Origin of the sequence: Verticiella sediminum (assembly GCF_007558815.1) — a bacterium.
GTDB classification, from domain to species: domain Bacteria; phylum Pseudomonadota; class Gammaproteobacteria; order Burkholderiales; family Burkholderiaceae_B; genus Verticiella; species Verticiella sediminum.
The window spans coordinates 1-56771 of record NZ_VLTJ01000008.1; the positions used below are offsets into that span (position 1 = coordinate 1).

Here is a 56771-nt window from a genome sequence, read left to right on the forward strand (position 1 = left end):
AAGTGGTACATGTAGCCCAGGAAAACGCGGTTGTCGGTGGAGCGATCCACCAGCGGGCTGTCCTTGGCGTTGGAGGAAAGTCTCCTGGCCCGAACGTCGAACATCATTGAATGGTGCTTGTTGAAACGGTAGACGCCCTGCAAGCCGACTTCGGTGCTGATTCCGGAGTCGCCGCGATATTCGGGCCGTCCGGCCCGCGCCTCATGCGCCTGCACGCCGTAATAGTAGTCGACGTACTTGCGGTCATGCCACGCCGCGCCGATGCGAGGCGTGAGGGTGAAGCGCTCGCCCAGCCGCCAGGACCTGTCCAGGCCGAGATTGAAGCGCTGTCCCTTGCTGTTGCCCGAAACGTCGTGCGTCCAATCCGCACTGAGGTTCGCCAGGCTGGTCTGCCACTGCACCTTGGCGCCGGCCCAGACGCCGCCTTTGCGCTCGTCCATGCCCTCCAGCGCCCAGGAGTCGTCGGACTCATAACCGGACCCTTCCCAGCGGCCGACGAGGCGAAAATCGATCCTGTTGGTCTCGCTGAATTGCCAGCCGGGCAGTTTGGCTTCCAGTGTGGTCGCGAAGAACCGGACATACCGGTTCTCGACATGCAGCAAGGGCAGGACGGTGGTATCGCGGTCAATATCGATATAGGGTTCCTGGTTGCCGACGACGCCCAGGCCGAGACCCCAGGTGGTTTTCCGGGGGTTCGCATCGTCGGCGAAGGCCGCCGGTGAAGCGAGCACCAGGCCACCGACGAGGGCGGCGAGCGTCAACCCCCTGGCGGCAAGTTGACCAGTAAGAATGAGGGGGTGATGAGAACCCATGGCTGCGCTCCTGATGGCGGTCAAAGCGGCATCATCACGAGGGTTCTCTTACCCGTTTCTTACTGAGATTCCATTTGGCTCGATAAGCGCAGCCGGTAAGAAACGGGAAAGAAACGCAGGGCGACACTGGGCGCAGGAAATCAACGCCTGGATCGTTCTGCATGTTCCAACCTCATTCAGTTCACCCCGCGGCGTCTTTCGAGGTGTCGTGGCCGCGAAGGCCCGGAGAGCGCCGGGCTCGTCGCGCCTCGCTGCTCCCGGCGGCTGCGGCCCTCATGTTCATGGCGGGGTGTGCGTCCCTGCCGCCTGCATCCCATTCGCCGGCCGCCACCGACTCGATCGCGGATCGCTGGCATGCGCCGCTGCCCCCTGGCGGCCAGTGGGAGGATCTGCGTCGGTGGTGGAGCACGTTCGATGATCCCACGCTGCTTTCCCTGATCGACGCGGCCCAGACCGTCAGTCCCACCATCGCGCAGGCAGGCGCAGCCATCGCGGATGCGCGTGCGCAGTGGGTGGCCCACGGCGCGGCCTTGCAACCGTCGCTCGACGTCAATGCCCGTAGCGGCCGTGGCCGGGTCGACCTGGACGACCCCACAGGAACCGTGTCTTCCATCGGCCTGATGGCCTCCTGGGAGCTGGACCTGTTCGGCGGCAACCGCGCGGGACAACGCGGGGCGCAAGCCAGGCTGACGGCTTCTCGAGCGAACTGGCACGCGGCCCGGGTGGCCGTCGCAGCGGAAGTGGCGATGAGCTACAGCCGCCTGAGGGCCTGCGAAGCCCTGCTGCTGCAGGTACAGCAGGATGAGCAGTCCAGAGCGCAAACCTCGAGGCTGACCGCACTGGCGGCCGACGCCGGCCTTGAATCCCGCGTCACGGCCGATCTGGCCAGCGCCAGCGCGGCCCAGGGCACGACCGTGCGGATACAGCAACAAGCCCGGTGCGATCTCTGGATCAAGGCGCTGGTCGCGCTATCGGCCAGGGATGAAAGGGATCTGAGGCGTGCGTTCGTCGAGCGCACGGCGCTGTTGCCCGGCCCCGCTGCCATCCAGATCGCTGCCGTGCCAGCCCAGGTGTTGGTGCAGCGGCCCGACATCCAGGCGGCCGAGCAGGAGGTCGTTGCGGCGAGCGCCGGTGTGGCCCAGGCCGATGCCCAGCGCCTGCCGCGCGTTTCCCTGACGGGAAGCATCGGCATCCAGCAACTCGGCATGGGTGGCGTGCGCACGGACGGCCGTGTCTGGCAGATCGGTCCGGTGGCCGTCACGATGCCGCTGTTCGATGGCGGGCGCGGCCGCGCCAACGCCGAGGCGGCCCGCGTCCGCCACCAGGCCGCCACGACGATCTATGCGGGGACATTGCGCGAGGCCATCCAGGAGGTCGAGGGCGCGCTCGTCGAGCTGCAGAGCGCGACCGAACGCAGAGCTGCCGCCCAGGCCGCTGCCGACGGTTTCAGTCGCTCCTTTCTCGCATTGCAGTCCCGGTATCAGGCTGGCATGGCTTCCTTGCTCGAACTGGAGGATGCCAGGCGCAGCAAGGTCTCGGCACAGCGAGATCTCATCGGCACCGATGAACAGCAAGTGCTTGCCTGGATCACGTTGTACCGCGCACTGGGCGGCGGGTGGGACGCTGACGCTATGCAGCGTATCAGCGCGGTATCGCGAGCGAGCCAACAGATCAAACCCGTTGAATAGGCCTGAAGCATGTCGTCCCCAAGAAGAAGAATATATGTCTGCATCGTCGCTGTCGCCGTGACGGCCGGCGCTGCCGCGCTGTTTCCGATGCAAACGGATTCCCCGCGGAACGACGCGCTGGCTGCGCCTTCCATACAGCCGTCCTTGTCCGTCACGGTGACGACACTGGAGCCTCGGGCCGTGCAGACCACCGTCGCGGCCAACGGCGATATCTCTGCCTGGCAGGAGATCAGCATCGGCACGCAGATCAGTGGCCTTCGCCTGGTGGACGTCAACGTGGACGTCGGCGACGAAGTCAAGAAGGGCCAGGTCCTGGCGAGGTATGCCTCGGATACGGTCCAGGTGGAGCTCGACAGGAGTACAGCGGCCGTGGCGGAGGCCGAGGCGACGCTCGCCGAAGCCGCTGCCAATGCGCGGCGCGCTCGTCGTCTGAAGGAGGCCGGGTCGCTCTCCGAGCAGCAGATTCAGCAGTACGAGACAGCCGAAAGCACGGCCAGAGCGCGGCTCAGGTCGGCGCAGGCACAGGTTCAAGCGCAGAGGCTGCGCCTGGATCAGACACGCATCGTCGCGCCCGACGATGGCGCCATCACGTCGCGCACGGCCACCGTGGGCGCGGTGACGGGTTCCGGCCAGGAACTGTTCCGCCTGCTGCGGCGCGGCCGGCTGGAATGGCGGGCCGAGGTCGCGGCTTTCGAGCTGGAGAAGCTGCGAGCCGGCCAGACCGCCCGGGTCGCCCTGTCGGGGGGCCACGAACTGGAAGGCCGTTTGCGCACGATCGCTCCGCTTGTGGACACCGCCACCCGCAATGGCCTGGTCTACGTCGATCTACCGGCGAGCGAGGTCGCCCGGGCAGGCATGTTTGCGCGTGGCGAATTCGAGCTGGGAACCCGTCAGGCTTTGACGCTACCGCGTTCTGCCGTACAGATCCGCGATGGCTTCGGCTACGTGCATCGTGTCGGCGATGACGGCCGGATCACGGAGCTGAAAGTCGTGCTGGGCCAGCACGCGGGCGATCGGATCGAAATCCTCTCGGGCCTCGATCCTGCCGCCCGCGTCGTGGCAGCGGGCGGCGCCTTCCTGGGCAACGGCGATCACGTCCGGGTGATCGAGCATGCGAAGAGCGGCAACCCGCCATCTCAAGCGAGTTCCGCCGCACCGGCGACGTCGACGCCGGCGAGGCAGCCATGACGATCAATACGTCCTCCTGGGCGATCCGGAATCCGGTTCCGGTCGTCCTGCTCTTCATTCTCCTGACCTTGGGCGGGCTGTTCTCCTTCCGAGGCATGTTCATCCAGAACTTTCCGGACGTGGACCTGCCCCGGGTCGTCGTCTCCGCCTCGCTGCCGGGGGCCGCCCCCGCCCTGATGGAAAACGAAGTTGCCCGCAAGATCGAGAACGCCATTGCCACGGTGTCCGGCGTCAAGCACATCACCACGACGCTGACGGATGGCCACGCCGAGATCCACATCGAGTTCCGGCTGGAAAAGCCCGTGCAGGAAGCGGTCGATGACGTGCGCGACGCCGTGTCGCGCATTCGCTCCGACCTGCCCGCCGATCTGCGTGATCCGGTGATCCGGAAACGGGAGTTTTCCAGCGCGCCGCTTCTGCTCTATACGGTGACGTCCTCCCACCTGGACGAAGAGGCGCTGTCCTGGTTCGTCGACGACAGAATCACCAAGGCCGTGCTGACCGTGCCGGGCGTGGGCGCCGTCCGGCGTATCGGCGGCGTCGATCGCGAAGTCCGCGTGGACCTGCTGCCGGATCGCCTGCTCGCATTGAACACCACGGCACTCGACGTCTCGCGCCAGTTGCGTCAGGCGCAGTTGGAAGCGCCCGGTGGTCGTGCAGCGGTCGGCGGTGCCGAACAGGCCGTGCGCACCATCGCCACCGCCGGATCGGCGGCCGAGCTGGCGGCGATGGAACTTGCGCTCGGCGATGGCCGCCGCATTCGTCTCGACCAGGTCGCGACGGTCACGGATACCGTGGCCGAGCGGCGTTCGGCGGCGTTTCTCGATGGCCTGCCCGTCGTGGGCTTCGAGATGACGCGCGCCCAGGGCTATGGCGAGGTCGACGTGGCCAGGGGCGTGCAGGCCGCCATGAAGACCCTGCGGGCGCAATACCCCCATGTCGAGGTCCGGCAGGCCTTCGACTTCGTGGGGCCCGTGCTGGAGAACTATCAGGGCTCCATGCGCATCCTGTACGAGGGCATGCTGCTCGCCGTGCTGGTCGTATTCTTCTTCCTGCGCGACTGGCGGGCGACGCTGATCGCCGCCGTGGCGCTGCCGCTGTCGATCATCCCGACTTTCGCGCTCATGCACCTGATGGGCTTCTCGCTCAACATCGTGACCTTGCTGGCGCTCTCGCTGGTGATCGGGGTGTTGGTGGACGATGCCATCGTCGAGATCGAGAACATCGAGCGTCATTTGCTGATGGGCAAGTCCGCCCGCCAGGGCGCGATGGATGCCGCGGCGGAAATCGGCCTGGCGGTGGTCGCCACCACTTTCACCCTGATCGCCGTGTTCCTGCCCACGGCATTCATGAGCGGTACGGTGGGACGGTTCTTCATCCAGTTCGGCTGGACAGCCTCCGTGGCGGTGCTGTTCTCGCTGGTGGTGGCGCGCCTGCTCACGCCGATGATGGCGGCCTACCTGCTGCGCAAGCCCGTCCATGGCCATCGCGAGCCCAAGTGGGTGACGCGTTATCTGGTCGGCGCGAGTTGGTGCCTGCGACGCCGCAAGACAACACTCGTCGCTGCGGCGGCATGCTTCGCCGGCGGCCTCTGGCTGGCCTCGACCCTGCCGGGCTCGTTCATGCCCCCCGACGACAATTCGCAGACGCAGGCGACGTTGACCTTGCCGCCCGGCAGCACCTTGACAGAAGCGACGGCGCTGGCCGAGCAGGCGCGCGCAAGACTGGAGGAACATCGGTATGTCACGAGCGTCTTTGCCGCTGTCGGGAGCGCAACGGACGGCAACAGTGCCGGTGTGACCACCGTTGTGCTGACCGTGGGCCTGGCGGATCGTGCGAACCGGGCGGGCATCAGAAAGCAGGAAATCGAGCAGCAGTTGCGCGTGGCGCTGGCGACGCTGCCCGGTGTGCGATCCCATGTGGGAACGAACGATTCGAGAGACACCTATGAGCTGGTGCTGGCCGGCGAGGATAGCCGGGTGCTCGAGCAGCATGCCCGGCGCATCGAGCGGGAGTTGCGTGCCATTCCCGGCATCGGCGCGGTCAGTTCCACCGTCAGCCTGGTCAGGCCCGAGCTCATCGTGCGTCCCGATTTCGCACGCGCCGCCGATCGGGGCGTGTCGGCCCTGGACATCGCCGACACGCTGCGTATCGCCACGGTGGGCGACAACACCGAGGATCTGCCCAAGCTCAACCTCAGCGAACGCCAGGTGCCGGTGATGATCCGCCTGGCGGATGCCGCGCGCGAAGACATCGCAACCCTCAAACGTCTGCCCGTCCCGGGTACGAAGGGGATGGTGCCGCTCGAGAGCGTGGCATCACTGGAATGGAGCAGCGGCCCGTCGGAAATCACGCGGCACGACCGCCTGCGCAACGTCAACTTCGAAGTGAGCCTGCAGGGCCGGCCCCTGGGGGAGGTCGAGCAGGCCGTGCAGGCACTGCCGAGCCTGCGTCAGTTGCCGGCAGGCATACGCCAGGCGGCAGCGGGTGATGCGGAGGAGATGGCCGAGCTGGCAACGGGCTTCGGCATCGCGATGCTGACCGGCGTGCTGTGCATCTACATGGTGCTTGTGCTGCTGCTCAAGGACTTCATGCAGCCGGTCACGATTCTGGTGGCGCTGGTGCTCTCCGTTCCAGGCGCTTTCCTCGCTTTGTTCGTCACCCATTCGGCGCTGTCGCTTCCAGCCATGATCGGATTGATCATGCTGATGGGCATTGCGACGAAGAACTCGATTCTGTTGGTGGACTACATCGTCATCGCTCGCCAGGAACACGGCCTCGACCGCTGGGACGCCATTCTCGACGCATGCCGAAAACGGGCCCGGCCGATCGTGATGACCACCATCGCGATGGGGGCGGGCATGGTGCCGATCGCCATGGGCTGGGCGGGAGACCCCAGCTTTCGCGCACCCATGGCTTTTGTGGTCATCGGCGGGTTGATGACTTCGACCCTCTTGAGCCTGCTCGTCATCCCGGTCTTCTACAGTTGTATCGACGACCTTGTGCAGTGGCTCCAGGCAGGAACGACGTCGTCACGGATCTCATCAGGCAGGAGCTCGTAGCTCCCCGCGCCCATCATGCGCCATTTCGTGTCGAGCGGATGCGAGAAGCCGATGCCGACCTGCGGCATCACGACCGAGCCGGCCGGTAGTCGTGTACGCCGCGGGTGTCTTCTTCCTGCCATGAACGCCCCCAAAGCCTGTGTGGGATCAGGTGGCTCGCCTCGACCAGGAGCCTCAGAAGGCTGCTTGCATCTGTTCCAGATCGGCGATGAGGCCGGGGCCGGTCGGTTTCCATCCCAGCCGTTTCTGCGTCATGGCACTCGTAGCCATCATGTCCTTGTCTGCAAACGCCGCAAGCCAGCCGAAGTGGCCGGCCGCTTCTTCCGGCGCAATAGCGACTACAGGCAGCCCGAGACGCTGGCCGATGGCCTGCGCAATGTGCCGAAACGCGATGCCCGGCTCGGCAGTCGCGTGATAGCGGGCCTCGGGCTCATGCTTTTCGAAGGCAAGTCGGAACAGGCGCGCCGCGTCGCAGACGTGCGCCGCGGACCACTGGTTGAGCCCTTCTCCAACATAGGCCGCACAACCTTTTTCGATGGCCAGCCTGACCATGTCCGTGACGAGGCCCTGCCTGCGGGTGTCATGGATCTGGGACAAGCGCACCACCGATACATTCACGCCGCGCTGCGACAATTCGCGCCCCGCAAGCTCCGAGGCAACCCGCGGGTTGGGGCTCTCGGGATTGAAGTCGTCTTCGGTGGCGAATCGACCGGGCCCGGCTGTGCCCATGGCGGTGCTGGAGGTAATGACGAGGGGGCGATCGGAGCCTTCCAGCGCGGCTCCCATTGCCGCGATGGCGCGGCTGTCCTTCCGGCAGTTGGCGGCGAAGTTCGCGAAGTTGTGATCAAAGGCCGTATGGATGACGCCATCGCATACGGATGCCCCGCTGCGCAGGCTGTCGAGGTCTTCGATGTCGCCCCGATGGGCTTGCGCACCCGCCGCCGCCAGCTCGGCCGCGCCCACGTCCGAGCGCGTCAGCCCGAGCACTTGATGGCCGGCTTGAATGAGTTCAGGCACGATCTTGGAACCGATGAAGCCGGTGGAACCCGTCAGGAAAATGCGCATGCTTGGATCTCCTTGGTTGCGTGAGATCGAGTCTGAACCTAAGCTACATCCCGTTAAAGCCGTGACTTTATCGTGGTATGGGAACTAACAGCATCGACATGCCAGCCGCCCAGGAAAAACCGCTCGGCGCTTATTTGAGGGACCGCCGCAGCCGACTCGATCCCGCCGCGTTCGGCTTTTCGAGCGCACGCCGGCGCACACCGGGCCTGCGTCGCGAGGAGGTGGCGCAGCGCTCGAACATCAGTACGGCCTGGTACACCTGGCTCGAACAAGGTCGCGGTGGCGCACCCTCTGCGCAGGTGCTGAGCAGGATTGCCAGCGCGTTGATGCTGACCGAAGCGGAACGCGAGCATCTCTTCATGCTTGGCCTCGGCCATGCTCCCGAAGCAAAGTACACGGCGTCCGAAGGCGTCACGCCGCGCTTGCAGCGTCTGCTGGACGTTCTCGAAATCAGCCCTACAATCATCAAGACCGCTACCTGGGATGTGGTGGCATGGAACCGTGCCGCGGCTTTGGTATTGACCGACTACGGCAAATTGCCATCCGCCGAGCGCAACATCCTCCGTCTCATTTTTTGCGACCCCCGGGTCCGGGCTGCCCAGGAGGGGTGGGAAGGCGTGGCTCGATTCGTCGTTGGCGCGTTCAGGGCCGACGTCGCGCGTGCAGGGGCAGCGTCGGAAATCGGGAAGCTGGTGGAAGAGCTTTGCACGCGCAGCGCGGAGTTTGCAGCCATGTGGCGCGACAATGATGTCCGGGTGCATGGGGAAGGCACCAAGCTGATTCGCCACCCCACGCTCGGCCTGATCGCATTGGAGTACTCGGCCTTTGCGATCGACGGTCGCCCCGACCTTGGCATGATCGTCTACAACGCTGTTACAAGCGCTGATGCCGACCGCCTTCGTGCAGCGCTGAAGGTTGTAAATGAACGCGTCGACCGACGCTGAGGTACGTTGTTGTCGAAGAGCCCGTTGGCAGCCGGGCAGGTATCGTGCGCATCGACCTTTTAGAAGGTCTGCGCGGATCAGTGTGGGGGCAATCGGGCACTAGCTTTCGGAGGAGAGCCAAAGGCACGTCGAAATGCGTGGGAAAAAGCGCTTTGTGACGTATAGCCGACCTTGCTCGCTATGCGAGCGATAGTCGTATCCCCTCGCGCCAATGCCGCACGAGCGATGGTAAGACGCCACGCTCGCAAGTAAGCAAGCGGCGGCTGTCCCAGTCGGCGTGAAAACTCCGCGGAGAAGGCAGCGCGGGACATGCCGGCCACACTGGCAAGTCGAGCCACCGTCCAGGGTTGCGCGACATCTTCATGAATTGCGCGAAGCGCTCTGCCAAGCCGAGGATCTGAAATAGCGCCGAGCCATCCCATTTGAGTTTGCTCGAAATCACCGGCGTAAGCTCTGATCGCCTCCACTACCAGCACGTCGGCAAGGCGGGCGCTCACGATCTCGCTTCCCATCGTATCCCGTTCTATCTCGTTATTCACAAGTGCGAGGATTGTTGCGATCGCCGCGGATGCGGGCGAAGATCGGGGAACGATCATGAACGCCGGCATCCGCTCGAGTAGGAAATCTGCGTTTGAGGCCGCGAACGTGACTGTTCCCCCGATTCCAATCGTATCGTCTCCGCCGATGCACGCTACGTCGCAGCCGGAACCGAAAACGGTTTGACCGTCAATTGGCGTCACGTCCGGGTCGCTCGCCACCGCATAGGCAATGCGTCCGAGCAAGCATATGTCCCCTTCATTCAGAAGCTGTGGTGCGCGTCCTGGAAGCAGCATCCATTGGCTCCCGCGCAGCAGGGCGACAAATTTCAGCCGGTCGACGGCAGGAAACTCGAGCGCCCATCGTCCCGCAGCTTCCAGTCGCGTGCGTCTAGTCACCCTTGCGCCGAGAACGTCAAGGACGTCTGACAGAGGGTCGAGCACAGGTTTGGACGATCGCGACAGTTTCATAGACAGCACAGCATAGATGATCTTGAATCGGTCGCATATCATTTTCGGAAATTATTCTCCGAAGGAAAGAAGTCATGAGTATCAGAGGCAAAGTTGTCGCAATCACGGGGGCAAGCAGCGGGATTGGTCGTGCGACGGCGAAGTTGCTTGCAGAGCGCGGTGCGTTCGTTGTGCTGGGTTCCCGTAACGAATCAGCGCTTCAGGCCGTTGCGGGCGAAATTACTTCCGCGGGCGGCAAAGCCGTATTCAAGGCAACCGATGTACGTCACCGGGGCGAGCTTGAGGCGCTTGTCGCATTCGCGGTCGAGCGAGGCGGCAAGCTCGACGTCATGGTTAACAACGCCGGGGTTGGGCCGATCTCCCGCTTTGATGCCCTGCGTGTCGAAGACTGGGATTTAATGATAGACGTTAACTTGCGCGGCACGCTTTACGGCATCGCCGCTGCCCTACCGGTGTTTGCGCAACAGGGAAGCGGTCATATAGTTAACGTCGTTTCAACGGCTGGCATCCAGATTGTCCCAACAATGGGCGTCTACGCCGCCACTAAAAACGCGGTGCGCACGGCGACGGAGGTGCTAAGGCAGGAGGCAGGCCAAAATCTTCGCGTGACCGAAATCTCTCCGGGGGTGATCGCCACGAATTTCGGTGACAGCATCACGGACAAGGCCGCGAAGAAACTGATTGACGAGCGCCTTGGAGGTATTGCGATCTCACCTGACGCGATCGCGCGCGGCATCCTCTTTGCACTCGAGCAACCACCTGAAGTGGATGTAGGCAGCATTGTTATTCGTCCAACCGCACAGGGCTGAGTCGACCCTTACGGCCGCAGCCGATGCGTTTGGAGATATGCCGTCAGAAGCCGGACGAGGTGTCCTTTGAGGCTTGCTTCGAAGCCGGCCTGAGCATGTCCGTCGAGCCACGCCCGCACCGGCCCCATCAACGCGTTGAGGGCGATCGTGGCGGTCGTGGACGGATCATCGAAATGGGCATCAGGAGCGCTCGTCAGCATCGTTGCGATAGCCGCCACGATGCGCGCATGCGCGCGAGCTGCCAACTCGGTGCCGCCCCGATCTCCCGCAACCGCATAGAGCGCCTTCGATTCCTGGGGGTCGCGCAGCTTCGCGGCAAGAAAGGTGGTAACCAGGGCCGCAGCCATCTCGGCAACCGGCTTGTCTCGATGGGCGCGGCAGACATGCTCGACGGCGCCCGCAACGCCGTCCAGGTGCTTTTCCAGGACGGCGGCAAGGAGCGCATCGCGGTTCGGATAATACTGATAGAGGCTACCGACCGACATGCCTGCGCGCTCGGCGACGCGCGTCGTCGTGCAGCCGCTCAGGCCCTCCCGCGTCAAAACCTGAATGGTCGCAGTGTGCAGCGCGCCGACCGTCGCCAGCGAGCGCGCCTGGACCGGGGATTTCCGCGGCTTCAGAGCCGCTGAGACTCTGCTCATGGGATGCGAATTCTAAAAGTGAAGGATGCTTCATATACTACTGCCTGGCCTGACGACTCAGGAAGGATAGATATGACGAACATCGACAAGACCGGCACGTTTTCCCTTGGCACCCGAACAGTGAAGCGGCTTGGCTACGGTGCCATGCAGCTCGCCGGACCGGGCGTGTTCGGCCCGCCGAAGGACCGGGATGCGGCGTTGGCCGTGCTGCGCGAGGCCGTCGCGCTGGGGGTCGACCATATCGATACCAGCGACTTTTACGGCCCGCACGTTACCAATCAGATCATCCGCGAGGCGTTGAAGCCTTATCCCGACGATCTGACCATCGTTACCAAGATCGGTGCCCGGCGCGGGGAAGACGCTTCCTGGCTACCCGCCTATTCGGCGCAGGCCCTGACGCAGGCGGTGCATGACAATCTGCGCAATCTGGGGCTCGACGTGCTGGACGTGGTCAACCTGCGGATCATGCTCAAAGTGGACGGTCCGGCCGAGGGCTCGATCGAGGAACCGTTGACGGCTTTGGTCGAATTGCAGCGCAAGGGGCTGGTGCGGCATATCGGCCTGAGCAATGTCACCGCTGCGCAGGTGGCCGAGGCGCGCGCGATCACGCCCATCGTCTGCGTGCAGAACATGTACAACATCGCGCATCGGCAGGACGACGCCCTGATCGACGACCTTGCCCGTGACGGCATCGCCTATGTACCGTTCTTTCCCCTCGGCGGGTTCACGCCGTTGCAGTCGTCCACGCTGTCGGCGGTCGCCAGCCGCCTCGACGCCACGCCGATGCAGGTGGCACTCGCATGGCTGCTTCGGCGGTCGCCGAATGTCCTGCTGATCCCCGGCACCTCCTCGGTCGCGCATTTGCAGGAGAATCTCGCCGCAGCCGAACTCGAACTGCCGGATGAGGTGCTCGCCCTGCTCGATGAGGTCGCGGCATAGATTGGGAGCAAGGTATCGGCCATGCGAGGCGCACACGTTCCATCTGTCGTCTCGTCCTGCGGACGACCAGCGAGGCTCGTGTCACCGACGCCGCAGGAGCACTGCTGCCAGTGGACTTGCGCCCGGGTTGCTCCCGGCCCGCGCCGTCAGGGCCTCGTCACCCTGGGTAGTGTGACCGGGGATGGAGAAACAGCACGCACTCTGAGCCATACCCGATGGCACTAGGTTGTCGAGGGTTGATTTCGCTGGGGTGCGGACATAACCCAAAGACCCATGATCTGAGAGATGGCCGCGTCCATGACTTGAATTCCAACGCCGTCCCTGGCAAGCGTGGAGAGGCCGATCAGGAAGCTGTCGAAAACGGTACTCAGCGCACGCGGATCGACATCACGCCTGAGTTCACCATTGGCGATGCCCCTCTCGATGCAGGCCTTGATGCCGGCGCGAGTCCGTGTCCGTGAACGCGTCAGCGGCGCCGTGATGGTGCAGAGTTCGGGGGATGGCGCGCTCATCACGCCCAGGGCGACCATGCAACCTTTGGGATGCCCGCGTTCGCATTGCATTCGAGCCGAACGCCTGAGGGCCAGTTCCAGTGCTTCCCTGGGAGGCAGCTCCTTGTCCCACAGGCATTCGGTGACCTTTGCGTAAGTGGCCAGGTAGCGCGCCGTGCACTCCTCATAGAGCGCTTCCTTGGATTCGAAGGCCGCATAGAAGCTGGGCGCCGAGATGCCGCCGCCGATGGCGGCCTTCAGTTGGCTCAGAGAGGTGGATTCGTAGCCCTGCTCCCAGAACAGGTGCAGCGCCTGTTCGACCGCAGCGTCTCGATCGAAGGTGCGCGGTCTGCCCATTTGTGCCATGGTGTACTCCTTCTTTCGACATAAATACTAATCGATACGTAAGTCATTGACAACTGCCGGTTCGGCGCCTATATTTGTACCACTCGATATATATATATTGAGTGAAGGACAGGCCGGATCGTGCATCCTGTGCCATTCCGCTTCGGCGTCGTTCTGGTCGTCGGTCGGCCGTCCGACTAATCGCCGAGCCTGTCTGCTCCCGCCTGATAAGCGGATTTTTTTCGCCTAGATATGTATCGATTGATATATATCTAGGCGTTTGAATCACCTGAAACGCCAGATCATCCCAAGGAAAAAAGCGTGAGTTCTCCAACTTCTTCGACTGCTGAAGCGCCGACTGAACGGCTGCCACTTGCGGCACTGCTGGCATTGGCGATGACCGGCTTCATCTGCATCGTCACCGAAACACTCCCCGCCGGCCTGTTGCCGCAGATATCCCAAGGACTGGGCGTGAGTGCCTCGCTGGCTGGGCAGACCGTGACGGCCTATGCGCTCGGCTCGGTACTGGCGGCCATTCCACTGACCATCGCCACTCGCGGCTGGCGGCGGCGCAACGTGCTGCTGCTCACGATCAGCGGCTTCCTGGTGTTCAACTCCGTCACCGCGCTGTCGTCGAACTACTGGCTCACGCTGCTCGCGCGCTTCTTTGCCGGCGTTGCGGCGGGCCTGGCCTGGAGCCTGCTGGCCGGCTACGCAAGGCGCATGGTGCAGCCGCATCAACAGGGTCAGGCGATGGCGATCGCGATGGTCGGCACGCCCATCGCGCTGTCGCTGGGCGTGCCGCTGGGGACCTGGCTGGGCGGTGCCGTGGGTTGGCGGAGTGCTTTCGGCATCATGTCCGCGCTGACCTTGCTGCTCATCGTCTGGGTGTTGGCCAAAGTGCCGGATTACCCCGGCCAGTCCGGGCGCGAACGCATGGCCTTGCGCAAGGTGCTCACCACGCCGGGCGTGCGCCCGGTACTCGCCACAGTCATGGCCTGGATGCTGGCCCACAACATCCTCTACACCTATGTCGCGCCGTTCGTGGCGCAGGCCGGGCTGCTCGATCGGGTCGATGTCGTTCTGCTGGTGTTCGGTACGGTGGCGCTGGTGGGGATCGCGATCACGGGTCGGCTGGTGGAGCGCCACTTGCGCAGCACCGTGCTCGCCTGCCTGGCGACATTCTTCATCGTGTCGCTGCTATTCGTCTGGTTGGCCACGGTCCCGGCCGCCGTTTACGTGGGCGTGGCGGTGTGGGGGCTGACCTTCGGCGGCGCAGCGACCCTGCTGCAGACCGCACTGGCGGACACCGCCGGCGACGGCGCCGACGTGGCGCTATCGATGAATGTCGTGGCCTGGAACAGCGTGATCGCAGGCGGCGGCGTGCTGGGCGGCGTTCTGCTGGATCGCTGGGGCGCGCACACCTTCCCCTGGGCGCTGGCCGTGCTGGTGGCGATAGGCTTCGTCATCGCGTGGTCGGCCAGGACGCACGGATTCCGTCCAGGCCCGCGCACGCGCAGCGCCGGGCACTGAACCGGCGGCATATCCACGTGGTTTCAGCAATTTCTCCCTCTTTCACCCTCCATCCATAAAGGATTTCACTGCCATGTTCAAACGTCTTTTCAACACGCTCGTTCTCGGTGCCAGTGTGGCGCTGGCTGCCCCCGCGTTCGCCGCCGACGAGTTCCCGGTGCCCGAGGGCTTCGCCAGCGGCTACCAGACCATCGACGGCGTCAGGCTCCACTACGTCAAGGGCGGTTCCGGGCCGCTGGTCTACCTGGTCCATGGCTTTGGCCAGAGCTGGTATGAATGGCACCAGTTGATGCCTGAGCTGGCCAAGCAGTTCACCGTGGTCGCGCCGGACCTGCCCGGACTGGGCCAGTCCGCTGTGCCGCCGTCCTACCGCGCCACGGACATTGCTCCGCTGCTGTACAAGCTGGCCGTCCAGTTCAGCGGCGGCGAGAAGTTCGACCTGGTGGCGCACGACATTGGCATCTGGAACACCTACCCGATGCTGGTCCAGCGCCAGGACGACATCCGCCGCGTGGTCTACATGGAAGCACCGATCCCGGACGACAGCATCTATTCGTTTCCGGCCTTCACGCCGGAGGGCGAATCGCTGGTGTGGCACTTCAGCTTCTTCGCCGCCGACCAGCGACTGGCCGAGACGCTGATCACCGGCAAGGAGCGCGTGTTCTTCGAGCACTTCATCAAGGAGCATGCGACCAACAAGGATGTCTTCACGCCCGAGCTGCTCGACCTCTACGCCAAGTCCTACGCCAAGCCGCACACCCTCAACGCTGCCTTCGAGTACTACCGGGTCCTCAACCAGGGGGTGCAGGACAACAAACAGCTTGCGCAGACCAAAGTCACCATTCCGGCGCTGGCCATCGGCGGTGGCGGCCACGGTGGCATGGGGCAGTACCAGGTCGACCAGATGCAGCGCTATGCCACCGACGTGACGGGCCTGGTGCTGCCCGGCTGCGGTCATTGGTTGCCGGAGGAGTGCGCAGCGCCGCTGAACGCGGCCGTGGTCGACTTCCTGCGGGCTCGCTGAGTCACGCGGCTTGCCGCTCGCGGGTCGCCAAGTCACCCGTCTCAAGGTGGGCTCGCTGCCTCGTGTCCGGCAGAGGGCACCGCCGTGAAAGTTGGAGCAAGCACCCTGGTGTCGGGATTACGGTGCGTGTCACACAGGCCGGCGAATATCCGGCATGCTTGGGGTGATTTGCCGTCTCGTCTGGCTGGCATGCCTGGCCGGCGGCATGCCGAATATCCGGGCATAGTCGCGGCTGAACTGAGACGGGCTTTCATAGCCCACCTGGAAGCCGGCGCTGGCCGCATCCACTGCATCGCTCATCAACAGCCGACGCGCCTCCTGCATCCGCAAGTGCGTGCGGAACTCGATGGGGCTCATGCTCGTGACGGCCTTGAAATGAAGGTGAAAGGTCGAGCGGCTCATCCCCGCGACGTCCGCCGCGTCTTCGATGCGGCAAGGGCCGCGAAAGTGCGCCCTGATCCAGACGATCGCGCGGGCGATCCGGTTGAGCCGGCTGTCTGCCTGGGCCATACGGCGGATGACGCCGCTGCCGGTGCCGGTCAAGAGGCGGTAGAGAATCTCGCGAATGGTGAGCGGTGCGAGGGCATCGATGTCATGCGGGGTATCCAGCAAGCCCACCAGTCGTATCGCGGCATCGAGCAATGGCGGGGTGGTTCTGTTCAGCGTCAACCCGGCGGGGCTCGCGGGTTCATCCTTGGCCGGTGCCGGATAGCGGATCGCGAGATCCGAGAGTTCGGCCGAATCCAGATCGAGTTGCAGACACAGATAGGGACGAGCCGCGCTTGCCTCGATGACCGATCCCATGACCGGCAGCTCGACGGACGCGACCAGGTAATGCGCGGGATCGTAGCGATATGCCGTCGTGCCGAGGGCTGCTTGCTTGGTGCCCTGAGCGACCAGGCAGAGCGTGGGCGCGTAGATCACCGGCATGGGCATGGTCGGAGACGACGCACGGATCAATTTCACTCCCGGAAGCGGGGTCTCATGGGTGCCATCGGCCGGCGCATGGCGGCCGATGAGATCAACGAGCGTATCGAGCTTGTTCATGGCAGTCATGTTACGGCGGCCATCGTCAGACGTAAAACCCGAATCGGCCAAACCCGGACGATCGTGCAAGCAAACCGGACAAGCAGGCTATCGGCAGCGGATGGAATCGGACGACGATATGGCAGCCAACCCCCCCATCAAAGGATCGCGACAAATGACGACATCGAATGCTCTGGACCAATACCGCCTGCTCGGACGATCCGGCCTTCGTGTTTCACCGCTGGCGCTGGGCACCATGACCTTCGGCTCCGACTGGGGCTGGGGTGCCGACGACGCCGAGGCGAAACGCATCTTCGACGCTTACGTCGATCGCGGCGGCAATTTCATCGACACCGCCGTCAACTACACCAACGGCAGCGCCGAGACGATCCTGGGCGGTCTCATCAAGGACAAGCGGGAGCGTATCGTCCTTTCCACCAAGTTCACGATGGCGCGCGAGCCGGGCAACCCGAACTCGGGCGGCAATCACCGCCTCAACCTCGTGCGCTCGGTCGAGGCCAGCCTGCGCCAGCTCGACACGGATCGGATCGATCTCCTCCACGTCCATGCCTGGGACTTCACCACGACGCCCGAAGAGGTGCTGCGGGCACTCGATGATCTCGTGCGGGCCGGAAAGATCCTCTACGTCGCGATCTGCAACACGCCGGCCTGGCGCGTCGCGCAGATGCAGGCCATCGCCGACCTGCGCGGCTGGTCGCCGTTCGTCGCGCTGCAGATCGAGTACAGCCTGGTCGAGCGCTCCGTCGAACATGAACTGATGCCGATGGCGCAGGCACTGGGCCTGGGCGTGCTGCCCTGGTCGCCACTCGGCGGCGGCATCCTCACCGGCAAGTACAGCCGGGCCGATCTTTCCGACGAGAATGCCGCCGGCGTCTCGCCGACGCGCAAGGGCGTCATCGCCTCCACCGGGCATCTGAACGAGCGCGCGCTGGCGATCGCCGACGTGGTGGGCGAAATCGCCGGGGAACTGGGCGCCTCGCGCTCGCAGGTAGCGCTTGCCTGGACGCTGCGCAATCCGGCCGTGGTCTCGCCGATCGTGGGCGCGCGCACGCTCGCCCAGGCCGAGGACAACTTTGGTGCCTTGGCGGTCGCCTTCACCGAAGCGCAGCTCGCCCGCCTCGACGAAGCCAGCGCGCTGGCCCCGATCTTTCCGGAGCGCTTCATGGGCCGTCCGATGGCGCAGCAACTGATGTTCGGCGGCACGACGGTCGTGGGCCGGAGGAGGGGGTGACAGAGTGCAGCGAACGATGACCTATGCCCGGTGATGGCGTTGCCTATCGCAACGGCTACGCGTGGATACCCGCATGCGCAAGTGACGGGGTTGCCACGATGAGCAGACCATCAACTGTTATTCAGCGGCAAGACCGGGCAGCAGGTGGCGGTGCTCGCGAGTCAATGCACCCTGCGTCGGGCTGACATGGAGCGTTGATCGCAGAACGGGAGACTACGTGCGATCCCTGCCTGCGGTGTCATCGACCCGCACCCGCCCGGAGGAGGGCGCGCCAAGAAAAAGCCGCCCTCGTGGAAAACGTGGTCTGCTTGGTTGAAGTAGTCGTCGAGCGCCTTCTCATCGCCCAAGCCGATCCGACCCTTCCTACACCGGTCAGTGCGACACCCTTTGCCGATTCCATATCTTCTTGGGGCATGACTCGTCTCCTGCAAGCTTGAGGAAATAAAGGTCCTTAACGAACCGTGAGCACGATCTTGCCCCGGATGTGTCCCTTCGCTGCTCGTTCATGGGCTTTGCGTGCCTCACCCAGTGGGAAGCTGCCATCCACAGCGACGCGAATGATCCCGGCATCGAGGAGCTTCCCGATCTCCGCAAGCTGCGCGCCATCCGAGCGAACCTGCGTAGCCGACACCGTGACGCCATGCTTGCCCGCATCGTCGGCGCCGTCGAAGCCTAGGGGAAAAACCGGGAACAACGCACCGCCGCGCTTGATCGTTCGAACGAAACGCCCGGTTGTCGAACCACCGAGCGTATCGAGCACCAGGTCGATGTCGTGTGCTACGTCCTCCGGCGCAGTCTTCGTGTAGTCGATGAACTCATCTGCGCCGATGCTTCGCAAGAACGCCTCGTGTGCGCCCGATGCCACGGCTATGACGCGCGCACCCTTCCATTTCGCCAACTGCATTGCCCAGATGACCCACCCCACCGACTGCGCCGTTGACGAGCACGGCCGCGCCGGCAAGCGGCACGGGACGGTGCGGCCCAGGCTGGACCGGGTTGGGATGATCGTGCCCGACATCGATCAGGAACTGCCATGCGGTCAGCAGAGACATCGGCGCCGCCGCGGCGTGCACGTGATCGATGCCGGCAGGCTTCAGTGCGAGGTCCGACGCCGGCGCCGCGACGTATTCGGCGTAAGCGGCGCTGTCGCCGAAGCTCGGGAAGCGAACCATCCCGAACACTTCGTTACCCACGACGAATCCCGGTACCTCAGCAGCGACGGCTTCGACGACACCCGACACGTCTGACCCCGGAATGGCCGGCAGCGCGATGGGTGGCCGCCATTCGGGCGGAAGCATCTTGTTGCCTTCGCGCAGGTACCAATCGGGTGGATTCACGCCTACGGCATGAACGCGCACCAGCACCTCGCCCGGCTTCAGGCCGGGCTTTGGGGCGTCCTCGTACCGAAGTACCTCGGGCCCACCGAACTCGTGGAATCGAATTGCCATCATCATGTGGACCGGCATGGGATTCTCCCGCGGTTGCGTTCAGTCGCCAAGCTGCTCCGCGAGGAACGATGTGTAGTTCTGCAAACGCAAGTCGGGATAGCGATCCGATTGGAGGTCGTCCAGCGAGGTCTGTCCGTTGAGCATGTAGAGCTGGTACGCCAGCATGATCGCCCGCCCGGGATCACTCGCCGCCATCTCTTTCATCGCGCTGCGAAGCTGCTGTTCGTTGCCCAGGGAATGACGCTTGAACGTCTTGCCCGTCTGCGTTTGCGCGATGTCGGCGACCTGCTGGAACGAAAGGCGATCCCCCGCGAAGGCGAACTTGCCGCTCGGCACGTCGCGATCGAGCGCGACGCGCGCCGTCATGCGAGCCGTGTCCTCCACGGTCGTCAATTCGATCGGCTGTTTGCCGTCGCCCCAGAAGGTCACTGTTCCCTTGTCGTAATCGATCAACGGGGAACCCGGCTGCAGCATGCCCATGAACGCACCCTGCAACATGTGGATGTGTTCGATACCGAGGCCTTCGATGACCTTGTCGGCCGTGGCGCGGGCGTTGAACGCGGGGTGCTCACCCGGGGTCGCCTTGAACAGATCGAGGCCGAAGTCCGAAGGAAGGATGCGTCGCACGCCGTTGCGCTTACCTGTTTCTGCGAGCGCCACCTGGCCGTCCACGATGGCGTCGGTGCCGCCCTGGACCGCCGATACGATCACGTCCACGCCGCGAGTCGCCCTGTCCAGGGATGCGTGGTCCGCCAGGTCGCCCTCGATGACTTCGGCACCCCGAGTCACCAGCTCATCGGCGGTGGCCCGCTTCTTTCCCTCCAGCCCTGGGCGGAGAAGCAGCCGCACAATGGCGTCTTCACGTTCCAGGAGATGATGGGCGATACGACTGCCGAGCATGCCGGTGGCGCCGGCGACAAGAATGGTCTGCTTCATGGGGAAACTCCGGAAATGGGATGAGTCCCCACTCTAGGCCGTTCCGCTCTCTCCGATTAGTCACCTGGTGATAGACTCGATGTTCCAGATTTGGAACGATCGGGACATGCTCGATATCACCGAACTTACTGTTTTCTCGTACATCGCCGAGCTGGGCAGTATTTCTGGCGCTGCGAGGCTCCTCAAAATGCCCAAGTCGTCGGTGAGCCGGTCGCTGGCGCGCCTGGAGGAGACCATGGGCACGGCGCTCGTGGAACGCTCCACGCGTCATCTTCGCCTCACCGACGCCGGCCTGCTCCTAAGGCGGCACGTTCGCCGCATCCTCGACGAGGTGGGTGAAGCCGAGAATGCCATGGCTGGTTTGGTGGGCGTGCCGGTCGGCGATTTGCATGTCGATGCGCCCTTCACGTTCGCTACGGGTCCGCTTGCCTCGATGCTGCCGGCATTCGTCCGCCGTTATCCGGATATCCGCATCGTCCTCTCAGTGAACAACAAGCCGATCGACGTCCAGCTCGAACAGATGGATGTCGTGATTCGCATCGGACCGCTGCAGGACTCCGAGCTGATAGCGCGACGGCTCGCGACGTTCTCGTTGTGGCCTTGTGCCAGCCCCGCCTATCTCGCGCACCATGCCGAAATTGTGCGGCCCGAGGACCTCGCGAATCACCGATGGATTTCGCATGCCGATCGAAGGCAGGCCTTCGCATTCCGCGGCACCAACGGGAGCGTTCGGGAGGTCGAGGTGCCGCCTGGCATCGTCATCCCGGAGCCCGAAGTCATGAAGACGATGCTGATCGCTGGCATTGGCGTCGGACTGCTACCGGACTTTCACGCATCCGACGCCGTGGCCGACGGGCGGCTGGTTCGATTGCTGCCTCGCTGGACAACGCCATCGGTGGATGCGCATGCGCTTTATCCGAGCCACCGAAGCCTTTCGGCGAAGGTAAGGGTCTTCGTCGATGCTCTGGTGGCTCATTTCGCGAATCGTGATCAGGGACCATAAGTCCGACCTGGTGGGCGACGTGATCGGCATGGTGACGGAGTCGGTGTACGACACCGCGACCGGCCGCTATCTGCTGATCCCGCAGGGATCGCGCTTTTCTGCTGGCGCAGCGCTGACCACGCGCGTGGTGCAACCTGAGCCTGTATGGAACAAGTCGTTGGTGCCCGGGGCCGGAATCGAACCGGCACGCCTTGCGGCGGGGGATTTTGAGTCGGTGATTTACAGTGTTTCTACAGGGAAATGGGGCGAATTCTAGCGTAGGTTGAAATAGGTAAAACCAGTTTCAAATCAGTAGGTTAGCGTATTTTACCTGAATTGATGAAAACTGGTCACTGTACCTGTACTGTACCGAAATTTCGGTACAGTGGCAGGAAGGGGGCTGTACCGCAATGGCTCGAATGAGCTGTCATATCTTCGGATCAAACATTTTAAAGAGACGGTCATCGTCACTTTCCCAGTAGGCTTCACACCTGCAATTTGCATTGCACTGCCTGCGTTCAATGGGAACATCAATGTTGGCATCTTGCATCGCAAGCCGTAGGGCACCAACCGCCATGCTATAGATATCCACGCCCTCATCTGTTTTCAGCTTTGGATCGTCAAGGACAATTTTTTTCAGATGACGCCCAAACGGCAGTGATCCACCACAATGCCGCAATACGATCATTTGATCGAATTGGCCTCTCACAAAATCTCTGGCTAATTCATCTTTGTCTCGAAACCATCTTTCTTCATCTGATTTACCAGACCATTTTGTCGGATTTTCTTTGGTCACCCAGATCCGGCCTGTCTTGTTTCGATCAATTAGTGTGAGGTCAAAGACAAATAATACAGGGCCATAAGCATTGGCGCGGCTTGCTCTAGCATGGATATCTACGGAGTCTACAAATACATCAAACCAGATGCTATACCGCCTATCTGCTTCATCAGAGGCCTGTGCTGTCTGGGTCAGCCCCAGGCGCTCCACCGTGCCACGAGACATCAGAGCCTTGCTTCTCAGGAATTGGCATGCTGTCGCGACGCTATTGGCATGATGCAGCTCGGTTACACCTTTATCTGAAAGTGCTGAAAATACGTGCTGAGAGGGTATGTCCATTGATATCTAATGCCAGGATTAGGCGTTACTCCGCTTGAAGGTGTTTTCTACTTCAATGTGGAAGCGAGCTATTTTTTAGCTTGGCGTCAAATAATTTGATGTGAAGAAGGTATGTGCAGAAAAATAAATTAAGGATTTTGCATCCAAACATACGATATCAATCGATGTGAAAACCACTTATGAATTTTACTGCCCGGCGCGATTCCATAGTGGGAACGGAAGTTTTCCTAAAAGCTTCTCTTCAACGGCAAATGCCAAGCTATAACGTGCACGGGTGATTGCTACATAGAGCTTGTTCCTTGACTCTTCGGTCTTATCCTTGTCGAAGGCCTTGTGGTCTCCGCTCAAAAAATTGAGATGTTTCTCCGGAGCTATAACTAGCACTCGATCAAAACCGAGGCCCTTGCTCGTCCCGAATGAATAGCAGGTCAATCCTTCTGGTAAGAACTTCTTTCCGGTCGTGGATGACCAGCGCAAGACCTGAGGGTTATATGTGTCGAGATACTCGCGTACTTGAGAATGCCTAACGGCAAAAACACCGTGATGATCTGCTAGCGCCTCAGGAATTTTCTTCACCTCAGATTCGGTCTTGTGATCGGAGTCGGGATGAATTAGATCGGACAGATCGCAGATTCGTTGTATGCATCGACGATTTCTTGACAATGTGCACTGCTGGAATTTGATGGCTGAGAAGTACTGTATTTTTTCTTTTCGGGTTAGCGGTTTTTTCTGGCCGAAAGTTGTGGTGTATATGGTCTGTCGGAAATCACCGACGCAACAAATGGAATCGGGCATTACGTTGCTAAGCGATTTGATGACATCGTAATCCCAACCTACCAGGTCTTGGACCTCATCGAAAAAAATCCGCTGATAAATCTCATTCAATCGTTTGGCTGGCGCGTTATTTGCCATCTTACTAACCAACGCTGCGAGTTTCGCCAATAGCCCGGAATAGGCGCTCGTTTTGCAAGGCGTGAGGTAATGTAGGGGGTTGATAGTTCTGTCTATTCTCTCTTGGCGATTCGGCAACCAGGTGGTGGTGCCGGGGATTAGGTGTGGATTATTTTCCGTAAAGGTGATGCCTGCAATTCTCTCGGGAAAAATTACGCTCTGGTAGGGCCTTACAATGTCTTCAAGATAAAAGGAGAGCAGGCCTTTAACAATAAAATTGTCACTGCTCTTCCCATACATCTTAATAAATCGAGAGCGCAGCTCGGCCTGGTTGTTGACAGTGTATGTGACGACCAAAACCCGCCCACCAGTATTGATGATATCAATGGCATTTTGAATGATTTTGTGGGTCTTGCCAGAACCAGCCCCAGCGATCCAGAGTTCGTTAGGCAAAATTGAAAACCTCGTCAAGGAACGCGGGGTACCTGAAGTTTAGGTTGCCGTCGAATAGCCTTATTGCAGAATCAACTTTTCGTCTGCCTTTACCATTGCCGTCAGCGCTTCGGAACCAATCGATAAGAAAATCTCGACGTTCTTCAAGTGAAGCGACTTTTTCATAAGCCGAATAAGTCTGTGCGGATAAGATCTCTTTGGCGAACGCGTTAAGCGTTGCCGTGTCGGTGGCATTTGCATATATCATTGCCGGTTCGAGAGAAAACTCTAGGTTGTTCTCCGAAGAAATGAGCTTGACATTGGGGTGGTCGGCATAATCTATACGTGCTTTAACTACGTTTTCTTCGTAAGCCCCATCGTTATCTCTCAGCACGTTTATACGAGTGCCAATGTCTTTTCCTATGGCTATGAAAGTACCAAAACCTACTCCGCGTACAACGATGATATCTATTCCATCCTGTTCCGGCAGGTGTCCGTGCTTACGGAGGTAAATTTTTTTTAGGACTAATTCGTCAGAAGGTCCCTCAACTAAGATCACATTCCTTGATAAAGCCACCCGCAAAGTGTCATAGCCAGGAAGGCGTTTTAGCATTTTTACGACAGCCGAATCCAGCGTATTAAGTCGCTTGTATTCCGAATGTAAGAGACAAATCTTATCTATACTTAGTTTGTTGAGGACGTATGAGCTGTGTGTGGTTAGAAATAGTTGCTTTGCACCGCGCTGATTCTCGATGTAGTGTACCAACTTGTTCAGATTGGTGTGAGAGAGATGGTTTTCTGGCTCTTCCATCATTACTAAGTCGATATCTTTCGACTTATTCTGAATAGCAAGTTTGATCTGAATATTGCTTTGCTCGCCCTTTCCTATAAAGTGAAAGGGCACATCATCCACTTGAAGCTGTAATCCAGTCTGGATGGAACCGACTGGCAAAGTGCTTGCGGAAATTGATAGCTTTTTGTCAGTAATTAAATTTTCGCTATCCAGCCCGTCATTGACTGCTTTTACCTCGCCGGAACTGTTGAATGCCTGTTGGTTCTCACGGTAATTGAGGGTAAGTTTTACTAGCTCGTCTTTTTTTAGCGCCGTGTTCAAAATGGTGGAAATGTACTGATTTTTTCCCATCGTGGGGTGAATGCGAGTGGGGTCGATGTACAAAGCCGTGAATTTCTTCGAAATAGACCTTATCTGATTCCATCCGAAATCAAGCCATTCTAATTTGTAGAACTCAATTGGAATGCTAGTCATGTCTGGCTTTGTTCTTATGTGGTCGGCATAGACCTCTTCGAGAGACTTATCAAAGCTGGCCTGGACCACCACCCCTTGCGCGTCCAAACCCATACTATTATTTGCCCCCCGATAGTCTGGCACGCCATCGATGTACGCCTCGAGGATAAGAGGGGGTAAGTTCTGAGCTGACTTATCAGACGCCAAAAATTGTTGGACGGCCTCTCTATTAAAGAGATCTGGCGTAAGCTCACCGCTGAGAGGGCGGCCGCGATAGTTAAAATTAAGGACAACCTCAAGCGCTTCTAGAATCGTGCTTTTTCCAGCGTTATTGTCTCCAACAAAAATATTTACGTCGTCGTTGAAAGCGAGATGAATGTCTCTGAATTTCTTAAAATTTATTAATCTAATCGACTTGACGTGCACTTTTTGCCTCTTTATCCAATTTCTCACTGCGGCTTATCGCTGCGGCCGTACATCCGTTCTCGTAAGACAAAAACCGGCGACAGCCTATCCTGCACTAGCTCCAACCACCTAAAATTTCTTCGTCATGACTAAGCTTTTGTATGCGCCAAGGCACTACGCGGCTGCACAAAATCGCTGAGGTCGATTTTCCATTGATGAAGCGTTGGGCATGTTCTTCATCTGAGGCACTGAGCGAGAATCCCTCCAAGCCGACAGATGGGCGTGCGTAATCAACGGCCACTTCACGCCGGCCACGCTCGACCTCGGATATCGTTTTGCTTAGTCCCGTTTCATGCGTACCGTTCTCAGCCATAGCTGCCTCCCGTGCTTTGGGTAACGTTATATTACAAGACGTGGGATTTTTTTGTTGCTTTGAGGCAAGACCGGCAGAAAAGACTTTGCGCAGAAATTGTCTTGTTTTTCTGCCAATCAATAGATTTCCCCGATTGACGGCTATCTCGGGTATTTGCGAACGTGGCCACTTCCCAAAGAGGCTTCGCCTCTCTGGACTCTCCACCCTCGCCGGCGGGAACCTCGGGGGCAGGGGTTACGGGCCAATGGCCCTGAACACCTACCCCCGGCGCAGCGTCTGGGCACTCCTGCCGCGTCAAGGGGCCGAGTCCTCGCCCATGGGCTGCGGGCCGCACCAACCCCTTGACCCGTCATCTGCGCAACTAAAGAACATTGCGAGCATTCAGTCCTGCTAGTTTGGCTGGAAGATGAGTCAAGGGCGGCACCGGAGGCCGCAGCCCGAAGCAAAGCGTAGGGAACGGGCGAGGATATCGGGCGTAGCCTTCACCCTTGATGCATCTGGAAGCCATGCAGCCTGTCGGCAAGGGGGAGGAACAAGGCAAAGCCGCTGGGCCTGCCCCCGCTGCCAGTCCGGCAAGAACGGACGCGGGATGCAACCGAAGGGGTTGCCCAAGCGAAGCGCGGAGGCATGCGCGGCGACAAATGAAAAGGCCTTGCTGATGGCAAGGCCAATGTGGATATCAACACGAACGTCACTTGCCGTTGACTGAACCGCCGGTTGCCGGTCCCCAGTGCTTGCCCATGTTCTGCAAGACGTGCTGACGATAGGCCGGGTTCCACATGGTATTGCCTGCAATCATGTGGTTGCTGCGGCCCGCTGTGACCATCATGCCAGACTGCATATCGCGACGAGTTGTCTTCGGGTTCACGACGTTGCCGATTCCCTGCGCCATGTTCCTGAACGTGACGGCTTCAAAGGCGATGCCGCCTGCCAACCTAGCCCCCAGCCCGCTCGTTTTTCTTAATGCAAAGAAAACGACTGCGGCAAGCGCAATGATAAGGAAGAATGTACCGATGGGTTGGTCGGTGCCCGTGCTCATTACCTTGTCGAAAAGTTCCTTGAATAGTGCCACGCCCACCGAAACGATGACCATCGTGATGGCAATCTCAAGGATGTATGCCAACACCTGTTCAAACCACTTGTCGAACCATTTTGCGGTGATCGGGAACATCAAGGCGGCGACGAACAACGGGCCGAGGCCCAGCAGAACGCCAAGGCCTAGCTTGGCGAGGATGATGGTGGCCGCTGCTGGCAGGTGGATAAGGAACACCGCGGTAGCCATTAGGAGCGCGTTGAGTGCATCCCAAAACATCTGGCCGATCTCGTAGAACTCGCGCTTCGCAATTTTGCCCAGCATGTCATAAGCGACATTCAGACCCTTGTCAGTCGAATTGTCCAGTACTTGATAGATACTCGTTGCCTGGGCGTTGGACGTTGACATGATGTCGGCGAGGCCGGTCTCCAATCCTTGGACAGCCGACACAATTGTCGTCGTGTAGGAGTCGGCTGTCATGCAGAATGCTGTGATGATGAGGATCTTTATGCACTGCTTGATGAACGTATGGAACGGCGCTTCCACTGCGCCAGTGCTGATGGCGTAGCCGGTCAAGGTGATATATAGCGTAACGCCGGTCAGCATCAACATTTGAAAGCCGAGGATGACGTTCGAAGCGGTTTCCGATACGAAGGTGTTGAGCATCGCATCGAGGCTGCTGCCTATCCACTGGAATAGTGCAAATTCCATGCTATTCCCCTCCCTGGAGTGGGTTGATAGGAGTTAGGTCGGGGTAGCTGCGCTTATCGACGGAAAGGTGGTTTTCTGCTGTCTTGGCGTTGATGCAGTTGGCGGACGCGGAAAGCTCGCCGGGGTTGGCTTCGCATTTCGCGATCATCGCCTTGCGGTCGGTTTCGTGGGTCTTGTACCAATCGACGGTTTGAAGCGGCGTGTTTTCGCCGCACGCCGAGAGTGCGGAAGTTACGAGCAAAGGGAGAATGATCTTTTTCATTTTTTCACCTCACGTGCGTGGATGATCTCGAGTGCGTGGGCCACTTCGGCGGCTTCAATAATGCGTAGCGCTGCAAGGGTTCGCACAACGCTTTCGCGCATGCCGCCCCACGTTGGCTGTGTGAAGCGGTTTGGCGCATTTGTCCAAACGATGCCGATGCAGGCAAGCGATGTGACGGCAGACAGGAGGATGTTCATCCAAGATGGGAGCGGTTCGTCATCAATGAACGGCAGCGTGAATCCAAACCATCCCATCGCTGCGTAGTAGGCCGTGAATGCGGCCATCCCCATCGCCACGACATCAAGTGCTTTCATGAGCGGAGCACGTCGCATAAGCTCGCGGTAATACTCGGGGCTTAGGCGGCGAGCGCAAGACCAAAAGCGATAGATGGCAAGGCATAGCGTTACCACCGGAACAAGTGTGATTGCATAGAACGGAACCATGATTTCCTCCTTAGCGTGCAAGCGGGTTGAAGACTTGAAGAGTGGGGTAGCCCCGCTGATCGACAATCTTTGCGTTGATCTCCTTCTGCCGTTGTTGCTGTAGGCGATCTTCGGCTGCCGCGACCATTTGGTACATCTGTAGCTTGGTCTGCTCGTTCTGAATCATGGCTTGCTCGGCCGCGATACGGCCTTGCAGTTCAGCGATAGCCTTCGGGTCTTGGGTTTGGTTGATTTGCTGCATCAACTGGTCGATTTGGCTAAGGCGGTTCTTCGCCGCGTCGTAGGCGTCGAGCGCAAAGGCTTTGTCTTGCGCGCCTTTGACGGCTTGGGCTTCGCAGTTCGTGCGCTGCTCCGTCGAGGCAAAGCCGGTGCATGCGTCATACACGTTGTTTTCGTTGTAGATGGATTCCGCGCGCCCGCTCAAGCCGGCATAGCCGCCTGACTTGACGGAGTCATAGACACCCTGCCAGTCTTGCGGCAGGTAATCCCGCAACTGCGGGTTGTTGAACAGTTCGCCCATGCCGCGTGCGCCAGTAACCGCAGCGTATTGCTGCTTCATCTGGTCGATTTGGCTGACCATCTGGTCGTACTGCATCTTCCACTTCGCCATCGTTTCGATCTGGTTTTCCACGCTCTTAGCGATGGAAGCGCCATCCGTCACGGGGATTTGTGCGAGGGCGGCCGACGACGCGGCAATGCCCACGGCCAGAATGCAAAAGACTGATAATTTCTTCATGTTCGCCACTCCTGAGAGGTTGAGGGCGAACGTAGGACCGTGCTGTCCGGTCTGTCGGTCTGTTCAGGGACCGCGCCCAGTACGGCTATGCGTTCTTGGGGCGACTAAGCGGCCGATCTGCTCTCGGCGGTCGGAACCCTTCTTTTCGGGTCGGCACCCGGTACGCTATGCGTCCTTGGGGCGGTGCAACGTTCGTGTTGGTTAAAGGTACAACCGAAGTTGATTGTACTTACGGTTAATGCAAAGTAGCTTCCCGACTACGGCCACCACATACGGCGGTCAATGATGATGCGGTCGGACAGGTACGAGATATTCGCCAGTTCCGCCAATGCCATTTCTACTGTTCGGAATCGGAACGGCTGGCCCTTGTCATCCATGACGGGATACTCTGTAGTGCCGTTCTGTACGGCCAAGGCAAAGCCCTTCCAGTAGTGCGCATACAGGATGACCTGCACGTCACCAGTGCGCGATGGATCATCGCAGTAGTCTTGCAGGGCGTCGTAGCGTAAAGCCATCTTTATGGTCCTTCTTGCGCAATCAAGTTAACGGCTCAGGTCGTCTTTGCCTGAACGGTGGGTCTTATCCAGTCGCTGGGCGTCCTTGGTCGCTTCGGTGTTGCTCTGGCTATGTTGTGGAGCCTGTCGCTTCCCGTCCTGCGTGGGATCAAGGAACCGGACAATTTTCAGGGCAAGCGATTTGTCCTTGTCGTCACCAGTGGCCAAGGCTTTTGCGATGTGCCCGTAGCCATTCCTGATCGCGCGTGAAACGCCGGAACGCCTGCGCTGTTCCCACTCGGTCGCTTTGGTGCTCTTGCCACGCTTGGCGGCATGTCGCGTCGCCTGCTTGACGGTAACGCGCGGGTGTGACCGTGCCCTGCGCGGTGTGGCGTTGGCCTCAATGCCTTGTTCACGCAGCGCTTCGGCGAAGCGTTCTCTCCATCGTTGCAGGTCGGCTTTTCTCGGATTGAGCCGGCTGCCGTCGAGGCCCAGCGCCTTGACGCAAAGGTGGCCGTGGGGATGCGCTTCATCGTCATGAATGGCGAAGACATACGCATGGTTGTCGCCGAACTCTGCTTTCGCGAATGCACGGATGGCATCATTGACTGCGCGCCGGTCGGTGCCAGGGGGCATGGACAGCACGATATTGAACGTTTCGCGGCGCGAGCCGTTGTCAGGCAAGCCATACTGGCCGCTTTTCCATTCGTCGCGCACGTCCTGCACCGCCTCACGGCCAAGGATGATTTCGCCGTCTTCGTTCTCCAGTTCTACCAGGCCGTTGCGCGATATGTAGTCGAGGTGCGCTTTGACCTGCGCGATGCCTTTGCCCCCGCCGGAGATCTTCACCATGACTTCGGGCGCTTTGCGGGTGGTCAGCATCAACTTGTCCCGAACGCGAGCGCTACCGGTCAACAGCAGCGGCTTGGACGGCGGCGACGTGCGTGACCGCGTCACTGTGTGCTTTGTCCCTTGACTGGTGACCGGCTTGGTATAGATGCGTTCGCCCCAGTCTTTCAGAATCCCATCAATGACTCGACTCATTCCAACCTCCAGCGGTCAATGTTGGCGCGCATGATGTCTGCCACCCGCGCGGTATGGGTTTTGATGTGACGGGTCAGTGTGTCGATACGCTCGGCAGTGACTACCGTCTCCAGCGTACGTACTGCGTTCATGTGCCGGGCGATCTGGTTAAGGTTGCGGCCGATGGCAAGCAGCCTCGAATTCGATTCGCCCAGCGTTCGCAGCTCTAACATGCCAAACTGCGGTTCGCCGCTGAGATTGGCGCGTATCAGGTGAATGACCCAGCGATTGGCTGACATGCCCTGCTGGAAGGCCAGTGTCTCGATGCGTGCATATTCCGTTTCGGTCAGGCGGACTTCCATGCGGCGGCGTGAGGTGTCCGGTTGCTCATACGCTGACGGCTTGGTCGAATCGTGAGCGGATATGCCGTTGAGCAGCCGCACGATGATCTGTCGCAGTGCATCGCTGGGGTTGGTGTCTTGGCGGGCGCAGAACGCCTGCCAACGCTGCTTTAGATCGCCATTTAGTCGAACACTGAGGGTGGCCTTGTCGTTTTTCATTTCGGCATCCTCGTGTGTATGCTCAACTGGGCCTTGAGGTTTTGAATCTGGGCTTGAGTTTCAGCCTTACTGAGCGGCACCGAATCCGATGCGCGCGACGCATCATGGGTCGCTGTCAGATGTTCCCTTCTTCTTGTTGCGACCAGGATGCCTGCGGCCGGCACGAAGCCACCCTTGCGGTGATTGTTAAGGAGTCCTTTGAAATACGCGACCTTTGATTTTTGGATGGTCCCGGGTTTCTTGATCGCCCCTTCCAGTTCGTCAAGTAACGCCTGCGCATCAGCTAATGGGACGTCGGTAAGCAGATTTTGGATCGACATCTTTTCAGCGGTAACGAGCGCTCTAGGGTAATGCAGGCCGTCGTCGGCTCTCGTAGTAGTAGGGTTATAGATAAGGTTAGTGTTAGTAGTAGTGTTACCCGGGCCTCTGTCCATAGCCTCGGGATAGGCTATCCCTAGGGTATGCCCTTCATTAAGTGATTGATTTCTATGGAGGTCCTTTGCACATGCCGAAATGGGCATCCGACCGTCGTCGGGTTCTGCATAGGGTGTCGATAGCCTATATGGACCGTATGAGAGGGCTTTCGCTACTGTTTTGCGCAGGGGGTCGCCGACAGGCAGGCGATTGATAAAGTCACTCACGTATGCGTCACGCCAGCCATGAGGTAGTGCCTCAATCTGTTCGAGTGTTTTTGTCCTAAGCGTCGTGGCCACTGCCATCTTGGCTGAGTGATGGTCCCACCAATCTTTGACCCAGATGTAATTCGCCTGAGGGTCAAAATCCAAGATGCCAGCATCGACGAGACGACGCATCACTGGCATCAGTTGTGAGTCGGGGTCCCAACCCATTTCCGAAGCTGCAATGCGAATGACGACTTCATACGCGCCGATGACATTGCTGAATGGCGAAGTCAGAAAGTAGAGCAGCGCATATCTGTCTTCTTCTGTAAAGCCCGACATGCGATTGGAGCGCCATATCTGGTCGCTGACGGTTCTTTGTCGACTCATGCACGTGGCCCTTTCGTCGAGGCCGCAGCAGGCATGGTTTCGTCGTCTGTAGGTTGCTCCAGGCTCAGTGCTTCCGTGACCTGCAAGGTCCGGAAATAGAGCCGGCGGCCGACCCTCAGCATCGCGGGTTTCATCCTGCGCGAAAAATCAGTATCTGCATAAAGCGCCACGCGGACGCCATCGGGAGATCGGCCCAGCAATGTGGCAACATCAACGATGCTCATCAGCGGCCCAAACCGTCCCAGCAAGTATTCTCCAGTAGTCATTCATATGCCTCACAAGTTCACAGTAGGTAATGCCATTCTTTACTGTGTGAGCATGGATGTCAAAGTTAAGTCATTGATTTAAAAGACCAAAATAGAGTATCGGCGGAAACCAAATTTGGGTGTCGCCAAATGCCAAGATAGGGCATATTGGATTTTCACAAATGCTCGAGTCGCATCAAATAAACTTGGGAATCAACGATTTAGACGAGGGCTTAGGAATGGCTACTGTTCAGCGCTGGAATCGTGTTTGCGTATGAAAAATTTTGTGGAAAATTTCCAACGACGAAAGCTTCGTCGCACGTTGAGCCGGAACTTCGGTTGATTGTGGCTAGATCACCGTTTTGGCTTCATGCAGCCCTAAAGTCCAAGTATCATGAAAGATATGCAGGACGAGTCGCTATGGAGTTGCATGGAAATTAGGAATGACGTCGGTAACGCCCGAGTCCAGCGCTTTCCCTTGAATACTGATGGCCGTGATTTCGCCGTGGGTGACATTCACGGTCATTTTGGTCGGCTCGATGCTGCGCTCGCCGCCGTCAAGTTTGCACCCGAAAGGGACAGGTTGTTTTCCGTGGGGGATTTGGTGGACAGAGGGCCTGAATCCCCAGATGTACTGAAATGGCTGGAACGCCCATGGTTTCATGCGATCTGTGGGAATCATGACCTGATGACGTTGCGACGGGCAATAGGCAACCCGATTCCGGACCTCGATCACCGTGCCCACGGCGGCGAATGGTTAGATGCCTGTGTGAGCGATATACGCGAGCGCATTGCGGCTTGCTTGAGTGCGTTGCCGCTGGCTATCGAGGTGGAAACACCGCTTGGCTTGGTCGGAATGGTTCACGCCGACTTCCCCTACGACGATTGGTACGCTATTCATGGCGATGGCTTCAGCCAGGAGGATGAAAACGCCTGTCTGTGGTCAATAGACCGTTATCGAGCGCAGTACGCCCAACCAGTTCGCAACGTACGCGCGGTGGTTCATGGACATATGACCCTGCGCAAGCCCATGAAACTCGGCAATGTCTATTACATTGATACCGGGGGATGGCAGGATGCTGGTCGCTTTACGTTGCTGGACCTGCATACGTTGAAACTGCCATCACGGTAATTAGATTTTTTCCGTTGTCGACGTTTCGTACGTCTAAAAATGACTGGTCCGGCGATAAATGTACAAAAGCCCCGTGACAGAATCACGGGGCTTCGGTACTCTAATTCTCGCAGATACCTGCTAGGAACCAGACTCGCAATCACATCCTAGCAAGGCTGGCTAGCGTTGTCACTACCAGCTTAAAACCATTCAACGACATTAAACCCATATCTGCACCCTTGATGCTCAGGTCTCGCTCCGGACTCCGGCAGGATAAACAGGCGAATGGTGGATACCTAACCAGTTCGGGAAAGAAACTGGCTCTACCCCGTCTCGCTGTACGATAACAAGCACCTGATAAAGTGAGTATCAAGGCGGCATTTGCGATGTAGTCGATTGCGCTGTCTGGCGCTACATCCACAAAATATGAATGTTCCGAATGGCCTGATGCGGGTCACTCCGTTCCTCGTTTCTTGGTGTACCCACCACGGGGGCATTAGGTTGGCTATGCCATTTTTTGAGATTTAGGTAGGGCCGGCCCAATGAAAAATCCATGTATCGAGCAGCTACGTCGCAGGATGCGAGAGTATTACAGGCCCCATCCGGGCATGTCGGGACACTGATGCAGTAGTCCATAAGAAAAAAGCCCTTCACGCATTAGTGAAAGGCCTCCCGTTTTGGCGCTGATTCAGCGCTGTTTATCCGCGCTTGAACAGGCGCTCGTGCATCCACCCGTCGTTGGTCAGGATGACAGCCGCCTTGCCCTGTATATCTCCCTGAGTCTGTTCCGCAAAATTCTTGTAATTGGCACGCATGCCTTCCGATTTGGCCCAGTCATCTGCACCGTCTACCTTGTAGCGGTAGTTCACCTGCGACAGCTTTACGCCCATCATGTCGCTCGGTTCAGTGAAGTTGTCCACTTCCACAACGGTGTACTTGCCGGTGCAGAAGGCATCTTGTCCAGCCAGCGTATTGGCGCCGTTGGCGACGAGGAATTTCTTGCCGGTGTCCGTGACTTGGTACTCGGTGGCCGGCTCCATCTTGTTGCCGAACATGGCCTTGACTTCGGTGTCTCGCTTCGTCAGCAGCCCGGCATCGACCAACGCGTCGGCGCGCTTCTTGTTCTGACCGCCCAGCATGTCTTGATTCGCCAGGGTGAACGGCAAGCCCTTTGCAGGAATCGCTGCGCATAGGCCCTTCTGAGTGTCCAGGTACGCCTGTATGGCCTTGCTGAAGTTGCTCTTGTTGGCGTCCTTGGCGCTGCCGCATGCGGCAAGGGTAAGAGCAAGGCTGCTGATGGCGACGATCTTGATAGCGGTATGCAAAACTAGCTTCCTCTGTAGGTTAAGACAATCGGTTATTCATTATGGCAACGCGATGGAGCGATTATGCGTTGCTCTCTGTTTTGGAGTCGGCTTCACTTCGTTGTTTAGAAGCGGCCGGCGCGCGCCGCGCGAGGCGGTCCAGCTTCTGCACCAGGTCTTCGGCCCGTAGATGCGTATAGCGCTTGAGCATCTGCATCGACTTGTGGCCGCTGATGGCCGACACCTCCTGATCGCTCAATCCGGCTTCCACGAACCGGCTGACAGCCTCGTGCCGCAAATCGTGAAAGCGGAAGTCTTCAAGGCCCGCTGCTCGCTTGGCGTCGGTCCACGCTTTATCAAACAGGTAGGGTCGGCGGATGCCATCCCTGCCGGGTTCGCCAAAGAACACCAATTCGGTTTCGGCAGGGCGCAAGGGGTTGGCAAGCGCCTCGGTGAACACGCGCGTCGCCTCGGCAGTCAGTGGGACGGTGCGAGGCGAAGAGTTCTTGGTATGTTCCAGCCGGACGACGCGCCGCTCGATGTCCACTTGCCGAATACGCAGCGTCGCAATCTCGGACAGCCGCATGCCGGTCTGGACGGCAATGCGGACGATCCAGCCGAACATCGGGTTCGAGTGCTTATCGACGGCTTGCAGTAGACGGTTCTGTTCTTCGGGATTCAATCGCCGGTTGCGGCCCGAGCCGGGGGCAGGGCGGCGAATGTTGGACACTGGATTGAAGGGCAGGCCGATGCCCCATTCTTTGATCGCGACGGTGAATAGGTGGCCCAGCAGCGCCAGTTCCAAGCGCACCGTGTTGTTACTGCGAGGTTGTAGCTTGCCATGCTTGTCCGGGTCGCCGGCCAGTCGCGTGTCGCGGAACTGCGCCACGATCTCGGCGTTCAGGGCGGCCAGCGAATACTTGCCAAGATGGCGGATGATGACCTGTGCCTTCTTGTGCTCGCCGGCCTGCGTCGAGGCCCGCTTGGTGGGCGTGACTTCCTTGAGGTAGCGGGTCAGCGCCGCTTCGACGGTCATGCGCTCGGCCGGCGCCCGCTGGATATATACGCCGCGCACCATTTCGTCTTCGGTACGGCGCGCCCAGTCTTCGGCGTCCCGTTTGGTGCGGAACGACTTGGCCGTGGCCGGCCAGCCTGTCTTGCGGATGAGGGCTTTCCAAGTGCCCGAGGAAGTCTTAACAATCGTAGCCATGCGTACTCCGGTATGAGGCTAGCGCCGCATCACTGTACCGAAACTGTACCTGACCACAATTTTAGGGGAATCCCCCGGTGCGGGGCTTGTACTGCGAAATCTTCTAAACGTTTGAATTTTCAGAGGATTTTTGAGTGGTTCCCGGGGCCGGAATCGAACCGGCACGCCTTGCGGCGGGGGATTTTGAGTCCCCCGGCATCCGCACATCGCGCTGGCGGCGCCGGTGCATGGCATGGTGCAGACCGCCTTGAGGGAAGGCTGGTATCCAAGCCATCACTTGCCCCTGGGCATGCGCCTCACGGTGCAAGACCGGCTGGAAAACTTGGCACCGGATATCACGGACTCGTTCGCCGCCGTGGAACTGCGCGAATTGCGGTATCTCGCACAAGAAACCCTGCCCCAAGACAGCACGGAACTGTTCCATGCGCTAATCGCCAAGCCGCAGGAAGAACTGGTGTGGCTGCTGGCGATATGCGTGGCCGCTTCCGTGGACGTGGTGACGCCCCGCGACACGGCGCACCCGCCCGGCGCGGAACTGGCGCAGGCCGTGGGGCTGGACATGGCCGCGTGGTGGCAGCCCACCGCCGAGGAATATTTCCGACACGTGCCGAAAACCGCGATTCTGCGAGCCGTGGGCGAGTTCGCCCCGGAGCACGTCAACCGACTGGCGAAGCTCAAGAAATCCGACATTGCCAGCGAAGCGGAACGGCTGGTAGTGGGAACGGGTTGGATGCCCGCCATCTTCAGGCCCGGCCCGGAAGCTGCGCCCGAGGAAACGCAGGCGCAGGACGCCCCAGCAGATGCCGAGGCCGTGGCGGATGAACCCGTCCGGGCGCTGGCCGCTCGATCTGTGCCAAAGGTAAGCGCCCTGGTCGAGGCCGGGGCGCTTCGCTGAAAGGAGGCGCACCCACATGACCCGTACCACCACCCGCCGCCCGCGCATGGCGGCGATCTACGCGCCCGGCACCGTATGCGCCCGCCCCGCTGGCACGGCGATGGCGACGTGCGCGGCTATCGCCCGCCCTCGGGCTGGTCGGCCCGCGCCGACCTCACCGACATCCACCCCATCACGGGCCACGCCTTGCCGTGTGCCGTGCGGTGGCTCATCGAAACGAAGGACTAACCGCGATCGGCACCGCGCCCAGGCCGTTCCGCCCTGGGCGCGGTGGACGCAAAAAGCCGGGCGCGGCAGTGGCCGCGCCCGGTGTTCAAGGCCAACAGCAAAAGCGAATCGCCGAAAGTCCTCGTCTCTGGCGGACTTTCATGCTCGTGTCCGGGCATTGGTGCCTCTTTGCTATTCTTTCCATTTCGCTGCTTGTTCGAGGGAGCGCATGCAAGCACTGTTGAAAAGATTTCTGTTCTTTTTCGTGATTCCATTATTTCCGGTCGCGGTGGTGCTTGCTGCGTCAAAACCGTTTGATGGCGCAGACGCCATTGCTTCCCCGAAGTCCGCAATCATGAAGGTGGAGAATGCGTGCGCATTTCCATCTGAAGCAAAAGTTCTTGAAGACGATAATGGCGCTGTGCTCAAGGTTTGGCGACTTGAGGGTGCAGCGCAATTCAACGTCGCTTCTTTGCCTAAGGATGCGGGCTTACTCGAATATCAAAGGTACATCGCATCATTGGGGATAGACGCAAGAAAGCCTCCTTTGAAGGTGCCCGCCAATTTGAACGATAAAGAAAGGCGGATATGGGATGCGGAAATTCGCAACAACGAAACAATCTATCGTTTGAAGTTAGGGGCAATTGAACCGATCAGTTGCCTGGATGCATTGCTATTTGCCGAGCAGAATCGGCGTCTCTCTCAAATCGATGCGCCGACGGAGTTTATTGCGTCTGTTTTGTCCCGAGTCAGGGAGGGGCGCCAAGAGCTGCTGGTTGTTTTTGGTGCCGGTCTAGGCATGTTTCCCCCTAAGTCCGTCTATGGTCTGGAGATAGTGCAAGAGGCTATCAAGGACGGATGGGAATACAGCTACATGATTCACAACCACACCATACAGAATCATCGAGACGATCCTGTTCCTGGTGTGCCGGTGCCTAGCACGACGGATATCGGCTTCGCGAGAAACTTGGCGAATGACTATGGCCTGAAAGCCATCCGAGTCACCAACGGCATCTACACGTTTTCCTCATCTATCGCCGAACTGAGCGAATTGGATGCTCGGTAGCAACGTGCGGCAGCGCTCCAGTGGTCGGTTCGCTGCCGAGCGAGACGTCGATTGCAGTCGCCCTAGGAATCTTGTGAAATAGCCCGTAATCCCCAACGCTGTTGACGCTAGCAGTCACTCATATTTTCTCTCATATATACCCGGCGCAGGCCGCAGTCCTCTGCACGGTGTGTTTCCACGTATCCGATGCGCAGATACAGGCCAAGATTCTCGGTCATTGCCTCATTGGTATAGAGACAAATATTGTTAAAGCCGGCGTCCATAGCTTGCCGTTCAGCAAAGTGGAGCAACTTGCGGCCTAGGCCCTGGCCTTGGGCCTCCGGTGCGACAGCAATGTTGTCGAGTAGCATTGTGTCGTCCTGGGGAATAAGCACGAGAATAGCGCAATCGTGCCACGCATTTCTGCTACGTACACGCGCTCAGCCCAAATCAGAGAATGATAGTCGTCGAGCATTGGCCCCGGTTTGCGGCCAATGCGCTCGATATAGCGAGAATACGCATCTTGCACAATGGTTTTCACCGCGACCAAATCGTTAGATGTGGCCAATCGAACGCTATGCTTCATGTCGCGCCTCTGCTGTTTTCTGGGCCAGTTTACCGCGCGCGAGATTCCCGATGCCAATGCGTGTCGGCGCTGTGCGCCGCCGGGCTTTCGGGCTTCGCCCCGTGCCGCCGTTATAGTCACGGCCATTCGGCTTCAATCCCTCACGCCCTCACGCCTGTGGCGCTGCACGCTTCGCTTGCCTCCAGGGGCAACCCTGCGGGCTATCCCCGCCGCGCGCATGGCTTGGCGCCCCTCAATATTGCCGAACCGGTGTGCCACCTCGGCCCGGCCAGCGTCCCGCCGCGATGGCCGAGGCGTTTGCGAACACGCTGGCACTTGCTGCGACAGGTTGTGCGGATGCGTGCCGTCCTCGACGCTGGCGGTCCGTACCCATCACGTCACGAAGGACGGTTCACGGACAACCCGCCCGACATCGCTATGGAGTTTCCACACCACGCCTCAAGACTTGCGCCGCAAGGTACGGCAGGGGGCGTTCTCGCCTGTCGTCGGGAGGGGCTGGCCCGCGTCAGAGGGCGAACCGGAGCAGCCTTCATGCGGGGATGCCGAGCCGGCACCATCTCCTTTCGGAGCGGTTCGGCCCAAGGAGTCCTTGTCTTGTCGTGAATCCTGGCGGTGGTGCGGCTGCGCCTCGGGCTTCATGGCTGCAACCGTCCGGCGAAAACAATTTCCCCGCCGCTGCGCGGCTCCTCGCGGGACAAATTCTTTTCGCCTCCCGGTTCTTCACTGCGTTGCGACCGCAAGCGGTGCCGCCAGCCCGTCCCCCCGCCGACCGGATCACAACAAGGACGCGATGGGCGCGAACCTTGTTCAACCGAAAGGAGAAAACATCATGGCCAACGTCGGCACCTTCACCGCAGACAAAGACGGCTTCACCGGCACGCTGCGCACCCTGACGCTGAACGTCAAGGTCAAGCTGGTTCCCAACGACAAGGGCAGCAGCGAGAATGCCCCGACTTCCGCTTCCAGAATAGGTCCCGGGCGGGTGGACGGCCGCAGCGCTCCGCCCATCATAGTCGGGCAGTGGTGTTGCTGTTATTTTTGAATCCCTCCAGCATGATCACAACACCAAAGCCGTTTGTTTGCGGTAATCCTCTATATTCACTGATTTCCCTGAAACAATTTTGTTGTACAGATCTTGTATTTTCCCGGCGTCTATCCCTTTTTCCAGAAAGCGAAAAGCAGACGCTGCAACGTACTCCGGCAAGGCTTCGAAAGTCATCCAGCGACGCCCCTCTGATTCTGCCACTTTCCCTGTGGTGTTGGATCCACCGAAAATATCTATCACTAAATCATCTGGCTCGGTGAGCATTCGGATAAAAAATTCAGGTAGCTTTGCGGGAAAGCGAGCGGGATGGCCTTTAATTCCTACCGTTTTGCACCCTGAAAGGTACTGCCCATTGGATTCTGAATTTGAAATTTGTAGCAGGTTCGAGGGGATCGATCCACCGTTATCCTTGGCGAATCCCTTGCCGATGTCATGTCCGGAGGGGCGGATCTTGGGTGTATAGAAATTATCTGGGTCTTCGATCAGCTTTTTCATCCGATCGCTGTAGGGAGCGAGAACCTTCGTTATGTCGGATTTAGGCCATTCCGTTTTGCTGAACCACCACACCGTGTTGATTGAATCCTTAACGCGCAACTTGCGCTTGTTCACCCATTCAATAGGGCTAGGGAGCTTCGACGGGTTGAACCAATAGAAATCTTCCGCAAGGAAGAAGCCTAGTTCATCGACCATGCGTATCAGAACTCGAAAATTGTAGAGGCTACGCGCAGGAACGCCTTTCATGTAGGCGCCACCAAAGTCTACGACAAAGCTACCATCATCCCGCAATTTGCGATGGACGATTCGGCCAAACTCCAAGAACCAGTCGATGTACTCGTGCTGGTCAAGATTTCCGTATTCCTTCTGTCGCTGCAAGGCAAACGGCGGGCTGGTCACGACGAGGTTCACGCTGCTATCCGGAAGCTCCTCCAGCAGTTCTCGTGAGTCCCCGATGTAGGTGCCCCCCCTCAAGGTGTAATAAGCAGGGGTTCTCAAACGCTTCATTGGCATGGATTGCTACTTATAGTCTGTAGATTCATTGTCATCATGCGCTCATTATTTTGTGAATGAGCAAGAAGATAAACCCTTCAGGCGCAAGAAGGCTTTTCGCCAAGAACCTGAGAACGGCGCGGGAGGCGCTCGGCCTTTCTCAGGAGGCCCTGGCTGATGCTGCAGGCCTTCACCGAACCTATGTGGGGTCAGTGGAGCGCGGTGAACGCAACATCTCCATCGACAACATCGAGCGACTGGCAAAAGCACTCGGAGTTTCTCCTGCGTCACTATTGGAGGAACCGCAGAAGTGACTTTGAAGCCACACAACGATTACCAACGTCTACTCGAGATCTGGCCAGCAGTACAGGAGTATCAAACCCTCGCTACAAAGCATGGGATTGATGATGTTTTTCAGGATAACGGGGGAAAACTGTTGCAAGTTCTCCTCCTGCTAGGCTTGAAAATCTTGCCGGGGCGGGAAGGCAATGACGCAATAGACCCGTCGGGGCGGGAATACGAACTGAAGTCAGTCAACATTGAACTGACGCATGGTTTTTCCACGCACCATCACATGAACCCCGTCATTATAGCCAAGTACCGGAAGGTGCCGTGGGTATTCGCAGCCTATCGAAACATCGCCCTTCAGTCTGTTTATTTGCTTGAACCAACCGATCTTGAATTTTATTTCAATAAGTGGGAAGAGAAGTGGCATGCGGAGGGCGAAAAAGACATCAACAACCCCAAGATACCAGTCAAATATGTAATGGGATGCGGAAAGCTGGTCTATGGCACTGAGCCCGACTTGTCGGTGAAGCGAAAAAGAACTGCGACGAACAAGCGTAAGCCCAGGACCCCTGCAGATGCGGGTGGCTTTGAGCCAGATGAAGTGTAGATTAGGAACAGGCTTTGTTGCGTTAGAGAGCGTTGGCAAGCAGCGTGAACTTGCAACGTTCCTTGACCAAGCGGATGTGCTCTTGGCCGCATCTGATGAGTCAGAGAGCAGCCGTCGATGAACTAGGCGTTCAGCGGAAGCCGAGGCTCATCCCCGTTTATGGGGTAGAGCCGAACCTGAACTTAAAAAGCCGTTCCCGCAATCGCAGGAACGGCTTTCTCTTGTGGTGGTGCCCGGGGCCGGAATCGAACCGGCACGCCTTGCGGCGGGGGATTTTCTTCCCACTTCGGCTTTCGCCGCCGCCATGCGATGCACGACGTTCGTGGTCTGGAGCACGCCTTCACCCTAGCCTTTCGGCCTTAGGTGCCCGCCGTCTGCTCTCTACACCTTCCGAAGAACCTTTCGGCCCCAGGGCTTGGCTCGGCATTAGCTCGGACTTGCGTCCAGGGCCTTCACCGAGTTTGACGGGCTTCACCTCTGGGGTTTCCCCCGGAGGGCTCAAATTTGGTCTGAGTCCCCTGCGTCTACCAATTTCACCACCCGGGCAAAATCGTAAAGCAGTCTACAACAAACTACTACCTCTTACTACCTGTCAGGAGCTGCCAAGACCACCGTCGGCTCCTGCTTGACCGCAAGCCGGGAAGCGAGCTTCCGGCTAACCGCCTGCGATCATTCATTCTAAACCTTTGCCTGGCGCGCTTTCGCAGAAAGCGCCTCCCGGGGGCAGACCGGACCGCGCAGAAGAAACTGCTCGAGACCTCCGTCCGCCATCCATCGCGCCAGCATCCGCACCGCAATGCGAGCAAACCGCCCTGCAGCGCCAAGGAAAGCGGACGATTATACCCACGTTTTTCCTCGCCGCGCGAGGCAGTCGCACGGCCGCGCAAGTATCATGTGCGCTGGCGGCGCGAAGTCTGCGCCCGCCCCTTGAAACCGGCGATCCCCGACCCCATAGACGACGACACTTCTGCGTGCCGGCGCGCGTTGCGCGGCCGGCGTGGGTCAACCCTTACCGATGTTCCCTAACGAGATGACTCAAGAATCGACGACCGCGGCTTCCGAAACCCTGGGCTTTCAGGCCGAGGTGAAGCAACTGCTGCATCTGATGATCCACTCGCTCTACAGCAACAAGGAGATCTTCCTGCGCGAGCTGGTGTCGAACGCGTCGGATGCCTGCGACAAGCTGCGCTTCGAGGCCATCGACAATCCGGCGCTGCTCGAGGGCGGCGGCGAGCTTGCCATCCACGTGAGCTACGACAAGGCGGCGCGCACGATCACGGTGTCCGACAACGGCATCGGCCTGACGCGCGAGGACGCGATCGCCAACCTCGGCACGATCGCGCGCTCGGGCACCCGCGAGTTCTTCTCGCGCCTGACCGGCGACCAACAGGCCGACGCGCAGCTCATCGGCCAGTTCGGCGTGGGCTTCTATGCCTCCTTCATCGTGGCGAGCAAGGTGACGGTGCTGAGCCGGCGCGCCGGAGCGCCGGCGGGCGAGGCGGTGCGCTGGGAGTCATCGGGCGACGGCGAGTTCACCATCGCCCAGACGGAGAAGGCGACGCGCGGCACCGACGTGATCCTGACGCTGCGCGAGGGCGAGGACGATTTCCTCTCGGGCTGGCGCCTGCGCGAGATCCTGCGCCGCTACTCCGACCACATCTCGCTGCCCATCCGCATGAAGAAGGAAGAGTGGGACGCGGACAAGGGCGAGCAGGTGCAGCGCGACGAGGAAGAGACCGTCAACCAGGCGAGCGCGCTGTGGACGCGGGCCAAGAACGAGATCACGGACGAGCAGTACCGCGAGTTCTACAAGCACGTCTCGCACGATTTCGACGATCCGCTCGCCTGGACGCACAACCGGGTGGAAGGGCGCAGCGAGTACACCCAGTTGCTGTACGTGCCGAAGCATGCGCCGTTCGATCTGTGGGACCGCAACGGCAAGCGCGGCGTGAAGCTCTATGTGAAGCGTGTCTTCATCATGGATGACGCCGAGCAGTTGCTGCCGGCCTATCTGCGCTTCGTGCGCGGGGTGATCGACTCGGCCGACCTGCCGCTGAACGTTTCGCGCGAGATCCTGCAGGAGAGCCGCGACGTGCGCGCCATCCGCGAGGGTTCGACCAAGCGCATCCTGTCGCTGCTGGAAGACCTGGCCGAGAACCGCAAGGACGACTATGCAACCTTCTGGAGCGCCTTCGGCCAGGTGCTGAAGGAGGGCACGGGCGAGGATGCGACGAACCTCGAGCGCATTGCCAAGCTGCTGCGCTTTGCCTCCACGCACACCGGCACGGACGAGCAGACGGTGTCGCTGGCGGACTACGTCTCGCGCATGAAGGAAGGGCAGGACAAGATCTACTACGTGACGGCCGAAACCTTCGCGACCGCCGCCAACAGCCCGCACCTGGAGGTCTTTCGCAAGAAGGGTGTGGAAGTGCTGCTGCTGACCGACCGGGTCGACGAGTGGATGCTGAGCTACCTGCGCGAATTCGACGGCAAGCAGCTCGTCTCGGTGGCCAAGGGCAGCCTGGACCTGGGCGGCATGGCCGACGAGCAAGAGAAGAAGCAGCAGGCCGAGGTGGCCGAGTCGGTCAAGCCGCTGGTCGAGCGCCTGAAGACGGCGCTCGAAGGCCGCGTGAAGGACGTGCGCGTGACCTTCCGCCTGGTCGATTCACCCGCCTGCGTGGTGGCCGACGAGCATGACCTCGGCCAGAACCTGCAGCGCCTGCTCAAGGCGGCGGGCCAGCAGGCGCCCGAGAGCAAGCCGATCCTGGAGATCAATCCGGAGCATGCGCTGGTCAAGCGCATCGAGGCCGCGGACGAGGCGAGCTTCGCCGACTGGAGCGAGCTGCTGCTCGATCAGGCGCTGCTCGCCGAGGGGGCCGCACTGGACGACCCGGCGGCCTTCGTCAAGCGCATGAACGCTTTGCTGCTCGGCGGCCAGGCCTGATGCCGGCCGGGCCTTCGGAGCAGGATGCGCCGCTGCTGTCGGATTCCAACGGCGTGCGCTACCTGCATTTCGGCTCCGAATGGGTGCAGGGTGCGATGGCCGTCGCGGACCCGGCCAAGCTGGTGCTCGAATACACGCGCCAGATGATGGCGTGGCTGCTGTTCCTTGCGCCGCCCAAGGCGCCGCAGGCCATCGGCACGCTCGGGCTGGGGGCGGGCTCGCTCGCCCGCTACTGCCTGAAGCACACGCCCAGCCGGGTGCGGGCCGTGGAGTGGAACGCGCAGGTGGCCAGCGTGTGCCGCATGTTCTTTCGCCTGCCTGCGGACGGGCGTCGGCTGCAGGTGGATATCGCCGATGCGGCCGACTGGGTGGCCGACCCGGCCCATCACGGCACCTGCCCGGCGCTCATGGTCGATCTGTACGACTGGCAGGCGCAGGGCCCGGTGCGCGATTCGGTCGCGTTCTACGCCGATTGCCGCCGTGTGCTCGGCGAGGTCGGCGTGCTCACCGTCAACCTGTTCGGCGCGCACGAGAGCTTTCCGCGCAACATCACCAACCTGGACCAGGCTTTCGACGGCCGGGTGGTGGTGCTGCCGGAGATCGACGCGGGCAACCGGGTGGCGCTGGCCTTCACCGGGCCCGTGCTGGAGGTGACGGTGGCCGAGCTGCTGGCGCGTGCCGAGACGGTGGAAGGCGAGTACAAGCTGCCGGCGCGCCGTTGGGCGCGCACCCTGGTGCGCGAGGCCGGCGCCGGGCGCGCCAAGGGCGACGCCCTGTTGCGTTTCTGAGCCGGCCTCAGTTGTTGCCTTCGTAGGGTGAGCCGAACGGCGTGACCGGCATGGGCATCGTGCGCGTGGACGGTACGAAGAGGTAGCGCAGGTAGACGCCGCCGGCGTACTGCTCGTAGTCTCGCGCGTTGTCCAGCGCCAGCGAGCCGCCCAGGTAGAGCTGCGGTGCGAGCTGGTACTCGGCCGCGGCCGCCAGGTTGTAGCCCAGCCCGGTCTTGGTCTGGCCCGCATAGATGGCCTGGCTGTTGGTGGTCAGGCCGGCCGCGTTGGCGGCCGCCATGGCGGCCTGGGCGGAGCTTTGCAGCCCGCCGTCGGTCGGGAAGTACAGCGCGGAATCCTCGCGGAAGTTCTGGATGCCCAGCGCACCGCGCACGTAGTAGCTCAGCCGGCCCGAGCGCTGCGTCCAGTTCACGGGCAGGCTCACCGAGAAGAAGCGCTGCGGGCTGAAGTAGCCGCCGTGGCCATACGTGAAATAGCGCAGGTTCTTGTCGTAGGAGAAGCCTGTGAAGTTGAGCCCCGCGGTCAGTTCACGGTCCATCTCGTTGATGAGCTTGGCATAGACGCCGAAGCCGCCTTCGACGCGCCGGTTGCTCGCGACGTTCCTGCCACCCAGGTGGTGAAAGCCCCCGTAGCCGTAGATGCCGTAGTCGTCGCCGTCCATGCCGAGCTGCACGCGGCCGCCGGTGGCGGTCACGCCGCCCCAGGTCTGGCCGGTGCGCGCATCGCGCGCGCCCGCGAACGAGAGGATGCTGTCGGTGACTGCGCGCCGCGACAGCGAGACCGCGTAGTCGACGTTGGAGTCGCCCAGCTTGCCCGCAGCGCGCACGCCGCCGACCACGTTGGTCTCGCGAAAGCCGAGCGGCGTGGAGCCGATGTCGGCGCTCAGGTTGCGGCCCTGATAGGCCACGGCCACGCCGACGCCGCTGGCATCCTGGCTGCCGGGCCCGCCCACGCTGCCGCTCTGCTGGGCGAGCGCGGCGCTGGGCCCGCCGCCGAAGCGGCTGTGGGTGTTGAAGTCGGTGCCCATGCCGTCGGTGCTGAGCGAGGTCGGCGTCACGCGCAGGGCGAACTTGCCGTCGCCCACGGGCAGGCGCGCTTCGAGCGGCACTTGAATGTCGGTGACCTGGCTCATGCCGCCTTCGCCGTCGCGCGCGCGTACGTTGGCGCCCATGGCGATGTCGCCGCTGCGATCGGCCTGGACGTCGGCGAGCTGCTGCTGCAGGGTCTGCGGCGCGTTCGCCGCGGCCTGCCCGGGCAGGCTGCCGCCTGGCCCTGGAACCCAGGGATTGGCAGGATAACCGGGTTGCGGCTGGCCCGGATAGGGCGCGGCGGGATACGGCGCCGGCGCATAGGGCTGCTGCGGCGGCGCATAGTAGGGTGCCGGAGCCTGGGCCGCCGGGTAGGGCGCCGATTGCTGCGGGTAGGCCGGCTGGCCGGCGTAACCGGCCGGCGCGCCTTGCGTCCATTGGCCGGGCACGCCGCCCGGCGGCGCGTAGTAGGGCGCGCCGGCCTGCTGGGGCAGGACGTTACCGGTGACGGGGGCCGGGATGTAGGGCTGGGCGACGTAGCCGCCCGCCGGTGTCTGCGAGGCCGCATAGGCCGCGTACGGCGCGGGCGCCTGCGCGCTGGGCGAGCGGTTGCGGAACGGGTTGCCGTTGGCCGGCGTGGTGCTCACGCCCCCGGGCGCGTAGGCCACCGTGCGCGTGGGCGCCTGCAGGGCGATGGCGCGCTTGAGCACTTCCTCCGCCTTGCTGTTGCGCCCCTGTGCGCGATAGATGCGGGCCGCCGTGGACAGCAGCTCGGGGTTGTTGGGTTCGCCGGCGAGCGCTCGCTCCACGCTTGCCTGGGCGTAGCGATAGTCGCCCGCCTGGGCGGCCATGTCGGCCGCGCCTGCCAGCGCCTCGGTGTCGTCCGGGCGATGCTGCAGCAACTGCTTGTAGATGTCCAGCGCCTGTCGCGCGTCGCCGGAATCCGCGTACAGGCGCGCGAGCGCACCCACGGCGGCGGCATCGTCCGGCCGCTCGGCCAGCGCCGGCGCCAGCATGTCGTAGGCGTCCGCCAACTGCCCGCGCTGACGCAGCGCGTCGGCCTGGCGTACGATGTAGACCCGCCGGATGTCCTCGTAGGTATCGAGCTGCCGGCGCTCGAGTTCGGCGCTCTGCAACTGGCGCAGCACGCCGGCCAGTTCGACGTCCTGCCCGGTGGCGAGCAGGATGCCGGCGTACTGCAGTTGCAGCCCGGGATCGGGTTTGGCGCCGCGTGCCAGCAACTGGCGCATCATGCCCAGCGCGCGGTTGCTGTCGCCCGCCTCGGCATACGCCGAGGCCAGTGCGCCGAGCAGTTCGGTGTCGTTCTCGGCGTAGGGGGCAACCTGGGCCAGCACGGCCAGCGCCTGCTGCTTCTGCCCCTGTTTGGCGATGCCGCCGGCATAGGCGGTCTGGGCGTGCACCCAGGCGCGCCGCTGCAGCTCGCCCATTTCGGTGGTGCGCTCCTGCTGCGGGATGCGGTCCAGGCGCGCGAGCGCACCGTTCCAGTCCTGGGTCTCGGCCGAGAGCAGGGCGCTTGCGTAAAGGGCGTCAGGCATGTCCGGGTTGGACTGCAGCAGGCCGTCGACCACGCCGCGGGCTTCCTGTAGGGCGCCGACCTTCAGGTAGAGGCGGGCCAGGTCCAGGCGTATCCAGGCGTTGGTAGGGTCGCTGAGCAAGGCGTCCTGCAAGGCCGTGGCGGCAGCCGCGTCGTCGCCGCGGGCACTCGCGGCGCGCGCGCGGCCGGTGGCCTCGGCCGCGCGCAGGCGGCCGAGGTCGCCGACCTGCGCCTGCTGTTCGGGCGTGAGACGGCCGATGAGCTGCAGGGCTTCCTGGCTGTCGCCCCCCTGCGAGAGCACGCCGACCAGGCCGCGGATCGCGTCCACGTTGCCGGGTTGGCGCGCGAGCACTTGCCGATAGGTTTTTTCGGCGGCGCCGAGCTGGCCGCTCTCGGCCTGCACGGCCGCCAGCGCGTTCTGCCCGGTGGGCTCGGCCGGGTCCAGGCGCACCGCATCGGCGAGCAGCTTGCGCGCCTGGGCGAGATTGCCGGCGTTGCGCGCGGTGTTGGCGTCGTTGAGGTTGGCCCAGTAGGTGGCGCTGTTGAGTGCCTGCCGCCAGCGGGCGGCCGAACCCTGCCGGGTCGCGCGCTGCAGCAGGTCGCGCGATTCGACGAAGCGCTGCTGGCGCAGGCGCACCACGCCCAGCCCGCCGAGCGCGTCGGCGTTGGTCGGCGCCGCGCGCAGCATGTCCTCGAACTCGCGCTCGGCCACGTCGATGCGCCCGGCGTCCAGCGTATCGAAAGCCGCGCGGGCCCGCGCGGTCAGCGGATTGGCGGGCGCAGCGGCGCGGCCTGCGCTGGCGGTGGTAGGCGAGGACTGCTGGGCGCGCGCCAGGCGCTGCTTGATCTCGGCGTCGTCCGGGTTGGCCCGCACATAGGTCTGCAGCATGGGCGCGAAGCGCGGCTCCGGCGTCTCGCCCAGCCACAGGATCGCCTGGCGCCAGCTCTGCCGGGCCGCTGCGCCCACGTCGGGGCGCTGGGCGAGTTCGGCCAGTTGTTCGACCGCCTGTGTGCGCGTGGCTTCGCGATACGACAGCAGTTGCGCGAGGGCGAGCCGCATCTGGGCATTGTCCGGGTTCTGCCGGACGAGCTGTTCCAGACCGCGGCGCCCGCGCTCCCAGCCTTCGTCGGTGGCGCCCAGCGTCTGGTAGTACTCCAGGCCGAGCTGGCCCTGCGGCGCGGCGCCGGCGAGGGCCTGGTCGTAGCGGGCGATGGCCTGCTCGGGCTGCCCGGCCTGGGCGGCTTGCCGCGCCTCTTCGAGGACGCCGGCGGCACCGGGGCGGTCCAGGGCCAGCGCCTGTTCGATCTGGCCGACGTAAGGGCTTTGCGGCGCCGCCTGGCGCAACTGGGCCAGGTAGCGTTGCGCCTCGGCCTGCCGGTTGCCTGCCGCCGCGGCCATGGCCATGCCGTACAGCGCATCGGGCTGGCCCGGGTCGGCACGCAGGAGCTTCTCCCACGCCTCGGTGGCGCGCTGGTAGTCGCCCCGGCTCTGCCAGTACTTGCCCTGTTCGATCAGGAGTTGGAGCGGATCTTCCTGTGCGGCGACCGCGACCTGATTCAGGGCGATGGCCAGCAGGGCGGCCATCAGCCTTGGGGCGCGCGACATGTCTTCTCCCAGCGTGTCTGTAGGGCTCCCGAGGCAAGGAACCGATAGTGTTGATCCATGTAGCCGAGCCCGAACAGGCTCAGCATGTAGTCATAGTACGGTGCTTGCTGCCCGTCGGGCAGGGGAGCGTCGTGCCGGGCGAGCTGGCCGTCGACTTCCTGTCGCATGGCCGCCACGCGTTCGGCTGGGGCGCGCAGTGCCTGCAGATAGGGCAGCAGCGCGGCAGAGAAGCCGAAGCCGCGCGTGCCCTCGGTTTGGCCGGTCCGGGTGTCCACCGTCTCGGGCGGCAGCTCGGCGTCCTGCAGCGCCTGCGCCATGCCGCCCAGGCGCGCGAGCGTGGGCGAGGCCAGTGGGTCGCTCGGCGGCGTCATGCCGGCCCACAGATAGGTGCGGATGGCGTCGTAGCTGCCGACGGCCCCCTGGGCCGGATCGACGATGAACTCGCCGCCGCCCTTGCCGTTGGCCTGATACGCGACCCAATCGGCGGCGTAGCCATGCGGTGTGGTTTCTTCGAGCATGCGCACGTTTGCCTCGGCGATGGCGCTCCACGGGCCCGAGGGGTTGCGGTTGGCGAGCAGGCGCAGCACCGGCAAGGGCTGATAGCTCGGGTTCAGGCGCCACACGCCCTGCTCGAGCGCGAAACCCTGCGGCCCGGGCAGCAGCATGTCGCCCAGCCCGGGCAGGTCGGCCACCTCCTCCTGGGCGATCCGATCGAGCAGCGCCCGCCCCTGACGTTCGTAGTCGGGGGCGCGCCACAGCCTGGCGGCTTCGAGCAGGGCGTAGGCGAACCACAGATCGGCGTCGGAGGCGGCGTTGGTATCGAGCGGGCCCCAGCCGCCGTCCTCGCGCTTGCCCCAGCGCCAGGCGGGCAGCCGCGCCGTGGCGTCGCCCCCGAGCAGGTTGTCCACGCTCCAGTGCCAGATCCGCGCGAAGCTCGCGCGATCGTTGGCCACGAGCGCGAAGAACATCGCATACGACTGGCTCTCGGACGTGCTGTGCATCTGCGGGACGGTGGGATCGACGACCCGGCCGTCTTCCTGCAGGAAGAGCCGGGTGAAATCGCGCCACAGCGGCCAGCCGTCGGTGACGCAGGCCGCGCCCGCATGCGCAGGCACGGCCTGGCCCTGGGCCGTCGCGCACAGGCCGGCCACGCAGACCAGGCCGGCCAGCCGTGCGAGCAGGCGAGGCCCGCGCGCTGGCATCATGAGCCGCTGTCCTTCCGGACGGAAGGCGTCAGCGCCAGGCGGCGCCGTGCGCGGGCGCGCAGGGCGAGATAGAGCAGCACCGCCAGCACGGCGGCCGCGAGCAGGCCCATGCCGACCAGCAGCAGCGGCCGGGTCGACAGGTACCAGCGCACGTAGGTGATCGGGTCGAGCTTGCCGACGTAGTACGTCTGCTCGGCGGCCAGGCTGTCCACCTGCTCGCCGCGCAACACCACCAGGCTGCCCTGGATGCGGCTGAGCATGTCGGACTGCGCATCGGCCAGCAAGGCGCTCGCCGCCTGCAGCCCCTGCGGCGCGTTGCTGGAGATCGCGACCACGCTGCGGCCCTTGGCGAGCGGCGATTCGAAGCCGGACAGCACGGCGTCGGTCGCGTTGCTGCGCACGGCCAGTTGCAGGCGGCCCGCTTCGCGCCGGTTGTACTGGTCGGGCGCGAGCCAGGGCACGGTGCGGTAGACGAGGTCGGACAGGCTGAAGCTGCGCTCGTCGCCGTCGCGCGCGTAGCCGGCGGCGCTGCGCCAGGTCTCGAGCAGCGGCTGGTTGCCTCCGCTCGCGAGCACCAGCAGGTCGCGAGCGGCGACCTGGTCCACGCTCTGCGCCTGGATCACGCGCGCGCCGGTGGCCGGATAACCCGTCACGGCGCCGAAACGGCCCATCAAGGTGAGGAAGGCGCTGATGTCGGCCTCGCCGGCGTTCTCGGGCATGACGATCGCCGATTCGGAGAGGTCGGCCATGCGCGTGAACGGAAAGCCGGCGTTGCCGAACGCCGCCAGATCCGGCATGGCGATGAAGTGCTTGAGCCCCGAGATGTCGATGGTCGATTCGGGCAGGATGCTGCTGCGCACGTTGTCGGGCGGCGTGACCAGGCAGTCGCTGCCCGGCGTGGCGTACTGAAAGTGCAACTGCAGTTGCGATTGCGGCGGCAGCATGTGCAGTGGCAGGTGCAGCTTTTCCGCGCCCTCGGCCATGCCGTCGGGCATCAGCCTGGCGATGAACCTGCGCACTTCGCCGTCCTGCAGCTTGGTGCCGTCGCGCGGCAGCAGCGGGATGGCGCGCACGAACTGCTCGCCGATCGCGATGTTGAGCGCCGAGCGGTCGGGCTCAAAGGGCGGCGAATAGCGGTACTTCAGGTCGATGGGAATGCCTTTTTCGCGCCACGCGAAGAGATCGGGCGGCAGGCGCAGCGGGACGCGCACGAGATCGGGCGTATAGCCCGCGACCGTCATGCCATCGACCGGCGCGAGTTCGCCGAACTCGACGGGGCGGTCGCTGCGCAGCCAGTTCGGCGCGTCGTACGGCTTGCGCGGGAGGACTTCGTCGAGCCGGGTGATGGTGGCGGTGTCGCCGGAGAGCGCCGTATTGCCCAGGGCCAGCGCCTGCGCGGCGGCCTTGAGTTCGTCCGCGTTGCGCCCGGAAATCACCAGCAGCTTGCCGTAGGGATCGTTGGGATTGGTGCGCACGGACACGGTCGGCCCGTTGGCGGCGGCGCCGGCCCGAGCGCCGCCCAGGCTGAACACGACTGCGTTGCCCTGGCCGGGCGCGCCGCCCTGGCGCACGGGGAACGAGGCACCCCGGTATTCGGCCAGCGCGCCGAACCAGGACGAGACCACGCCGGCCGCTTCCAGCACTTCGTTCGAGGGCGCGCCGTCGAATACGAAGGGCAGCTCCAGCCGGCGCACGTCGCGCCGGTCGAAGAAGGGCAGCGGCAGCAGCGCGAGATCGTTGCGCAGCGCGATCGGCTGTGTGTGCACCGTGAGCTGGCTCTGGTTGCTCACGTTGGCCCAGAGGCTGGTGTGCATCGGGTCTTCGCACTCGAGCGTGTAGTGGCCGATGAGCTGGATGTTCAGGCGGTTGAAGTCGGTGATGAGGCGCCCCGGGATGTCGATCACGGCTTCGAGCGGCTTGCCTGCATCCTCCTTGGGCGTCGGCAGGCTCGCGGCGACCTCTTCGTTCACCATCACGTTGATCTGCGAGAGCGCGGGAATCAGCGCGGGCGAATAGGAGTAGAGCAGCCGCAGTTGCCCGCCGGTGACCACGCGGTCGGCGCGCACGCTGAAGGCCACGCCGTTGCGTGCGTCCACGCCGCGCAACTGCAGCGGATAGAGCGCGCCCAGCTCGCGGAAGTCCATCTCGTAGCTGAGCAGGTCGGTGCCGCCGCCCTGGACGGGGCCGCCGGTCCTGGCCATGCCGTCGCCCGTCGCACCCGGCTGTGCTGCCTGGGCCGTACCCAGGAGCCCGATGGCCAGGGCGCAGGCCGCCGCCAGCGTGGAGGCTCGGCGCGGGCGCCGCGGGCGCTGCATGGCATAGCGGGACGAAACCATCATGTCTGCTTGGTCTTCTTCAGGGTGGCGGAGGGCAGATTCCGGACGCGGGTGCGCGCTATCCCGAAGATCTGGCGAAAAAGGAACACGAATCCGTAGGCCCCGATGCGGGTGACGTCGCGCAGGGCGCGCAGCGGCGTGTCGCGCGCGCCCTGGCCCCAGGTGTTGGCCCAGTTGTCGGCGCGCGCGAACGTGACCTGGGCCAGCGCGATCTCCTGGTCGATGGTGAGATCGTGGAAATGCAGGCCGGCGCGGCCGCCGCCCGTGAACGCGACGGTCGCCGGCAGGATGGCTTCGGAGCGGTCGCGGAACAGCGCGACCTCGAGGGTCTCGCCGCGTGCGATCTCTACGCCGGGCGGCAGCATCAGGCCGACCCCGTTCTGCGAGAAGTCCGTCGTGTGGCAGACGATCGAGCGGCCCGAGGGCAGCAGCAGTGTCGCCGGTAGCTGGGCTGCGACGCGCGGATCGCCGCGCACCTGGCGGGTCTCGCTTGCCACCGCCACGCTCGCGCTGCTGATGATGATGTTGTAGACCGTCCAGGCGAGGTTGATGAGGATGGTGGTGGCCACGCCTTCGCCCAGCTCGCCGAAGGCGAGCTGGAACACCCCCACGGCAAAGCCCAGCAGGTTCAGGCCGAGCAGGACGATGTAGGGCTGGGCCAGGCGCCAGTCGAAATAGGCGTGGTCGACCACGCCGCCCTTGGCCGTCACGTTGAACTTGCCGAGCTTGGGGTTCAGGAAGGCCAGCGTCACCGGCCGCACGATGTACCAGGCCAGTACCGACTCGTACACCTCGTTCCAGAACGAATGGCGGAACTTGCCCTGGATGCGCGAGTTCGTGACGTTGGCGTGCAGGAGGTGAGGCAGGGCGTATGCCGCGATGGTGAGCGCGGTCGCCTGGAACACATGGGCGCCCATGAGCAGATAGGCCAGCGGCGCGGTCAGGAACAAGAGGCGCGGCAGACCATAGAAGAAGTGCAGCATGGCGTTGAGATAGCACAGCCGCTGCGCCAGCTTGAGCCCGGGCCCGAAGATCGGGTTGTCGAGCCGGCAGATCTGCGCCATGCCGCGCGCCCAGCGGATGCGCTGCCCGACGTGCCCGGCCAGGCTCTCGGTGGCCAGCCCGGCCGACTGCGGCAGCGCCAGGTAGGCGGTGTTGTAGCCGGCCCGGTTCATCTTCAGCGCGGTATGCGCGTCCTCGGTCACGGTCTCGACGGCGATGCCGCCCACCGCTTCCAGGGACGTGCGCCGCATCACCGCGGCCGAGCCGCAGAAAAACGTCGCGTTCCAGAGGTCGTTGCCGTCCTGCACCAGGCCGTAGAACAGCTCGCCTTCGTTGGGCACCGCGCGAAAGGTCTGCAGGTTCTTCTCGAACGGGTCGGGCGAGAAGAAGAAGTGCGGCGTCTGCAGCATGGCGAGCTTGGGATCGGCGATGAACCAGCCCATGCAGATCTGCAGGAAGGAGCGCGTCGGGATGTGGTCGCAATCGAAGATCGCGACGTATTCGCTGTCGGTGAGCTTGAGCGCGTGGTTGAGGTTGCCCGCCTTGGCGTGCGCGTTGTCCTCGCGCGTGATGTAGCCGCAGCCGACCTGCTGGGCGAACTCGCGGAATTCCGAGCGCCGGCCGTCGTCGAGCAGGTAGACCTTGAGCTTCTCGCGCGGCCAGTCCATGGTCATGGCCGAATAGACCGTCTGCTTCACCACGTGCAGCGGTTCGTTGTAGGTCGGGATGAAGACGTCCACCGTCGGCCAGCTCGCCGGGTCGCCCGGCATGGGCGCGGGCGGACGGCGCAGCGGCCAGATGGTCTGCATGTAGCCCAGCAGCAGCACGGCGAGCGCATAGAGTTCGGCGAACAGCAGCCCGTAGCCGAAGAGGTTGTCGGCCCAGGTCTCGAAGCCCAGCGTGGAGGTCAGGCGCCAGTACATGTAGCGCAGCGAGGCCGTCACCGAGAGCAGGATCATCAGGATGGTGGCCAGCCGCCCGTCGACCCGGCGCAGCAGCAGCGCGCACACGAAGGTCACGCCGGCGAAGATCGCCTGCTCGGTGAGTTCGAGCGGCGTGATCACCACCGCCGCGAGAAAGAGGCCGGCCAGCAGGGCCATGATCCAGCGGAACACCGGATGATTCCAGGCCGGCCAGTCGATGATCCGCCCGGCCAGGCGCGCGGCGTCGAATCGCGAGGCGCCGTCGGCAGGCTTGTCGATGGGGGTGTTCGCCATGGCGTGCTGCTCAGGAAGTATGCAGATGGTCCCGCAGCCAGCGCGCGACCAGATTGAAGTCGCGCGTGCTCTGCGAATGCGGGTCGTATTCGAGCACGCTCTGGCTGGAGGCCAGCGCCTCGCCTACGGCCTGGTCCTGGTGGACCAGGCCGATCAGGCGATCGCCGAGCTGTGCCTGCATGACCTGCGCGACGTCCCGGGCGAGCTGGCGCGCCTGGTTGGCCTGGTTCACGACGAACACCGTGCCGAGAAAGCCGGGCCGGCTTTCGGAGTAGGTGGCGATCAGGCGTTCGATGAGGGGCAGGGTCGCGTAGGAAGCGGCGTCGGCGAGGGTCGTCACCACCGCCACGTCGGCCGCGGCGAGCGCCTGGCGGATGTACACCGACGGCCCCGGCGGGGTGTCGATGAGCACCCAGGCCTGCGGCGGCAGCGCCAGCGCCTGCAGCGCATGCCGCAGCCACAGCGGGTCGCGTTCGAGCATGTCCTCGAACTGCGCACGCGCGCCTTCGTCGATGTCGCCGTAGGGCAGCACATACACCCCCAGTCGCGCCTGGAAGCAGGCCTCGCGCAGCGCAGTGCCCGCCAGCGCGGCGGGCGCCGAGCCGTGCACCTCGTCCACGTTCAGGCCCAGGTGAAAGCGCAGCGCGTTCTGCGGGTCCATGTCGATACCGATGACCCATTCGTTCTGCATGCGCAGCGCGGTGCACAGATTGGCGCAGACAGTCGTCTTGCCGACCCCGCCCTTGGCCGACACGATGGCGAGGACTCTCAACGGTTCACCAGGCGCTGGAAGATGCCGCGCGGCTCGGGCTCGGGCGGATGGTTCGACGGTTGCGACAGCCGCTGGAACACGCCGGCAAGCGAGCCTTGGCCGGCGCTGCCCGCGGGCGGCTCGGCAGCCGGCGGCGTCGGCGGCGCGCTGCGAAACGCTGCGAACGGGGTGTCGGCCGGGGCGGGCGCCCGCTGGGCGACGGCAGATTCGGCGTGAGGCGCGGCCGGCGCCCCGCCGGGGCCGGCGGGCACGCTCGCGCCGAACGGCATGAACGGTTGCGCAGGCACCGGGGTTGCCACCGCAAGGCGTGCCGCCTCGGCGAGCGTGTCCGGCGGGGACGGCCTGACATGCCCGGGGTGCGCCCCGCCGCGCGGGCGCGGTGCGATGAATTGAAAGCGCGAGTCCGGTTCCGTTGCGGCCGGGGCTGCGGCGGCGCTGGCCTGTGCCGCCGGGGCGCTGGCCCGGGCGGCCGGCCCGTCGGGCCAGCGCCCCGGCGTGGCCGGGACGGCCGCGGGCGCCGCCGCAGCAGCCTGCACGGCCTCGGCGCGCGTCGGGTCGGACATCGTCGGGGGCAGGCCGAGGCTGGGCTCGGTGCGCTGCTGTGCGCCGCTCGCGGCGGGCCGCGCCCCGCGGCTGTTCAAGGCGGACAGCAGCGGCCAGCGCGACTCGGATTCGCGGGCCTCGTCCGCCCGCTCGATCTCGTGATAGTTCTCGGGGCGCCCGCCGAAGCGGGCAAAGAGATTGTTGATGTCGTCCGAGCTTGGCATGGTGCGCCCTCCGAATGAATACGCGTGTTCGATCCGCCCGGTCATTGGGCCAGACGGAACTCCACGCACCCGAACCCATCGGCCTGGCTGCTTTGC

General features: G+C 62.2%; 50 protein-coding genes and 3 pseudogenes (1 of these 53 running past the window's edge). 20 read left to right on the plus strand and 33 right to left on the minus strand.

Annotation, left to right across the window (positions count from 1 at the left end; genetic code table 11):
- On the minus strand, positions 1–836 hold an 836-nt coding region (locus FOZ76_RS05120; RefSeq protein WP_211365975.1), incomplete at its 3' end, for a MipA/OmpV family protein.
- Between the two features lie 251 nt (positions 837–1087).
- Here FOZ76_RS05120 and FOZ76_RS05125 point away from each other — a divergent pair.
- The 3 genes from FOZ76_RS05125 to FOZ76_RS05135 are packed head-to-tail and all read left to right on the plus strand — an operon-like array spanning position 1088 to position 6750.
- Positions 1088–2500, plus strand: coding sequence for an efflux transporter outer membrane subunit (locus FOZ76_RS05125; protein ID WP_246129296.1), 1413 nt, complete (start codon positions 1088–1090; stop codon positions 2498–2500).
- Positions 2501–2509: 9 nt separating this feature from the next.
- A complete protein-coding gene (locus tag FOZ76_RS05130; RefSeq protein ID WP_143947075.1) occupies positions 2510–3688 on the plus strand; it encodes an efflux RND transporter periplasmic adaptor subunit in 1179 nt (392 codons plus the stop codon).
- Positions 3685–6750 carry an efflux RND transporter permease subunit gene (locus tag FOZ76_RS05135; RefSeq protein ID WP_143947076.1) on the plus strand — a complete coding sequence of 1022 codons (3066 nt, stop codon included), beginning with the start codon at positions 3685–3687 and terminating at the stop codon, positions 6748–6750. The genes FOZ76_RS05130 and FOZ76_RS05135 overlap by 4 nt, the downstream gene beginning before the upstream one ends.
- A 174-nt stretch (positions 6751–6924) precedes the next feature.
- Here the strand turns inward: FOZ76_RS05135 and FOZ76_RS05140 are convergent, their stop codons facing one another.
- Positions 6925–7815 carry an SDR family oxidoreductase gene (locus FOZ76_RS05140; protein ID WP_143947077.1) on the minus strand — a complete coding sequence of 297 codons (891 nt, stop codon included), beginning with the start codon at positions 7813–7815 and terminating at the stop codon, positions 6925–6927.
- A 98-nt stretch (positions 7816–7913) separates the two neighbouring features.
- Here FOZ76_RS05140 and FOZ76_RS05145 point away from each other — a divergent pair, with 98 nt between their 5' ends.
- The gene (locus FOZ76_RS05145; RefSeq protein ID WP_143947078.1) at positions 7914–8759 is read left to right on the plus strand and encodes a helix-turn-helix transcriptional regulator; all 846 of its coding nucleotides are present in this window, start codon (positions 7914–7916) and stop codon (positions 8757–8759) included.
- 77 nt (positions 8760–8836) lie between these two features.
- On the opposite strand, the gene FOZ76_RS05150 is transcribed toward FOZ76_RS05145, so the two are convergent.
- Positions 8837–9766, minus strand: coding sequence for an AraC family transcriptional regulator (locus FOZ76_RS05150; protein WP_143947079.1), 930 nt, complete (start codon positions 9764–9766; stop codon positions 8837–8839).
- A gap of 74 nt (positions 9767–9840) precedes the next feature.
- Here FOZ76_RS05150 and FOZ76_RS05155 point away from each other — a divergent pair, with 74 nt between their 5' ends.
- The gene (locus tag FOZ76_RS05155) at positions 9841–10575 is read left to right on the plus strand and encodes an SDR family oxidoreductase (RefSeq protein ID WP_143947080.1); all 735 of its coding nucleotides are present in this window, start codon (positions 9841–9843) and stop codon (positions 10573–10575) included.
- An 8-nt stretch (positions 10576–10583) separates the two neighbouring features.
- Here FOZ76_RS05155 and FOZ76_RS05160 read toward each other — a convergent pair whose 3' ends face one another.
- Positions 10584–11216 carry a TetR/AcrR family transcriptional regulator gene (locus tag FOZ76_RS05160; RefSeq protein WP_143947081.1) on the minus strand — a complete coding sequence of 211 codons (633 nt, stop codon included), beginning with the start codon at positions 11214–11216 and terminating at the stop codon, positions 10584–10586.
- A 72-nt stretch (positions 11217–11288) separates the two neighbouring features.
- On the opposite strand from FOZ76_RS05160, the gene FOZ76_RS05165 reads away from it, so the two are divergent.
- The gene (locus FOZ76_RS05165) at positions 11289–12155 is read left to right on the plus strand and encodes an aldo/keto reductase family oxidoreductase (protein WP_143947082.1); all 867 of its coding nucleotides are present in this window, start codon (positions 11289–11291) and stop codon (positions 12153–12155) included.
- A gap of 221 nt (positions 12156–12376) precedes the next feature.
- Here FOZ76_RS05165 and FOZ76_RS05170 read toward each other — a convergent pair whose 3' ends face one another.
- Complete coding sequence (locus tag FOZ76_RS05170; RefSeq protein WP_143947083.1) at positions 12377–13012, minus strand: TetR/AcrR family transcriptional regulator; 636 nt, start codon at positions 13010–13012, stop codon at positions 12377–12379.
- Positions 13013–13387: 375 nt separating this feature from the next.
- On the opposite strand from FOZ76_RS05170, the gene FOZ76_RS05175 reads away from it, so the two are divergent.
- A complete protein-coding gene (locus FOZ76_RS05175; protein ID WP_211366029.1) occupies positions 13388–14524 on the plus strand; it encodes an MFS transporter in 1137 nt (378 codons plus the stop codon).
- 73 nt (positions 14525–14597) lie between these two features.
- Complete coding sequence (locus FOZ76_RS05180) at positions 14598–15548, plus strand: alpha/beta fold hydrolase (RefSeq protein WP_143947085.1); 951 nt, start codon at positions 14598–14600, stop codon at positions 15546–15548.
- Positions 15549–15677: 129 nt separating this feature from the next.
- Here FOZ76_RS05180 and FOZ76_RS05185 read toward each other — a convergent pair whose 3' ends face one another.
- The gene (locus FOZ76_RS05185; RefSeq protein WP_143947086.1) at positions 15678–16595 is read right to left on the minus strand and encodes an AraC family transcriptional regulator; all 918 of its coding nucleotides are present in this window, start codon (positions 16593–16595) and stop codon (positions 15678–15680) included.
- Between the two features lie 154 nt (positions 16596–16749).
- Here FOZ76_RS05185 and FOZ76_RS05190 point away from each other — a divergent pair, with 154 nt between their 5' ends.
- Positions 16750–17826, plus strand: a complete 1077-nt coding sequence (locus tag FOZ76_RS05190) for an aldo/keto reductase (protein ID WP_143947087.1) — start codon at positions 16750–16752, stop codon at positions 17824–17826.
- A gap of 451 nt (positions 17827–18277) precedes the next feature.
- Here the strand turns inward: FOZ76_RS05190 and FOZ76_RS27865 are convergent, their stop codons facing one another.
- The 3 genes from FOZ76_RS27865 to FOZ76_RS05200 are packed head-to-tail and all read right to left on the minus strand — an operon-like array spanning position 18278 to position 20210.
- Positions 18278–18730 (minus strand): zinc-binding dehydrogenase, encoded by a 453-nt coding sequence (locus FOZ76_RS27865; protein ID WP_246129297.1) that lies wholly within the window; start codon positions 18728–18730, stop codon positions 18278–18280.
- Positions 18642–19292, minus strand: a complete 651-nt coding sequence (locus FOZ76_RS27870; protein WP_246129298.1) for an NADP-dependent oxidoreductase — start codon at positions 19290–19292, stop codon at positions 18642–18644. Before FOZ76_RS27870 ends, FOZ76_RS27865 begins: the two co-directional genes overlap by 89 nt.
- Positions 19293–19313: 21 nt before the next feature.
- Positions 19314–20210 (minus strand): NmrA family NAD(P)-binding protein, encoded by an 897-nt coding sequence (locus FOZ76_RS05200; protein WP_143947088.1) that lies wholly within the window; start codon positions 20208–20210, stop codon positions 19314–19316.
- A 106-nt stretch (positions 20211–20316) separates the two neighbouring features.
- On the opposite strand from FOZ76_RS05200, the gene FOZ76_RS05205 reads away from it, so the two are divergent.
- Both FOZ76_RS05205 and FOZ76_RS28335 read left to right on the plus strand, forming a co-directional pair.
- Positions 20317–21213: a LysR family transcriptional regulator gene (locus tag FOZ76_RS05205; RefSeq protein ID WP_143947089.1), complete on the plus strand. Its 897-nt coding sequence runs from the start codon at positions 20317–20319 to the stop codon at positions 21211–21213.
- A 10-nt stretch (positions 21214–21223) separates the two neighbouring features.
- The gene (locus tag FOZ76_RS28335) at positions 21224–21469 is read left to right on the plus strand and encodes a hypothetical protein (RefSeq protein WP_425473239.1); all 246 of its coding nucleotides are present in this window, start codon (positions 21224–21226) and stop codon (positions 21467–21469) included.
- Positions 21470–21619: 150 nt separating this feature from the next.
- On the opposite strand, the gene FOZ76_RS05215 is transcribed toward FOZ76_RS28335, so the two are convergent.
- From FOZ76_RS05215 to FOZ76_RS05280, 13 genes are all read right to left on the minus strand, one after another.
- On the minus strand, positions 21620–22309 hold the full coding sequence (locus FOZ76_RS05215; RefSeq protein WP_143947090.1) for a hypothetical protein: 690 nt from the start codon (positions 22307–22309) through the stop codon (positions 21620–21622).
- A gap of 186 nt (positions 22310–22495) precedes the next feature.
- Positions 22496–23653, minus strand: coding sequence for a UvrD-helicase domain-containing protein (locus tag FOZ76_RS05220; protein ID WP_143947091.1), 1158 nt, complete (start codon positions 23651–23653; stop codon positions 22496–22498).
- The gene (locus FOZ76_RS05225; RefSeq protein ID WP_143947092.1) at positions 23646–25304 is read right to left on the minus strand and encodes an ATP-dependent nuclease; all 1659 of its coding nucleotides are present in this window, start codon (positions 25302–25304) and stop codon (positions 23646–23648) included. Before FOZ76_RS05225 ends, FOZ76_RS05220 begins: the two co-directional genes overlap by 8 nt.
- 94 nt (positions 25305–25398) lie before the next feature.
- Positions 25399–25776 (minus strand): antitoxin VbhA family protein, encoded by a 378-nt coding sequence (locus tag FOZ76_RS27875; protein ID WP_246129299.1) that lies wholly within the window; start codon positions 25774–25776, stop codon positions 25399–25401.
- A 571-nt stretch (positions 25777–26347) separates the two neighbouring features.
- A complete protein-coding gene (locus tag FOZ76_RS05240; protein ID WP_143947094.1) occupies positions 26348–27400 on the minus strand; it encodes a TrbL/VirB6 family protein in 1053 nt (350 codons plus the stop codon).
- A 1-nt stretch (position 27401) separates the two neighbouring features.
- The gene (locus FOZ76_RS05245; RefSeq protein WP_143947095.1) at positions 27402–27662 is read right to left on the minus strand and encodes an EexN family lipoprotein; all 261 of its coding nucleotides are present in this window, start codon (positions 27660–27662) and stop codon (positions 27402–27404) included.
- Positions 27659–28105 carry a hypothetical protein gene (locus FOZ76_RS05250; RefSeq protein ID WP_143947096.1) on the minus strand — a complete coding sequence of 149 codons (447 nt, stop codon included), beginning with the start codon at positions 28103–28105 and terminating at the stop codon, positions 27659–27661. Before FOZ76_RS05250 ends, FOZ76_RS05245 begins: the two co-directional genes overlap by 4 nt.
- A 10-nt stretch (positions 28106–28115) precedes the next feature.
- A complete protein-coding gene (gene virB5, locus FOZ76_RS05255) occupies positions 28116–28841 on the minus strand; it encodes a P-type DNA transfer protein VirB5 (RefSeq protein ID WP_143947097.1) in 726 nt (241 codons plus the stop codon).
- Between the two features lie 257 nt (positions 28842–29098).
- Positions 29099–29356, minus strand: coding sequence for a hypothetical protein (locus tag FOZ76_RS05260; protein ID WP_143947098.1), 258 nt, complete (start codon positions 29354–29356; stop codon positions 29099–29101).
- 27 nt (positions 29357–29383) lie between these two features.
- Positions 29384–30379, minus strand: a complete 996-nt coding sequence (locus FOZ76_RS05265; RefSeq protein WP_143947099.1) for a relaxase/mobilization nuclease domain-containing protein — start codon at positions 30377–30379, stop codon at positions 29384–29386.
- Positions 30376–30918 carry a plasmid mobilization relaxosome protein MobC gene (locus tag FOZ76_RS05270; RefSeq protein ID WP_143947100.1) on the minus strand — a complete coding sequence of 181 codons (543 nt, stop codon included), beginning with the start codon at positions 30916–30918 and terminating at the stop codon, positions 30376–30378. Before FOZ76_RS05270 ends, FOZ76_RS05265 begins: the two co-directional genes overlap by 4 nt.
- Complete coding sequence (locus FOZ76_RS05275) at positions 30915–31925, minus strand: hypothetical protein (protein ID WP_143947101.1); 1011 nt, start codon at positions 31923–31925, stop codon at positions 30915–30917. Before FOZ76_RS05275 ends, FOZ76_RS05270 begins: the two co-directional genes overlap by 4 nt.
- The gene (locus tag FOZ76_RS05280) at positions 31922–32191 is read right to left on the minus strand and encodes a hypothetical protein (RefSeq protein WP_143947102.1); all 270 of its coding nucleotides are present in this window, start codon (positions 32189–32191) and stop codon (positions 31922–31924) included. The genes FOZ76_RS05275 and FOZ76_RS05280 overlap by 4 nt, the downstream gene beginning before the upstream one ends.
- A 373-nt stretch (positions 32192–32564) precedes the next feature.
- On the opposite strand from FOZ76_RS05280, the gene FOZ76_RS05285 reads away from it, so the two are divergent.
- Positions 32565–33302 (plus strand): metallophosphoesterase, encoded by a 738-nt coding sequence (locus FOZ76_RS05285; protein WP_246129300.1) that lies wholly within the window; start codon positions 32565–32567, stop codon positions 33300–33302.
- Between the two features lie 677 nt (positions 33303–33979).
- On the opposite strand, the gene FOZ76_RS27405 is transcribed toward FOZ76_RS05285, so the two are convergent.
- Positions 33980–34606, minus strand: coding sequence for a hypothetical protein (locus FOZ76_RS27405; protein ID WP_170235301.1), 627 nt, complete (start codon positions 34604–34606; stop codon positions 33980–33982).
- Positions 34607–34667: 61 nt separating this feature from the next.
- Positions 34668–35795: a site-specific integrase gene (locus FOZ76_RS05295; protein ID WP_143947103.1), complete on the minus strand. Its 1128-nt coding sequence runs from the start codon at positions 35793–35795 to the stop codon at positions 34668–34670.
- A 187-nt stretch (positions 35796–35982) separates the two neighbouring features.
- Between FOZ76_RS05295 and FOZ76_RS05300 the strand changes: the two are divergent.
- From FOZ76_RS05300 to FOZ76_RS05310, 3 genes and pseudogenes are all read left to right on the plus strand, one after another.
- Positions 35983–36690, plus strand: a pseudogene (locus FOZ76_RS05300) (chromosome partitioning protein ParB); the annotation flags it as partial.
- Positions 36691–36706: 16 nt separating this feature from the next.
- A pseudogene (locus FOZ76_RS05305) lies at positions 36707–36918 on the plus strand (hypothetical protein).
- A 208-nt stretch (positions 36919–37126) separates the two neighbouring features.
- A complete protein-coding gene (locus FOZ76_RS05310) occupies positions 37127–37963 on the plus strand; it encodes a hypothetical protein (RefSeq protein ID WP_143947104.1) in 837 nt (278 codons plus the stop codon).
- 107 nt (positions 37964–38070) lie between these two features.
- Here FOZ76_RS05310 and FOZ76_RS27880 read toward each other — a convergent pair whose 3' ends face one another.
- Positions 38071–38313, minus strand: a complete 243-nt coding sequence (locus FOZ76_RS27880; protein ID WP_246129301.1) for a GNAT family N-acetyltransferase — start codon at positions 38311–38313, stop codon at positions 38071–38073.
- A gap of 1044 nt (positions 38314–39357) precedes the next feature.
- Here FOZ76_RS27880 and FOZ76_RS05325 point away from each other — a divergent pair.
- A pseudogene (locus FOZ76_RS05325) lies at positions 39358–39480 on the plus strand (DUF736 domain-containing protein); the annotation flags it as partial.
- 105 nt (positions 39481–39585) lie between these two features.
- Here the strand turns inward: FOZ76_RS05325 and FOZ76_RS05330 are convergent.
- Positions 39586–40479 carry a DNA-methyltransferase gene (locus tag FOZ76_RS05330; RefSeq protein ID WP_246129313.1) on the minus strand — a complete coding sequence of 298 codons (894 nt, stop codon included), beginning with the start codon at positions 40477–40479 and terminating at the stop codon, positions 39586–39588.
- A 158-nt stretch (positions 40480–40637) separates the two neighbouring features.
- On the opposite strand from FOZ76_RS05330, the gene FOZ76_RS05335 reads away from it, so the two are divergent.
- The 4 genes from FOZ76_RS05335 to FOZ76_RS05350 all read left to right on the plus strand — a co-directional run bounded on the left by FOZ76_RS05335 (position 40638) and on the right by FOZ76_RS05350 (position 45187).
- Entirely contained in the window at positions 40638–40874 is a 237-nt protein-coding gene (locus FOZ76_RS05335) for a helix-turn-helix domain-containing protein (protein ID WP_143947105.1), read from the plus strand.
- Complete coding sequence (locus tag FOZ76_RS05340; protein WP_143947106.1) at positions 40871–41455, plus strand: PDDEXK family nuclease; 585 nt, start codon at positions 40871–40873, stop codon at positions 41453–41455. The genes FOZ76_RS05335 and FOZ76_RS05340 overlap by 4 nt, the downstream gene beginning before the upstream one ends.
- A gap of 1030 nt (positions 41456–42485) precedes the next feature.
- Positions 42486–44399 carry a molecular chaperone HtpG gene (gene htpG / locus FOZ76_RS05345; RefSeq protein ID WP_143947107.1) on the plus strand — a complete coding sequence of 638 codons (1914 nt, stop codon included), beginning with the start codon at positions 42486–42488 and terminating at the stop codon, positions 44397–44399.
- Positions 44399–45187: a class I SAM-dependent methyltransferase gene (locus tag FOZ76_RS05350; protein WP_143947108.1), complete on the plus strand. Its 789-nt coding sequence runs from the start codon at positions 44399–44401 to the stop codon at positions 45185–45187. Before htpG ends, FOZ76_RS05350 begins: the two co-directional genes overlap by 1 nt.
- Before the next feature lie 7 nt (positions 45188–45194).
- On the opposite strand, the gene FOZ76_RS05355 is transcribed toward FOZ76_RS05350, so the two are convergent.
- The 7 genes in view from FOZ76_RS05355 to bcsD are tightly spaced (at most 41 nt apart) and all read right to left on the minus strand, a layout consistent with a single transcriptional unit that may run on beyond the window.
- The gene (locus tag FOZ76_RS05355) at positions 45195–49376 is read right to left on the minus strand and encodes a cellulose biosynthesis protein BcsC (protein WP_246129302.1); all 4182 of its coding nucleotides are present in this window, start codon (positions 49374–49376) and stop codon (positions 45195–45197) included.
- Entirely contained in the window at positions 49355–50581 is a 1227-nt protein-coding gene (gene bcsZ, locus FOZ76_RS05360; protein ID WP_246129303.1) for a cellulose synthase complex periplasmic endoglucanase BcsZ, read from the minus strand. The genes FOZ76_RS05355 and bcsZ overlap by 22 nt, the downstream gene beginning before the upstream one ends.
- Entirely contained in the window at positions 50578–52920 is a 2343-nt protein-coding gene (gene bcsB / locus FOZ76_RS05365) for a cellulose biosynthesis cyclic di-GMP-binding regulatory protein BcsB (protein ID WP_246129304.1), read from the minus strand. The genes bcsZ and bcsB overlap by 4 nt, the downstream gene beginning before the upstream one ends.
- A complete protein-coding gene (gene bcsA / locus FOZ76_RS05370; RefSeq protein ID WP_143947109.1) occupies positions 52917–55136 on the minus strand; it encodes a UDP-forming cellulose synthase catalytic subunit in 2220 nt (739 codons plus the stop codon). The genes bcsB and bcsA overlap by 4 nt, the downstream gene beginning before the upstream one ends.
- A 10-nt stretch (positions 55137–55146) precedes the next feature.
- Positions 55147–55908, minus strand: a complete 762-nt coding sequence (gene bcsQ / locus FOZ76_RS05375; RefSeq protein WP_143947110.1) for a cellulose biosynthesis protein BcsQ — start codon at positions 55906–55908, stop codon at positions 55147–55149.
- On the minus strand, positions 55905–56675 hold the full coding sequence (gene bcsP, locus FOZ76_RS05380; protein ID WP_143947111.1) for a cellulose biosynthesis protein BcsP: 771 nt from the start codon (positions 56673–56675) through the stop codon (positions 55905–55907). The genes bcsQ and bcsP overlap by 4 nt, the downstream gene beginning before the upstream one ends.
- A gap of 41 nt (positions 56676–56716) precedes the next feature.
- Positions 56717–56771, minus strand: partial view of a cellulose biosynthesis protein BcsD gene (bcsD, locus tag FOZ76_RS05385; RefSeq protein WP_246129305.1) — the 3' end only. The gene runs 401 nt beyond the window's last position; only the last 55 of its 456 coding nucleotides appear in the window; the start codon falls outside the window, past its right edge; the stop codon is at positions 56717–56719.

Bases quoted from the DNA above. Each gene is read 5' to 3' on its own strand.
- FOZ76_RS05125 (WP_246129296.1), top strand. From the start codon at position 1,088: ATGTTCATGGCGGGGTGTGCGTCCCTGCCGCCTGCATCCCATTCGCCG.
- FOZ76_RS05130 (WP_143947075.1), top strand. From the start codon at position 2,510: ATGTCGTCCCCAAGAAGAAGAATATATGTCTGCATCGTCGCTGTCGCC.
- FOZ76_RS05135 (WP_143947076.1), top strand. From the start codon at position 3,685: ATGACGATCAATACGTCCTCCTGGGCGATCCGGAATCCGGTTCCGGTC.
- FOZ76_RS05140 (WP_143947077.1), bottom strand. From the start codon at position 7,815: ATGCGCATTTTCCTGACGGGTTCCACCGGCTTCATCGGTTCCAAGATC.
- FOZ76_RS05145 (WP_143947078.1), top strand. From the start codon at position 7,914: ATGCCAGCCGCCCAGGAAAAACCGCTCGGCGCTTATTTGAGGGACCGC.
- FOZ76_RS05150 (WP_143947079.1), bottom strand. From the start codon at position 9,766: ATGAAACTGTCGCGATCGTCCAAACCTGTGCTCGACCCTCTGTCAGAC.
- FOZ76_RS05155 (WP_143947080.1), top strand. From the start codon at position 9,841: ATGAGTATCAGAGGCAAAGTTGTCGCAATCACGGGGGCAAGCAGCGGG.
- FOZ76_RS05160 (WP_143947081.1), bottom strand. From the start codon at position 11,216: ATGAGCAGAGTCTCAGCGGCTCTGAAGCCGCGGAAATCCCCGGTCCAG.
- FOZ76_RS05165 (WP_143947082.1), top strand. From the start codon at position 11,289: ATGACGAACATCGACAAGACCGGCACGTTTTCCCTTGGCACCCGAACA.
- FOZ76_RS05170 (WP_143947083.1), bottom strand. From the start codon at position 13,012: ATGGCACAAATGGGCAGACCGCGCACCTTCGATCGAGACGCTGCGGTC.
- FOZ76_RS05175 (WP_211366029.1), top strand. From the start codon at position 13,388: ATGACCGGCTTCATCTGCATCGTCACCGAAACACTCCCCGCCGGCCTG.
- FOZ76_RS05180 (WP_143947085.1), top strand. From the start codon at position 14,598: ATGTTCAAACGTCTTTTCAACACGCTCGTTCTCGGTGCCAGTGTGGCG.
- FOZ76_RS05185 (WP_143947086.1), bottom strand. From the start codon at position 16,595: ATGAACAAGCTCGATACGCTCGTTGATCTCATCGGCCGCCATGCGCCG.
- FOZ76_RS05190 (WP_143947087.1), top strand. From the start codon at position 16,750: ATGACGACATCGAATGCTCTGGACCAATACCGCCTGCTCGGACGATCC.
- FOZ76_RS27865 (WP_246129297.1), bottom strand. From the start codon at position 18,730: ATGCAGTTGGCGAAATGGAAGGGTGCGCGCGTCATAGCCGTGGCATCG.
- FOZ76_RS27870 (WP_246129298.1), bottom strand. From the start codon at position 19,292: ATGCCGGTCCACATGATGATGGCAATTCGATTCCACGAGTTCGGTGGG.
- FOZ76_RS05200 (WP_143947088.1), bottom strand. From the start codon at position 20,210: ATGAAGCAGACCATTCTTGTCGCCGGCGCCACCGGCATGCTCGGCAGT.
- FOZ76_RS05205 (WP_143947089.1), top strand. From the start codon at position 20,317: ATGCTCGATATCACCGAACTTACTGTTTTCTCGTACATCGCCGAGCTG.
- FOZ76_RS05215 (WP_143947090.1), bottom strand. From the start codon at position 22,309: ATGGACATACCCTCTCAGCACGTATTTTCAGCACTTTCAGATAAAGGT.
- FOZ76_RS05240 (WP_143947094.1), bottom strand. From the start codon at position 27,400: ATGGAATTTGCACTATTCCAGTGGATAGGCAGCAGCCTCGATGCGATG.
- FOZ76_RS05245 (WP_143947095.1), bottom strand. From the start codon at position 27,662: ATGAAAAAGATCATTCTCCCTTTGCTCGTAACTTCCGCACTCTCGGCG.
- FOZ76_RS05250 (WP_143947096.1), bottom strand. From the start codon at position 28,105: ATGGTTCCGTTCTATGCAATCACACTTGTTCCGGTGGTAACGCTATGC.
- virB5 (WP_143947097.1), bottom strand. From the start codon at position 28,841: ATGAAGAAATTATCAGTCTTTTGCATTCTGGCCGTGGGCATTGCCGCG.
- FOZ76_RS05260 (WP_143947098.1), bottom strand. From the start codon at position 29,356: ATGGCTTTACGCTACGACGCCCTGCAAGACTACTGCGATGATCCATCG.
- FOZ76_RS05265 (WP_143947099.1), bottom strand. From the start codon at position 30,379: ATGAGTCGAGTCATTGATGGGATTCTGAAAGACTGGGGCGAACGCATC.
- FOZ76_RS05270 (WP_143947100.1), bottom strand. From the start codon at position 30,918: ATGAAAAACGACAAGGCCACCCTCAGTGTTCGACTAAATGGCGATCTA.
- FOZ76_RS05275 (WP_143947101.1), bottom strand. From the start codon at position 31,925: ATGAGTCGACAAAGAACCGTCAGCGACCAGATATGGCGCTCCAATCGC.
- FOZ76_RS05280 (WP_143947102.1), bottom strand. From the start codon at position 32,191: ATGACTACTGGAGAATACTTGCTGGGACGGTTTGGGCCGCTGATGAGC.
- FOZ76_RS05285 (WP_246129300.1), top strand. From the start codon at position 32,565: ATGAAAGATATGCAGGACGAGTCGCTATGGAGTTGCATGGAAATTAGG.
- FOZ76_RS05295 (WP_143947103.1), bottom strand. From the start codon at position 35,795: ATGGCTACGATTGTTAAGACTTCCTCGGGCACTTGGAAAGCCCTCATC.
- FOZ76_RS05310 (WP_143947104.1), top strand. From the start codon at position 37,127: ATGCAAGCACTGTTGAAAAGATTTCTGTTCTTTTTCGTGATTCCATTA.
- FOZ76_RS27880 (WP_246129301.1), bottom strand. From the start codon at position 38,313: ATGCTACTCGACAACATTGCTGTCGCACCGGAGGCCCAAGGCCAGGGC.
- FOZ76_RS05335 (WP_143947105.1), top strand. From the start codon at position 40,638: ATGAGCAAGAAGATAAACCCTTCAGGCGCAAGAAGGCTTTTCGCCAAG.
- htpG (WP_143947107.1), top strand. From the start codon at position 42,486: ATGACTCAAGAATCGACGACCGCGGCTTCCGAAACCCTGGGCTTTCAG.
- FOZ76_RS05350 (WP_143947108.1), top strand. From the start codon at position 44,399: ATGCCGGCCGGGCCTTCGGAGCAGGATGCGCCGCTGCTGTCGGATTCC.
- FOZ76_RS05355 (WP_246129302.1), bottom strand. From the start codon at position 49,376: ATGTCGCGCGCCCCAAGGCTGATGGCCGCCCTGCTGGCCATCGCCCTG.
- bcsZ (WP_246129303.1), bottom strand. From the start codon at position 50,581: ATGATGCCAGCGCGCGGGCCTCGCCTGCTCGCACGGCTGGCCGGCCTG.
- bcsB (WP_246129304.1), bottom strand. From the start codon at position 52,920: ATGATGGTTTCGTCCCGCTATGCCATGCAGCGCCCGCGGCGCCCGCGC.
- bcsA (WP_143947109.1), bottom strand. From the start codon at position 55,136: ATGGCGAACACCCCCATCGACAAGCCTGCCGACGGCGCCTCGCGATTC.
- bcsP (WP_143947111.1), bottom strand. From the start codon at position 56,675: ATGCCAAGCTCGGACGACATCAACAATCTCTTTGCCCGCTTCGGCGGG.